Here is a 45,059-nt window from a genome sequence, read left to right on the forward strand (position 1 = left end):
GTTCGCCAACCAGAAGATTCCCAACTTCCAACATCTTATCAGCGTGATTCGCTCCCGCGAAATTTCCATCCATATCGTGGTCCAGACGCAGGGCCAGCTCAAGGCCATTTATAAGGACCACGCGGAGACGATTATCGGCAACTGTTCCTGTGTTTTGTTCCTCGGAGGCAAGGAAAGAAGCACCTTAAAGGAGATTTCCGAAACTTTAGGGAAGGAAATCATTGATCTATATAACACCTCTGACACCAGAGGGAGCCAGCGGAGCATGGGTGTAAACTACCAAAAATTAGGGGAGTATCTTCTATAATTTTGTTGGTCAAATTGAAATGTCAATCAATAAAGCAATTACCAGAAAGCGTACAAGCAAAGAAGTCTTGAGGGAAACCTTAGCATACCAGCATAGTATTTAGGTCTTTATCAATGTTGCCCATCTGGCAGATACGCAAAGTCTTTTGACGGAAGATAAGTTGTCCGTTTACGGGCGGCGGGGCACAAGATGCAGTCGAAAGATATTCGATGTGTCTTGAGACACCCGTCATTATCAGGCCCCTTCAGGAACTACTCAAGCCTCCGGCTTAGCCGGAGGTTTTGATTGCAAAATCATATAGTCCAAGTCCTTGCGCATCTGATCCGTCAGCACAATGGGTCCGGATTCCGACGCATAAACATCATCCTCAATTCGCATTCCGAACTCACCGGGGATATAGATGCCGGGCTCCACAGAGTGGTACATTCCTTTTAAAATGGGATTCTGGTTGCGTCCGTCCACCGAGGGCGCCTCGTGGATGCTCAAGCCGATGCCATGCCCCACACGGTGGGTGAAATAGGGGCCATAGCCGGCCTTCTCAATCACCCGGCGGGCGGCCTGGTCTATGCCGCAGATGGGTTCACCGATTTTCACCGCCTCAATAGCTGCCTGCTGCGCCTCCAGCAGCACCTGGAATACCTCCCGCATTTTGGGTGTCGGCTCTCCCAGGAAAAACGTACGGGACATGTCGGCCCAATAGCCCTTGTAATCAATGCTGCAATCAATCAGGACCTGCTCCCCTCTTTGCAGAAGCTTTCCGCTGGACTGCCCGTGAGGGGAGGCGGCGGCCGGACCGGAGAGGATGCAGGGAATCATATAGTCCGTTCCGCCTAGGCGGTAAGTTTCCGCAAACATCTCCATGGAGAGCTCCAGCTCCGCTTTTCCCGGAGCCAGCCGCTCCCGGATAAATGCAAACATCCGGCAGAGGCGGTCTGCCGAGGCCCGCAGGGCCATCAGCTCCTCCTCGTCCTTAGAAAGGCGCATTTCATCTACCACATCAGTCATATCCGCCATCTCTAGACCATATGCCTGGAAAAGTCGTTTCCCCAGGGCCATGCTGTAATGCTCCTGAAAGCCTCCGCCCATCTGCACACCCACCTTCCGGCCTCTCATCTTGGGGTGAAGGATTTCCAGCGGGTCCGCTCCGTCCTCGTAGAGGCACTGCTCCACCGCGCAGCCGCGCATATTCAGCGCCTCCAGCTTGGGTGCGACGGCAAGGTGACGGCCATCCCGGGCGTCCAGCAAGAGCCCTATAAAGCGTTCGGCGGGACTAATCACAACACCCGTCAGATAGAGAAATGTCCGCGGTTCTCCAAACAGCGCCACATCCACGCCGTGGGACCGCATCCATTCGCAGAGCCTTGTCCTGCGTTTTTCGTAAAGATCCATAAAGCAAGCCCCTTTCTTTCTACTTCACAGCCGCGTCCTGCCGCTCCAAAATCCCCCTCCCATTTTCCACCGGAAAATGACAGGCTACAAAGTGGCCGGGACGCACCTCCCGCCACGCGGGAACCGTCTCCTCGCAAATCTCCTTGCAGTGGGCACAGCGGGTGTGAAAGCGGCAGCCGCTGGGGGGATTGGCGGGAGATGGCAGGTCCCCCTGAAGCAGGGCAGACCTCCGCTCCTTGCGCAGGGCCGGGTCGGGAATGGGGATTGCTGCCAAAAGGCCCTCCGTATAAGGGTGGCAGGGCGANGCAAACAGCTCGTCCGTACCGGCCAGTTCTACCAGCTGTCCCAAATACATAACCGCGATGCGGTCACTGACATGCTTCACCGTAGGCAGACCGTGGGCAATGAATATATAGGACAGGTGAAATTCCTTTTGCAAAGAGGCCAGCAGGTTCAGCACCTGCGCCTGGATGGACACATCCAAAGCGCTGACGGGCTCGTCACAGATGATCAGCTTTGGCCTCAGCGCCAGGGCCCGGGCAATGCCGATTCGCTGCCGCTGTCCGCCGGAAAACTCGTGGGGGTACCGGGAGGCATAGTCCGGCTGGAGGCCTACAACGGACATCATGTCCAGCACCTGTTCCCTCAGCTCCCCTTCCGATTTACAAACGCGATGGGTCCGCAGCGGCTCCGCAATGATGTCGAATACTCGCATGCGGGGATTCAGCGAAGAATAGGGATCCTGAAAAATCATCTGAATGTTGGGCCGGATGATCTCCATCTCCTCCTTGGACATATCGGAAATTTCATGGCCCTGAAAGTAAACCTCTCCGCTGGTCTTTTCCAGAAGGCGGATGATAGTATTGCCTGTGGTGGATTTTCCACAGCCTGATTCTCCAACGATACCCAGGGTCTGCCCACTTTTGACGGTAAAGCTGACGTCGTCCACCGCACGGATGTAGGACTGACCGCTTTTGCCGGGAAGAAACCGGCTGCCGGTCCGANAATACTTTTTCAGGTGCCTTACCTCCAGCAGGTTCTCTCCCTCGTAGGGCCGGGCCAGTTCCTGCCGCAGCTGTTCGGCCCGTTCTCTCGCCTTAGTCATGGTTCCACCTCCCTCTCAGCGGATGCAGGCAGGCGACCGTATGGCCCTCCGCTGTCTTCCGCAATTCCGGCCTTTGACTCCGGCAGTCTTCCTGCGCATAGGGGCAGCGGGGGTGAAAGGCACAGCCGGAGGGCATATCCCGCAGGCTGGGCACCACACCCTCGATGCATCTCAGTTCATCGTGAATCTCATGCACCTTGATGGTGCTGTCCAGCAGTCCCTGAGTATAGGGGTGAGCGCAGTTGTGGAACAGTGTCATAACGTCCGCCTCCTCCACAATACTCCCGGCATACATCACCAGTACGCGGTCCGCCATCTCCGCAATGACACCCAGATCGTGGGTGATGAACAAAATGGCCGTATTGGAATCCTGAATGAGGTCCCGCATCAGCTCCAGTATCTGGGCCTGAATGGTAACGTCCAAGGCTGTCGTCGGCTCATCGGCAATCAGCAGTTTCGGGGAATTCGCNAGAGCGATGGCAATCATGANNCGCTGGCGCATCCCGCCGGACAGCTCGTTGGGGTAGGACTTATACACAGCCTCCGCTCTGGGAATGCCGACTTTCTCCAGCATCTCCACCGCCCGCCGCTTTGCCTCCGCCTTTCCGCACTCCTGATGCAGGGCAATGGTATCACTGAGCTGCGCGCCGATGGTGAACAGGGGGTTCAACGACGTCATGGGCTCTTGAAAAATCATGGAAAGCTCGCTGCCCCGGAGCTTCCGCATCTCCTCCCGGCTGTTTTTGGATATGTCGGTCCCCATGAGGCAGATTTTATCCGCCTCCGCAATGGCGGGAAACTCCAAAAGCCCCATAATCGCCAAGGAGGACACACTTTTCCCGCAGCCGGATTCTCCAACAATTCCAAGAAGCTCCCCGCTGCCGACCTGGAAGGAGAGATTCCTCACGGCCTGAGTGCGGTTTCCGCCGGCGGTTTTAAAGTAAACGTTTAGATTCCGGACCTCCAGTGTGGTCTGCCGCTCCATCACAATGCACCTCACTTAATTCCCTGGTTCCGGGGATCCAAAACATCCCGCAGCCAGTTCCCCAGAAACATGATTCCCAGCACGGAAATGGTAATGGCGATTCCCGGGAAAGTCCCAATCCACCAGTGGGTTCCCAAAAACTTGCGTCCCTCAGCCAGCATGACGCCCCAGGAAACCGTAGGCGGCTGAATGCCTACGCCCAGGAAGGACAGGGCGGCCTCGCTGATAATATTGCCCGCGATGTTCATCGTACAAAGGACGATGAAGGAGGACATGACATTGGGCAAAATATGCCGCAGAAGGATGACCGTGCCCTTGGTACCGATGCTGCGGGAACATTTCACAAATTCTTTTTCCTTCAGCGCCAGCACTTCGCTTCGGATCATCCGGGCAAAGGGAACCCAGCTGGTGCCGCCGATGATCAAAATCAGCACGCCTACGCTGCTACCCGCAACCATCAAAACCACCATGGCCATCAAAATCCTGGGGATGGCGAAAAACGCGTCTGTCACGCGCATAATCACGCTGTCGATCCAGCTGCCGTAAAAACCGGAAACCATCCCCAGAACAATTCCGAAGGCCCCCGCCAGCAGAACGGAAAGGATCCCCACCAATAAAGAAACCCGTGTCCCATAAATGATGCGGCTCCACAGGTCCCGGCCCAGGTTGTCACAGCCTAGAATGTGCTCCATGGACCCGCCCTCCATCCAGAAAGGAGGCATCCGCATACCGCGCAGGTCCACCGAGGTGGGGTCATAGGGGGCAATATGGGGTGCAAAGATGGCGATAATAAGAATCATCAGCAGAATGAAAAAACCAATCGTACCGGTTTGGCTGCGGAACAGCAGCCCCGCGTATTTGCGAAAACCGCTTGGCGGATTCGCGCCCTTATGTGCGTTCTTTTTTCCCATACCGGTACCTCCTCACATTCGGATCCGCGGATCAATCAGGCAATACAACATATCGGCGCAAAGGTTTACAACGATGGTGATGAAGGTAATCATCAGGATGCAGGCCTGTACGATCGCCATGTCATGATTGGTGACTCCCGTCACCATCAGCTGTCCCAGGCCGGGCCACGCAAAAATGGTCTCCGTGATCAGCGCGCCCCCAAACAGGGCGGGAATTTGCAGGGCGACCATAGTAATCACCGGCACCAAGGCATTTTTAAAGGCATGCCTGTAAATGACCGTCNGCTCGGAGAGGCCCTTGCTCCGGGCGGTTCGGATATAGTCCTCGTGCACAATCTCCAGCATGGAGGAGCGCACCAGGGGAATGATCTGCGCCGAGGTGCCGATGGCCAGCGTCACCGAGGGCATGATCAACTGAGCCATGCTGCCCCGGCCCGAAACCGGCAGAAGGGTCCATTTTACCCCCAGAAGCAGAATCAGCATAATGCCAATCCAAAAACTCGGCATCGCCTGTCCCAAGACCGCTAAGGCGTTTACAAGGGAGTCAAAGGGCGTGCCGTGGGCCCTGGCGGCCCAGACGCCCAGGGGAATCGCAATTACTACGGACAGCACGATTGAGACGGCACAAAGCTCCAGTGAGGCGGGAATCCTCTCCAGCACAATGGGCAGCGCCGGCGCGTTGTACTTGTGGGAGATGCCGAAGTCCCCCTGAAACAGGCCCTTGATAAAAATCCAATACTGTACGTGCAGCGGCCGGTTCAGGCCGAGGGCTTCCCGCAGATTTTCCCGTGCTTCCTGCGTCGCGTCCTGGGGCAGCATCATAGATGTGGGATCGCCGGACAGATGCACCATAAAAAACACAACGACGGTTACAATCAGCAGCACGGGGATTACCTGGAGCAAGCGCCTACGCATATACTTCCCCATAGAATTTCTCCTTTACTCCTCCCTGGCAAACCGATCTATCACCGCCGCCGCCATTTTGATGCCCAGAATATAATCCTCAATAAAAATGTGCTCATTGGGTGAGTGGACTGCGGACTCCGTATTTCCAGGACCAATCATGGCCACGGGAATCTGGTCGTATTTGCAGATCTTCTCCATAGGCGACGTACCGGCCAGCGTGATCTGAATGGCTGGCTCCGCGCCGTAGACATCAGCCGCCGCGGCAGACAGCGCTTTGACATAGGAGGAATCCACACCGCTGCGGAATGGGGCGCAGAAGGACTCCACCACCATCTCAATGTCGGTAAAGCCATGCTTGTCTAGATGCCGGCGAAGCAGCTGCGCAATGTTCTCCGGGTCCTGCCCCGGAACCAGGCGGAAGTCCATCTTCACAGAAGCCCGGGCTGGGACCAGGCTTTTATGCTCTTTTCCGGTGTGGCCGGAGACCATGCCGTCAATGTTGGCCGTGGGTGAGAACAGCAGCTTTTTCAGGGCTTCCTCCCCTTCCACGCCGCCTAGATAAGTTTCAATCCCGCTTAGCCGTTTCACATCCTCGGGGTCAAATCTCCCTAGCCTCAGGGAGTCGATTTCCGCCTGTGTAACGGGAGTAATCCCGTCGTAAAAACCGTCAATGAGGATCTCGTCCCTCTCGTTTTTTATGGTTGACAGAGCCCAGACCAACCGCCAGGCAGGATTCGGCACCAACGGAGCGTTGGCGCTGTGAACATCGATTTTCCCGCCCTGGACAAACAGCTCCACGCTCAGCATTCCCTTGGCCCCCAGGGCAATGATCAAGGGGCCGTTGTCCGGCAGACGGTCCCCCCCCTCCCACATATAGCCATCGGCATAGAACTTGGCGGGATTCGCGGCCACGATTTCGCTGAGAGACGGGCTGCCCACTTCTTCCTCTCCGTCATAAACCAGCTTGACGTTCAGGGGCAGCTCCTCCCCTGCGGAGCGAATAGCGTCCAGGGCACACAGACGGCAGGCCAGGGCGTCTTTATTGTCCGCCGCTCCTCTGGAATAGAGGACGCCGCCGTCGATGGTCCCGGAATAAGGGGGAAAGCGCCACTGCTCTTCCGGCCCGGGCGACACCACGTCGTAGTGGTTGTAAATTCCCAGAATGCGGTCCGTCCGCTTCCCTTTCAGCTCCGTGTAGAGCACGGCGTTTCCGTTGGTTTTCAGCTCCTCCGGCTCTGCGCCGGTGTATTCCCGCACGGTTCGCTTTACCAGCTCTTTCATGTCCTCGTTGTCAGGATGCATGGAGGCAACGCTGGGCTGGCGCACAAAGGTTTGCAGCAATTGAATGTAGCGATCCCGGTTGGCGTCAATATAAGCATATACTTTTTCTAAATCCATAGAGTCACCTTTCTTTCCCGTCCCCGGTGGAAACCATTCCCGATTTTCCAAAAAGGGGAGTTGTCTCCGTTTAAAACAACTCCCCTTTTCGTCCGTCTATGTCGTCTGCCGTCAGAAATTATTTGCCGCTGTTGGTGATCCAATCACAGTAATAGGCTCCAATGACACCTGGAGTATAGCCCACCGCATCGCTGACGCCGACGGCGGTGCTGGGCTGAATCAGCTGAATGCTGGGCAGCTCCGCGGCTACCAACTGCTGGCACTGCTGGAACTGCTCCAGACGCTCGTCCAGATCCATGTTGGACCGGGCGGCGGCAAAGAGTGCCTCATACTCGGCGTTGTTCCAGCCCATACCGGCATCGGCAGCCTCCGTATAGAGGTTCATGGGATAGGAGCCGTCCATGAAGCCCACGCCGTAGTTGACAAAAACCATGTCGCCCCAAGAGTTGGAGGAAAGAATCTGCGAGAAGGTGGAGAACTCCAGAAGCTCCAGTTCCAGCGTAATTCCCACCTCGGCGGCCATGGAAACGATGGCCTGTTCGATATCGCTGTCGCAGACATAGCGGCCTGTGACACCGGTCATGGAGAGGGTGCAGCCATTGGGGTAGCCCGCCTCCGCCAGTAGCTGCTTGGCGTATTCCGGATCGTAGAGGCCCACGTTATCCAAGGAGGGGTCATGTCCAAACACACCGGCGGGGCAGCGAGTGCGGGTGGAGTGGCCGCTGCCGGAGAGAATGGTCTCACAGATCAGGTCGGTATCAATGGCATATTCCAGAGCCTGACGAACCTTCACATTAGAAATGGGGCTGTCTGTGTCGCACCGGCAGAGAATCATGAAGTCCCGGGCGCTGGTTCCAAAGACAATGGACGTGCCGCTGTTCCCGTTGATTCGGTCCCATTCGTTGGGGGATACATTTTCGGCAATGTCAATGTTCCCCGTGAGGAGCTCCGCCACCCGGGTAGACTCCTCGGGAATCACCTTGAACACAATGCGGTCAAAGTCCCGTTTCGTGTTGTCCGCGTTAAAGTAGTTCTCGTTCCGTTCCATGACAATGCTGTCATCCTTGGTCCAGCTGACATAGACATAGGGGCCGGAACCCACAGGCGCCTTCTGGAAGCCCTCCATACCGCCGCAGGACTCCACATAAGCCTTGGGCAGAATCTCGGAGCCGGCCTTGCTGACCAGGGACAGCAGCGCGGGAAAGGGATCCACTGTCCGAATATTCAGCGTGGTTGTATCGATTACATCCACTCCGGCGATGGCATTGAAATACTGGTTCTCCCGGAGCGACGTATCCAAGGCAGGCCGCTCCAGAGAGAATTTGACGTCCTCGGCCGTCACTGGATCGCCGTTCCAGAAGAAGGCGTCGTCCCGAATCTTGAACTGCCAGGTGGTGTCATTCAGAATTTCATAGCTGACCGCCAGGTCGGCCACCGTATTGCCCTCCACATCCTGGGTATAAAGGTGACTGAACATGTTGTGCAGGATGCATTCAGAGGAGGTGCTGTCGTTGTTGGCGGGGTCGAAGGACTGGAGGTCCACGGCCACGCCGATGGTAACCACCTTTTCGCCGCCGCTGTTGGTTTCCACGCCGGTCTGGCTGCCGCCGGAGGGGCTTTCGCTGGGACTGGCAGGCTTTCCGCCGCAGGCGGCAAGGGATAAAACCATCACCGCCGCAAGGAGTAAGGCTAGCATCTTCTTCATGGTGTTCTTCTCCTTTGTTAAAATTGTCGTCCGCAAATATGTAGAAACCATATGCGAAGCCAAGCATCTCTGCGCCGCCGCTGCTCAGGGAAGCGGCGGATTATTCCGCGTCCCGCACACCGGCAATCGCCTGAATCTCAAAAAGAAATTTCGGAGCGGTAAAGGTCACCTCGGTAACACTGCGGGTAGTAGGCACACCCTGACCCAGGAAATACTCGTCAAAGATTTCATTCATCAAGGCGAAATCCTCCCGGTGGGCCAGGAAGCAGTCTGCGTGCAATACCATGTCCATACCGGAGCCACCGGCCTCCAGGGTGTTTTTCAAGCTCTCAAAGCAGCCGCGGATCTGCTCCTCCGGGGTGGTGGGCATGGTGCCGTCTGGCCGGGCGGCGGAGTGAGCGGTGGTGAAAATCAAATCGCCGTACCGGATTGCCCGGGACCACTTGGTTTTCAGCGCATTGGGGGGGACTATTTGAATCTTCTCGTGCTTCATAATGCATTCCTCCAGTCTAGTAAACCCCACGCCCTCAGGCCCGGTGATCCTCAATCAGGGTAGCGCCCTTCAAGATGGAACCGACGCAGCGCTGATAAACAGAAAGCCAACCGGTCTTGGGCTCCAGCTTCAGCTCCGCCTCCGCCATGCGCTTTTCCAGCTCCTCGCTGGACAGCTCGATGTTCAGCTCCCGTTTCTCGATATCGTAGTTAACCCAATCTCCGTCTCTCACCGCGCAGAGAGGTCCTCGAAGGGCAGCCTCGGGAGAGGCATAACCGAAACAGGCGCCGGAGGCTGCGCCGGATAGGCGTCCATCCGTCACCGTGGCCACATCGTCCTTCAAATGGCTTCCTTTCAGCGCCGTGGTGAAGGCATAAGAGGTGTGGGGACCGGCCTTGACACCCTGGTAGATGATGAACACCACGTTGCCCGCCTGAATCTCCCCATTCCGCAGGGCTTCGATGGCCGCGTCCTGATCGTGGTAAACCTTAGCGGTTCCCCGGAATTTATGCAGCTTGGCGGGAACTGCGGACTGCTTGATAAACGCGCCCTGAGGCACCAGATTTCCCTTGCAGAGAATCAGGCCCCCGTCGCTGTCCAGAGGCTCCGAAAGAGAGTGGATAACGGAGGGATTCCGGTTCTCATGGCCCTGAATATTCTCCCCCAGGGTCCTTCCCGTCACCGTCATTCCGCTCAGGTCCAGTTTCTCCCTCAGCTCGTTCAGCATAGCCGGCAGACCGCCCGCAGCCTCGAAATCCGCCATGCAGTGTCTGCCGTTAGGCCGAATGCCGATCAGCAGGGGAACTTCACAGCTGGCCTCCGCATAGACGGCGCTGCAATCCATGTCCAGGCAGGCCTCTGTGGCCACGGCAGGGATGTGAATGATGGTATTAGAGGAGCCTCCAATAGCCATGCAGACACGGATAGCGTTGGTAATCGCCCGTTCCGTAATGATGTNCCGGGGACGGATGTTCTTCTCCCATAGCTCCATCACCTTCCGTCCGGCCTCCCGGCTGAGGTTGATCAAATCGCCGGACACGGCGGCCAGCGTGGCGTTGCCCGTCAGGGACATACCGATGGTCTCCGTCAGCAGGCTCATGGTGTTGGCGGTTCCCATCATGCCGCAGGCTCCGNTGCAGGGCGCACAGGTGTGAATCAGCTCTTCAAACTTCTCCTGGGGCAGTTTGCCCTCTTTCACTTTGGAGATGCAAGCGCCGATATCGATAAAGTCCACATATTCGCCGTCCATCACTGGGGTCTTCATGTATCCGCCTGTGATGATTACTGTAGGGATATTCACCCGTCCCGCCGCCATCAGCAGCGCCGGAACCACCTTGTCACAGGTCCCAATCAGCACCATCGCATCCAAATTGTGCGCCTTGGCGTTCAGCTCAATCTCATTCACCAGCAGGTCCCGGCTGGGAAGCACATAGTCTCCGCCACCTACGCAGTCGCAGAGGTTGACGCCGTAGAACAGGAAGGGAAGCCCCCCACGTTCAATAATACCCTCCCGGGCGGCGTCCGCCAGGCCCCGCTGGTGGATATGACCGGGGTTGATTTCGTTCCAGGTGTTCATGATGCCTACCCGGGGCTTTTCAATATCCGCATCGTTGTATCCCAATCCATAGAAAAATGCCCGGGTTCCCTGCCAGTCCAGCGTCATCCGGTCCTCCAGATCGCTGTTAATCCTGCGCTTATTGTCGCTCATAATCATTTCCTTTCCGCTTTTGTTTTATCGTCAACACACCGAAGAAAATCCAATCGATTCCCTCCCGTCCGCGCCGCAGACCGCCGCCGGAGACCGCCGAAACGGTCCTGTGTCAAACTTCTTTTCTTGCTCAGAGACCGCCTTCCTCCGCCTCCCCCGCTTTTTTCCGGTTGTACAGGAAGGCCCACAGCCCACCGGCAGTAATCAGCAGGGCTCCCATCGCCGTGGAAACCGACAGCTTTTCGTCCAGCAGGAGGTATCCCAGCAGGGCGGAGTAAATAATGCCGGAGTAATCATAGATGCTGACCTCCGAGGCCGGCGCCTTCTGATAGGCGCAGGTCAGGCCAATCTGTCCGCCGGCACCGAACAGTCCGATGAGGCACAGCATAGCTGCGTCCCTCCACGAGGGAACCACAAACGAAGGAAGCATCAAAATGCCGGAGGCCGCCGTGCTAAACAGGGAAAAATGAAAAATCACCGTAAAAGGATTGACGTGCCCCTTGCAAAATGCAATCATTGTATAGGCCAAGCCGCTGGAAACCGCTGTCAGCAGCGCCAAGACCAACGGCATTGCATCGGAATCGAAGGAGGGCNGCATAGCGATAAATGCACCGGCCAGGCACAGCAAAATCACCGGCGCCTGTACCTTAGAAATCCTTTCTTTCAGAAACAGCAGTGCAAACAAACTGACCCAAACCGGCGAGGTGCGGTTCAGCAGCGCAATGTCCGCCTGACGGGCCCCCGCAGTGGCAGCAAACAGCATGATCATCCCTACAAACCCGAAAAACGACCGNAGAAACAGCGGCAGCTGATACTCCCGGGGGCCAAAAAGCGGCAAATGCTTTTTCCGCAATAGAATCAGGGCAATGAATAAACTAATCAGATTCCGGCAGAAAACCTGCTGCAGCGTCCCCACCGACATAGCGGAAATTTTTACCGCCACCTGCATCAGCGAAAAGGACAGGGCCGACAGCAGCATCAGTAAAACCGCTTGGTTTCTCTCTTTCATACGCATTTAACGCTCCTCACCGCCCAGGGCAATCGCTTATCTTAAAGCTGGCATCCACTGCGGCTTATTATTTCTTCCGGCCATCTGCCCCACTTCCGTTTGGAGCGGCCGTTAGGAAATCATCTCGTAGATTTCCTCTAGAGTCTTGCCCGCAAGGCCGAGGCGCTCCGCCGTGCGGCCCTCCGCCCGGAAATCCCGGCCGCAGACCACACTGGCGATGTTGATGTAGGCATCCATAATCGGCGTCTCCACCCCCATCATCCGGCCANTGGAGGCCAGGGGCACTATGCCGCAGAGCGTATCCTCAATGAAAAACCGGTGATTCAGGCTCGAGGGGCTTTTCAGACCCACATATGCTTTGTTATGCTGAAGCAAGTCATACAGNTCCTCTTGCTCCAGGCTGTAAATCTTCTGGAGGGACTTCACCAAAGAGGGCACCTCCAAGCCCAGGGCCCTGCAAACTGCCAGGCGCTCAGCGTCACAGGCAGACACCAGCTTGGCCACGCTGGGCGTAATGCCGGACATGTAATAGTCATACGGCTCACCGGAGTCCGTCCGATTGACGTTCATCAGGCTCGGAATCGGATGCAGCATCGCGCCGCCGCCCTCAAATCCCGTCTCCAGGATGTTCTTTGCAGGAGAGAGATTGGCAAAAATCGGCTTGAGGATCTCCAGCAGGCGGGTCACGTCTCCGGCGGGAAGGGCGGCTACCTCCACGTGGTTCTTCAACCCGGACTGGAACACCGTTCCCACCTCCGGCATACGGCAGGCATACATCAAATCGCCGGCCTCCGCGATGATTGCATCGGCCTTGCATTGATGAATATCCCGAATGACATGGGCCACCTCCAGCGCGCCGCCCACATGACCGGGATTCAGCATAANAATCTGTCCGTCGTGCAAATAGGGCGCGCATTGGTCCGCCAAAGCCCGGTGAGCGTCTGTGGTGGTGGTTACCATGATGACATCCACATTCTGCATAGCGGCCTTCAAATCCGTGGTCATCAGCTCAGGCGTCCCCTCGCATTCTATTTTTCCGGTGACCACAATCTTCCCAAGCGCATTCAGTTTGTCGATTTTGGATTGGTCAATGTCGNACAGTTTGACGGAATATCCCTGGCTGCTCAGTACTCCAGCCATGGTCTGCCCACCGGCACCTGCTCCCAGCACTGCAAAATTCAGACTCATACGAATCCTCCATTCTTTGTTTGTATATACGAATTAATACATATATAGGAACTATTTTTATTTTACACATCTGCCGCAAAAATGTCAATCTTTTTCTCAATATCTGCCCTCATTCCAGAAAATCAAGTTGCGCAATAGGGAAAAACATGATATGGTTAAGGAAGAAACCGTCTCCCGCCTGACAAATCCAGCCTTTCTCAGCGCCGCAGCTTTCTGGCCAAATCTTGGCGGAAGGCCTTTCTTTCTATCCCGGCGGAAGGAACGGCAAATCATTTTGGAGGGATATTATGGCTCAAACTGCACACCGCTCTACCTCTCGAGTCCTGGACATTATTGAGTTGCTTTCAGCTTCCATAGAAGGACATACCCTCACGGAAATTGCGCAGCTTCTGAACTCTCCCAAAAGCAGCATTCTTCCCATGCTGCAAACCATGGCCGCCCGGGGCTTCATCGATTTAAACTACCGGACCAACCGGTACACCATCGGCCTTGGCCTTTACTTTGCAGCCTCGATTTACCGCAACAAAATTTCCGTCAACAAGTTTATCAATCTCGAAATGCAGCAGGTCACGTATCAAATCGGCGAGTCCTGCTGCCTTGGCGTCATGGACGGAAAAGACGTTTTGTTTCTCCACCGGACGAATCCGCCGGAAAACATCACCTGTGACAAGACGCCCGGGCAAAGGGAGCTGGGCTGCATCGGCGCCATGGGCAAGGCCCTGCTGTGCGACTACAAGCTGGACGAGCTGACGGAGATATTTTTCAAGGACGGCGGGCGTCTTCCCCCGGAAACCAACCTCTACCGCGCCCACATCCAAATGGAGGAGGTCCGGCTGACTGGAATTTCCTATGAATACGGCGAGGTGGAGCCAAACATCCAGTGTGTAGCGGCCCCCATCCGGGTGGACNATCGGGACGTGGCGGCCCTGGGCATCATTCTGCCAACCTTCCGCATGAACCTGGAGAAGGCCGCCCATGCCACCAAGGCCCTGCAAATATCCACCCGCAAAATCGAAAACGTCCTCTCTGTCAGTGATGAAAACCTGGATGAGATTTTCTCCCAGAACGGCTTTAAGAACCTTTGATGCCGCAAGCGGAGCTAAGGCCCCCTACCCGCAGAACCCGGCGGGTACGGGGCTTTTTTCCATGCGTCAAAAACGCAGCACCTCTCCCTGGCCCTCACCAGTATAAACGCCGTCCTTAGCGGCAATTTTGCCGTTCAGCAGCACATAAGAGATTCCTTTCGAGGGTCCCATGGGGGCCTCATAGGAACAATTGCACTGGAAATTCTCCCAGTCCAGCACCACCAGATCCGCCCGGCCGCCTTCTCTGAGCATGCCGCGGTCACGCAAACGGTAACGCTGGGCCGGCATAAAGGTCATGCGCTTCACCGCCTCTTCCAGCGTCAGTTTCTTTTGCTGCTTCACAAAACGCTCCAGGAAGAGGGAAAACGTACCCATGTACCGGGGATGCTTGTGTCCGCCGGCGGGGGCCCCGTCGGAGATGACCATGGTATGCGGATACAGCATAATCTGGTCCAGCTCCCCCTCGTCCTGCAGGAAGCAGAACATCTGCACGCCGTCCCCGCACTGCTCAATGATTCGGATGGCGCACTCCGCGGGATTCTGACCCATTTCTTCACTGATCTGGGCCAGCGTTTTCATATCATAAGCGGCATCCGCGCACTGGATCACCTGTATCCCGGCGGCGCCGCCCTTTGCCGTCGCCATCATGCCGGAGCGGCCTGTGAGGGTGTCTTCGATCAACCTTTGCCGGAAGGCGGGATCGGAGAAACGGACATACATGCTTTCCATGCCGTCCCCCCAGACCTCTATGGGGAAAATCTTGAAAAGCTGGGTATACCCGGCGGTATAGGGATATGCGTCTATGGACAGATCCAGGCCCTCGTCAAAGCCCTCTTGAATCAGCCGCAAAATGCCGCTGCCCTTGCCCCAGTTGGCGCTCCCTGTAACCTTCACATGGGAGAGGTTCATGCGGACTCCGGTCTCCCGGGCAATTTGAATCATCTCCGCAATGGATTCATAATCCCGGTCCCCCTCGTCCCGGCGGTGGGATGCGATGATTCCATCGTGCTTCTTTACCACCCGGGCCAGTTCCGTCAGTTCCTCCGTATCGGCATAGGCCCCTGGGAAATAGCTCAGGCCGAAGCTTAAGCCCATTGCGCCTTGATTCAGCGCCCGGTCCAGCAGCTCCTGCATAGCCCGAATCTCCCCGGTGGTGGCTTTTNAANTTTTCTCCCCCATGACGCAGACCCGCAAAGTACTATGCCCTACCAAAAAACCATAATTGGCAGAAAGCTTTTGCTTCTCCACCGCCTTCAGCCAGCCATCGAAGTCCTGGAAAGGCCAGTCAAAGGGCCGCCCCGCGCCGGTGAGCTCAAAATAGATCCGTCGCAGCAGGTCCATGTGCTCAGGGCAGTTGGGTGCGGGAGAGGGCCCGCAGTGTCCGGTGAGCTCCGTTGTAATCCCCTGCACAATACGCTGATGGCTCCACTCGGGATCAAAGATGCCCACATCCGCATGACTGTGGGGATCGATGATGCCGGGCATCACCACGCGGCCGGCGGCGTCGATAACCTGGCCGCAGGTCTCCGTAATTTGGCCGATTTGGGAGATCCGGCCTCCCGTCACCGCAATGTCAGCCGCATAGGCCGGCACTCCGGTGCCGTCGACAACCTTCGCGTTTTTAATCAGTATGTCCATAGCAAAGCCTCCTTGCATGTTTTGATTCATTCCTCATAGGAAGCCGCGGTTAACGCAGCAGGGACGGCAGGAAGTCGGACAGTGCCGGGACAAACGCCACCAAAATCAAAATGGGCAGCGCGCCAAAAATGATATAGGGCAACATCGGTTTCACCATTTTCTCCACAGGGACATCACCCAGCCGGGCGCACAGGAACAGGGCCATTGCCATGGGCGGCGTGATGGAGCCGATGCCCAAAGCCACAAACACTACGACGGCAAACTGAATAACGGACATCCCCACGGAAGTGGCGGTAGGCAGCAGCAGCGGGGTCAGCACCAGCAGGAGAATGTTTCCGTCCAGGAAAAATCCGGCTATAAACAGGACCACGCACAGGATGACGATGATAACATACCGGTTGGTGGAAACGCTGGAGATGAAATCCGTCACCATCTGGGGAACGCCGTTTGTCACCATAATCCGGGTGAAAATCATAGTGAAGGGGAAAATGATCTGCAGGGAGCCCAGGGAATAGGCCGTAGAGGAAAAGATGTCCAGCAGATCCCGGGTCTTTACGGTTTTGTAGAGCATTACGCCCACGATTACGCCATAGAGGCAGCCCACGGCACCGGCCTCCGTGGCGGTAAAGATGCCGCCGTAAATGCCGCCTAGAATGATAACCGGCATCAGCAGGGCGGGAAGCAGCGCCTTGAAGAGTTTCCACGTCGACAGAGCCTTGCTTTGGGCCATGTCCGCAGCCAGCTCCTCCGGCGTCCGGGTAACCACCAGGTATTTGGGCACCATAAAGCGGTTGATGATCATATAGAGCACAATCCACAAAACGCCCGGAGCCACCGTGGCCAAAAACAGGTCCGCCACGGAGGCGTTGGCCACCTTGGCATAGATAATGGCGTTCATGTTGGGAGGAATCATGTATCCAAAGGGGCTGCAGCAGGCAATCAGGCCATAGATAAATTCCTTTTTGTAGCCCTTTTCCTCCAGCTTTGGACCCAGCATAGAACACATGGTGGAGGCAGTGGCCAAGCCGGAGCCGCACAGCGCGCCGAACATGCCGGAGACAACGGGAATCGCGTTGGCCAGGCCGGTGCCCTTCCCCTCCTTATCCGTCAGCCGCTGTCCCCAATCCACCAGGGCGCCCGCGATGCCGCTGCGTTCCATCAGGGTTCCCGCCAGAATGAACAGGGGCACCGCCAGAAGGGAAAAAGACTCCGTAGAGAACCAGGCTGTAGAGCCCCAGCTGCCGGTGGTCAGGCCCGCGGCCGCAGAGAACACCATAGCCCCGGCCAGGAATGCCAGAGGAATGCCCATGCTCATCATAATCAGGGCAAGGACCAATAACGCACAAAGTCCAATACTCATTTGCCTACCACCTTCCGCGCGTATTTGATTGTGTTAACGAAAGCGTAAACCGTCATGCCGACGGATCCAATCAGAGAGAAGACATACACCAGCCAGGCAGGCCAGCCCAGGGAGGGCGTAATAATCCCGTCTCGCCAGGTCCGGTAGACAAAGAGATAGGCGCGGGTGCAGAAGAACGCCAGCACGGCGCAGCTGAGGAGCGAGGCCACCATGTTGATGGCGGCCTGAGCCCGCTCGTTTTTCACCAGAGAGAAAATGATTTCAATCTTTACCATCTTATCATCCCGCATGACGCGAATGGCCCCCATCCAGATGCAGATGCACATAAAGAAGACTGGGAGCTCCTCAATGCCGCCCAGGTTCACCCGCAGAACATAGCGGGAAAACACCATGGCGTTAACAATGATGGTCAAAAGAATCATCAAGGCACTGGTGAAGTATTTCACAGCTGCGTCCACGCCCTTGTCCAGCTTTTTCAGGAATTTCACAAGTATTCCCCCCATTACAGAATTCGTATAGAATGAGAGCGTCCGATCCGACCGGCATTCCGGCCACCGGATCGGACGCTCCTTCACTTCAAGCTCTAACGCTCAGAGGCATTTTAGCCGTTGACGGCGTTATCGGCATCAATCGCGGCCATGACCTGATCGTAAACCTCGGCCCCGATGTATTCGCGATACTGGTCGTCCAGGGAACGGGCGTAGTCGATCCATGCCTGGCGCTCAGCATCCGNGNGGTTATAGACCTCGCAGCCCAGGGAAGCCAGCTCGTCCAGCGCACTGATGGCGTTGGTCTTCTGCACTTCAAACTCGTAGTCGGAAGCCTCCCAGGCGCAGTCGATCACGGTCTGACGCAGATCGTCTGGCAAACTGTCCCAGCACTTATTGCTGACAATGAATCCCTGGCTCATAATCTGCCAATCCAGGTCGGTGTAATAGTCACAGACCTCATAGAACTTGGAGTAGATGCCCACGCTGCCCGCAATCTCCATCGCGTCGCAGGTCTTGGTCTGCAGGGCGGTATAGACCTCATTGAAGGAAATGACGCTGGCATTACAGATGGGGGACCAGAAGAACTTCACAGAGGGATCCTCGTAAATGCGCATAGTCAGATCGGACATCCCCACTGCGTCAGGGACAGCGTGCTTGTTGCTGAACACGCCGCGGAAGGTACCCACGCCCTGTCCAATCAGATGCGTTCCGTACTCCTCGCACAGTCCGGCATACAGCTTGTAGAGCTCGCCGTCGGGATTGGCAATCAGGCGCTTGGCTTGGTCAATGTCCTTAAACAGGAAAGGAACGGAGTTAAAGGCAAAGCGGGGATCCACAGCGGACTGCACTCTGCCGTAGAAGAAATCCAGCTCTCCGTCCCGAGCCTGCATGAACAGCTCCGGCTGGGCGCCCAAAACGCTTTCATAGTAGGGCGTAATCTTCACCTGGCCATTGGTTTTCTCCTCCACCAGCTCACAAAACTTACGGATATGCTCGCCGTAGCCATTATAATCGGGAGAGAGCGCGGGGTCGGAACAGTCAGTACCCAGCTTAAATTCATAGACGGTGGCATCCGCCTGATCGCCGCCGGTACTGGGAGCCGGTTCAGAACCGCCGCTGGTGACCTGGCTGGGATTGCCGGCATTGGACCCGCAAGCCGCCAGGGATAAAAGCATCAGGGCCGCAAGCAACAGACAACAGATTTTTTTCATAACAACTTCCCCTTTTCTGATCTTGATTTTACCTTTGACCAAGCAAATTTTCGATTGCCGGCCTCCAGCGCCTATTCGCATATACGAACAAATACTTATATGCGAACGAGATAGCTTTATCATACATCGAAACCGAGAGCTTGTCAATCTGCTTTCTGGTAGCTTCTGTCGAATTTTATGTTTTTATCAAAAATAGAAAACTCAATTTATTCAGTTCTAACAACGGGGGTTCTTTTCCAAAATGTGCTATGCTGCCGATTAAACGCCGCTGTCAGCCAGCTTTATCCAGAAAAAAGGAAGCTCTCGCGATTACAAGAGCTTCCTTTTTTCTTTCTATCGGACGGCCCGGGGTCCAAGGGAAAGCCTCCCCTCCCGTCCCAAACACGCCTATTCGATTTCCGCCAGGAGATTCCGCAGGGCATTTAAATAGAAGTCCACCGTTTGCGAAGGCTGCCCTCCCCGGCGAACCACTCCGTAGACCGTTAAAATGTTTGCCTCCCCCGGCAGGGGGATGGATGCAAAGTGGTAATGCTCACTGTGCCTCCAGGGCGTGGTGCTGATAAAAAAGGCGTTGGTCTCCGCCACAATGCTTTGACAGGTCATACTGTCGTTGGTGGAAATAATCTGCCGGGGCACATCCTCAAATAAGCCCCGGACGCTCCGGGACTCCTCGTCATAGAGCAATCCCAGATTCTCCTGGTTTTCTATAATCACATAGGGATACTCCCCTATCCGGTCCAGATTCCGGTCCTTTAAAAGCGGGTGCCCCTCCCGCACCACTGCGTGGAGGCGGCTCTCCCCCAGCGGGATGCACTCCACATTCTTCACCCGGGCCATCTGCGGCAGACGCGTTCTCTGGGCTTTCATTGTGAATATAATGCCCAGGTCCGCTCCATTGGCCACATCGGACAGCACCTCCTTCAATGTGCATTTCCGCAGCCGGAGACTCAGGGGGGCAGGCGGCAGCTTTCCCTGCCCGCTCAGCTCCAGCAAAGGCGCATAGGCAAAGAAAGNCCGCATGGAAGATACTTGAAACCGGAGTGGCTGCCTCTGACCCCGCACAGCGTATAGACTCTCCAGAAACGCTTTCTTCTCCACCAGTTCCTGGGCGTGCGCCAGAAACTCCCGTCCGGCGTCGGTCAAAGACACTCCCTTGTGAGACCGCCGGAAAATTTGGATACCCAGCTCGTNCTCNAGCTNGCGCAGGACACNGCTGACATTGCTCTGGTGGGTATACAGGCGCTCTGCCGCTTTATTAATTGAGGCACAGCGGGCCACCTCAACCACATAGGTGAGNTGCTGAAAGGTCATAGGCTCCTCCTCTAAGTTTACTTCTGGAGATCCTGGGGCTTATGCGAAAATTATATGACGCATTGCGGAAAATCGCAATAATCTTTTTAAGGGAAAGCCTGATATAATGGAGGCGAGGTGATTTCTATGGAAATACAAGCTGTAATTCTACATGAACAAGATAACGTAGCCGTACTGCCCCAACCCGCCCAGGCCGGGGATAGCATCGGGACCTCCGGCGGCACGGTCTCTATCCGGGAGCGGATTCCCACCGGACACAAGGCTGCGATTCGGCCCATTGCGCTGGGAGAAAGCATCCTCAAGTACGGCGTCGTCATCGGCCAAGCGGAGCGGGACNTCGCACCGGGANAGTGGGTGCACACCCACAATGTCAAAGACATCACAGAGCAGCTTTGCAACGCGTACGCCGNCAACTACAGGGCGAAAGCTANGGAGGAACGAGAGCATGGATACGTTTCTGGGGTATAAGNGGGCAAACGGCGGATTTGGTATCCGCAATCAGGTGCTGGTGCTGTCCCTGGTTCAATGCGCCAACGGCGCGGCCCACCTGATTTCTGCCCGCTGCGGCGTCCCGTCCATCACCANCGANACCGGCTGCGGCGAGTACCGCCAGCAGGAGGACCGCACAAACCTGGGGCTTATCCGGGCAGGGCAGCACCCCAATGTCTACGGCGTCCTGCTGGTGAGCCTGGGCTGCCAGTGGACGGACCCTGCCTATATCCAGAGGGAAATTGAAAAGAGCGGCACCAAGGTCTTCCACCTGTGCATCCAGGACGAGGGCGGGCTGAAGCGTACCGTGGAGAAGGGAACCGCGCTGGTAGGGCAGATGCTGCGGGAAGGCGCGGAAATGGAGCGAACCCCCTGCCCCGTCTCCGGTCTGGTGCTCTCCGTCTACTGCGGCGGTTCGGACTGGAGCAGTTCTCTGGCGGCCAACGTGGTCACAGGGGAGACCATGGACCTGTTTGGAGACGCGGGCGCGGCCTTTGTCAGCGCCGGCGTCCGGGGAATGCCTGGCAACGAACAGCACCTTATTGACCTGGCGGTCAACTACCAAGTGGGCGAGGCAATTTTGGACATTGTAGACGAATACAGGCAGGATGTTTTCCACATGACCGGACAGTCCATTGCCGACGTCAATCCCACTCCGGGCAACAAGGCCCACGGAATCACAACCCTTTGCGAAAAGGCCATTGGAAACCTGAAGCTATCCGGCAGCCGGACAAAGGTTCAGGGCGTCCTCCAAGTGGGCGAGGACATTCCAGGCCCCGGCCAGTGGTTCCTGGATAACCGCCAGGGGGGGAACGACGTTTACGCCTGTACAGCCCTGGCCATGTCCGGCGCACACCTCTGCCTGTTCACCACCGGGCGGGGTACTCCCCTGGGCAACGCAGCTTCCGTCACTGTAAAAATCACAGGAAACCCAGATACCTATGCCCGCCTGGGGGCGGAAATGATAGACTTTGACGCCTCCGGCGTCATTGTCCAAAACCAGGACTTTCGACTTTTGGCAAAGGATCTCTACCGGCTTGTGCTGGAAATCGCAGGGGGCATCCCCTCCAAGTCGGAGCGGATGGAGGACTTCAGCTGGGTAACGCCGCCAAGCGGAAAGATTTAAGGAGGAACGGAATGCGTACAAACCAGGAAATGCTCCAGGCCCTGGAAGGGCTGCNGGCAATCTCCAGCNNGGCCGGGGAGGACGTGACGCCGGAGGCCCCTTATGGGACAGGCGTTGCAAAGGCTCTTGCGTACACCCTGCGCCTTTGCGGGGAGCTGGGCATGCGNACCGTGAACCGCGATGGGCAGACCGCATGGGCGGAGATTGGAGAGGGAGATGAGCTGGTTGCCGTCATTCCCCACGTAGACGTTGTACCCGCCGGGGACGGGTGGACCATGGAACCCTTTGCCTGTACGAAACGGGATGGCCGTCTCTATGGCCGGGGCTCCTCCGACAACAAGGGGCCCGCCATTGCCTGCGTCTTTGCCGCCGCCGNTCTGCTGGCAGAGCAGCTTCCCCTGTCCCGCCGGATTCGCCTGATTTTNGGTCAATGCGAAGAAACCGGCCAGTGGAGTGACATGGCCTATTACCGCCGCCACGAGGAGCAGCCCTGTGCTGGCTTCACNCCTGACGCTGAGTTNCCGGCTCTTNGCGGTGAGAAGGGAATGCTTTNGCTGGAGCTGTCCATGCCCCTGGAGCACAGCGGGCTCTCTCTTTTAGAGGGCGGCAGTGCCTGTAACATGGTGGCCTCCTGGTGCCGCGCCCGGTTTCGGGACGGATCTGGCGGGGATCGCCTTGTGGAAACCCAAGGTCTCGCCGCCCACGCTACAGTGCCGGAACAAGGAGACAGCGCCATCCGCAAAATGGTGGAGGAGCTGTCCCGGGCAGGGCTTCAAAATCCCCTAATCTCCTTTTATAATAAGTACATCGGGGAGAGCTGCCACGGAGAAAAACTGGGCTGCTGCTTCCAGGACGATGCCAGTGGACCTACTACTCTTTGTTCCGGCATGGTACGGACAGACGGCGGCGTAATCCGCATGACACTGGATATCCGCTATCCTGTTACCGCCGACNGCGGCCTGATTCTGGAAACGGTAACGGCCGCAGCCCAGGCTGAGGGACTGACCCTTGACGTTTTAAAACACGATAAGCCCTTGTACCGGGCGCCGTCGGACCCAGTTCTCCAGCAGCTCCTGGCGGCCTATCGGGAGGAGACCGGTGATTTTTCCGATCCCCTGGTCATCGGCGGCGGGACCTATGCCCGCGCGCTGGACAACATCGTAGGCTTCGGCGCTGCCTTTCCCGGGCGGCGGCACACGGAGCATCAAAAGGACGAATATATCCTGGAAGAGGACTTTTACAAGCTGCGCAGCATCTACCGCACCGCCCTAAAAAAACTGCTTGTCATGGACCTTTCCATATAATAAAAGGAAGCGGCTTCTTTCATTTCAAGCCGTCTAAAATCCCCCGGCCGCGCATCACCCATGAGACCATCGCCAACCACCTGGAAACCCATCGGGAGGTGGTCGCCCGGATGCTCCGCTACCTTCGGAATAAGGGCCTGTTAAGGCTCTCCCGGAGGTGCGGCGGAGCTTACCGATTTCAAAAAGCTGGCGTCTCTGGGAAACATATAATAAAAAGAACAGCGCGTCTCACTTTTCATGAGGCACGCTGTTTTTCACTCTTGATCCATGCCGCAGGCCATGGCCTCCTTCACCAGGCGGCGGTCATTGGTCACCGCGTCGTAAAACCGGAAGCCGCCGGAGAAGTTATATGCCTCACAACCGTATCCCGCCATGTTTACCGGATCCTTGGCCGAGGAATAGGGCGGCGCATAGGCCCCTGTTTGTTGGGGCGGGGCCCGCCAGGGAGAGCAGGGTATTCTGACCGGTGACGAAGTGCCGGGCCTGCACGCCGCCTCCCATCAGCACGGCGGACTTGGGATGATTTTGCCGGATGTAACCCTTGATGCGGAAGGTGTCCTCCACCGCCCGCAGGGCAAAAAGTTTTTCCAGGCCCACGCCGGGGAGGCGGGGCTGGGTGGGCTTGGCGCCCGGCAAAAGGATCAACTTGTCATAGGATTCCTCAAGCTCTCCCCGGTTTCCAGCTTCTTCACGGAGACAGCTCTGCGCTCCGGGTGAATGGCGGTGACCTCGTGGCGGATCCGCATATCCACCCGGAAGCGGAAGAAAAAGCGCTCCGCCTGTTCGTCCAGGGCCGCCGCCGTGACGCCGCCCGCCACGCCTCCGATGATGACTACCTTTACCTCAGCGTTCCATCTTTCCTCGATAGGCGGCCATGCCGCCGATATTTTTCGCGTGGACATATCCCATCCGGGCCAGCAGTCCCACCGCCTGACTGCTCCGCGCGCCGCTGTGGCAGTAGACAAACAGCGGCGCGTCCTTCCCTGCGGGGACCGNGCCCCCCGCACTCAGGGACTGGAGCGGCACATTCCTGCTGCCGGGAATGTGGCCCTCCCGGAATTCCTGGGGCGTGCGGACATCCAGAAGCACCGCGCCCGGGGTCTCGCCGTATTCCCGCACACCCTGCTGGATGTCGGGGGCCTTCAAAAAATCAAACAATCCCATCGTTTCGCCTCCTTACAGCAGCGCCAGGATCTGCCCCTTGGGCCGCATCCCCACCGCCTGATTTACAATTTTTCCGTTNCGCATCACCACCAAAGCGGGAATGCTCATCACACCGAAGCGGCCCGCCAGCTCCGGCTGTTCATCTGCATTGATCTTGCCTACCTTTGTTATGGCCCTATGATACCCGGGACGGCGCTTCGCTTCCGTGATGATGTCACATAAGACTCTGCGGAGCACGGCATTCAAATCGAGTCTCGTCTCACCATCCCCGACACGCTACCGGTGGATGCCAAACGGAGCCGTCTGCTGTGTTCGCCAGCGCCTTGGAAAACGCCATTCTGGCCTGTGAGAAGCTGCCCCGAAGGAGCACCGCATCGGCACGCACTCCATTGCGGCCTTCACCGAGAAGACCCACACGCTTTGCCGCTTTCAGGCGGAAAACGGCTGGTTCAAGCTGCAAATGGTCCTTTGACCGTTCTCCGATGTCCCACTTGAGGGGCGGCTGTCAGCTGCCTCTTCAATTTTCCCGCAGTTCTGTAAAGAAAAACATTGCATTTTGCTTTACAAATGCTATAATAGAGATGTGCTGAAGGGAGTGACTTTCATGGCACAGGTTANGGTAAACTTTCGCATGGACGAAAACGTGAAGAAATGCATGGAACAGGCTTGCAGGGAAATGGGGCTTAGCATGACCACCGCCTTTACCATTTTTGCCACCAAAGTCGGCAGAGAAAAGCGCATCCCCTTTGAAATTACGGCGGAGCCATACGGCCCCCAGTCCCGCCGGGGGCGGCCCCGCGAGGAGGAAGCCCTTGAGGAAGAGCCCTCCCCCCTCATGGAAAAGCGGGAACGGCTGGAGGCCCTGTGCGCCGAAATCCGGCAGTCCCTGACCGCCGTCCACACCGCCGTGCCCTCCTCCATTACGGGGCTTTCCATGGAGCGCATCCGGCTTTTGTGCGGCGACGAGCTCAAGGACAAGGCCGCCGGGATTACCGGCTCCGCCAGGACCCTGTTCTCCGCCAGGAACGCTGAAATCCTGGAAACAAAGGACCTGAGCGTCCTGGACGAGTACTTGGACGGCCTCGCGGATATTGCGGAGGACCTTCGGGANCTTCGAAGCGCCCTGATTCCCGCTATGAAATCCTGGACCGGAGGAGACGCCGGAGCGTTCGCCCCCTATGAGCAAAGGCTTGCCGCCGTCTCCCGGAAGTTCGACGGGCTCCCCTCCGTGATGCAGCGTTTCTGGGCTTCCTCCGCCCAGATTCCCGGGAGCGCCGGCACCGTACAGGCGCGGATACGGCGGGCCGCGGCACCGGTGGAAACGCCTTACGTCCTCACGGCCCTGGAAGGCCTGGAGTCCCTGATCGCCCGGCACTATGACGCGCTGGACGGCCCGACGAAGGCCCGGGTGGAGGCCCACTACCTCCAAACCCTGGAGCTGACCCTGGAGGAGCTGGGCCGGGCGGAGCAAGGCGGCGAGGACCCCGCCGGGAAGGCCGCGCTGTGCCTCCGGGCCGTGGGCGTCGTGTCCCAGGTCCTCTCCGGCGGCGGGCGGGCCCGGCGGGAGCAAACCCAGCGGAACCTGGAGGCGGAGGTAACCGCCCTGGAACGCCTGGCCGTCCTGCGGGGGGACGTCCCGGGAGGCGCGGGTCCGGAGGCCTGAGAAAATTCCAAGTCGCCGGGAACACCGTCCCTTCGTTCCGGCTTGTTTTATATAGAAAACCGATTGTGTCTATTTTGAAAGGAGGAGTTCTAAATGCTTGACAACATCCTGTCCCTGCTTCCCATCATCCTGGCCGTGGTAGTGGTACTGGCCATCATCCTGACCGGCTACGTCAAGGCCCCGCCCGATCAGGCGTACATCATCTCCGGCCTGAAAAAGGAGAGCAAGGTCCTCATCGGCCGGGCCGGAATCCGGGTTCCCTTCTTCGAGCGCATGGACCGGCTGTACCTGGGGCAGATGACGGTGGACATCAAAACCGAGCAGTCCGTCCCCACCAGCGACTTTATCAACGTTAATGTGGACGCCGTGGCAAAGGTCCGCATCTCCCCCCACGCGGAGGGCATCAAGCTGGCGGCCAAGAACTTTCTGAACAAGCGCCCGGAGGAGATCACCCGGGACCTCCAGGACTCCCTCCAGGGCAATATGCGGGAGATCATCGGCACGCTGTNCTTGAAGGAAATCAATACGGACCGGGATTCCTTCTCCGACCAGGTCATGCAGAAAGCCAGCAAGGACATGGACAAGCTGGGCATCGAAATTCTCTCCTGCAACATCCAAAACGTCACCGACGAAAACGGACTCATCAAAGACCTGGGCGCGGACAATACGAGCCTCATCAAGAAAAACGCCGCCATCGCCAAGGCCCAGGCGGACCGGGACATCGCCATCGCCCAGGCGGAGGCGGAACGGGAGTCCAACGAGGCCCGGGTTCTGGCGGACACCCAGATCGCCCAGAAGCAGACGGAGCTGGACATCAAGCGGGCGGAGCTNAAAATCCTGGCGGACGGCAAAAAGGCCGAGGCGGACGCCGCCTATGAAATCCAGAGCCAGGAGCAGCGCAAGAGCATCGAAACCGCCACGGTCAACGCGGAAATCGCCAAGACCCAGCGCCAGGCGGAGCTGAAGCAGTATGAGGTCGAGGTGGAAAAGCAGAAGCTGGAGGCGGAAATCCGGGCCAAGGCGGACGCGGAGCGCTACCGCTTGCAGCAGGAGGCCGAGGCCGCCCTCTACAAGCGGCAGAAGGACGCGGAGGCCAAGCGCTATGAGCAGGAGCAGGAGGCCGAGGCGGAGCGCAAGAGCGCCGAGGCCCAAAAGTTCGCCAAGGAGCAGGAGGCGGAGGGCATCGCCGCCGTGGGCAAGGCGGAAGCCGAGTCCATCCGGGCCAAGGCCCTGGCGGAGGCCGAGGGCATCGACAAAAAGGCGGAGGCCATGAAAAAGTACGGCGAGGCCGCCGTTATTGAGATGGTTATGCAGGCCCTGCCGGAAAACGCCCGGAACGTGGCGGAACCCCTGTCCAAGGTGGACAAAATCACCATGTANGGCTCCGGCAACAGCGCCAAGCTGCTGGAGGACATCGTCACCGGAACCACCCAGGTCACCGAGGGCATCACCCAGGGCATGGGCCTGGACGTCAAGTCCCTCATCGCCGGAATGCTGGGCGGCAGATTNGCAGGCGGGGAGGACAAGACGATCATCGTCCAGAATCCTCCGGCGGCGGAGAAGCCCCACACCCCTCCCACGGAGGAAGCATAATTTTGGTCTCAGCGATCTAAAAAACGGAGGCGTCCTGAAAGGACGCCTCCGTTTCTGGTTTCCGCTTCCGCCGGGCAGCTCCNGCCCGTCACACATAGCTNTGANTTCCCACATCGAACACGCCCTGAGTGGTGATCNGNAAGGTGGGAATCACCGGCAGGGCCANGAAGCTCAGGGTCATAAAGGGGTCGATGCCCTGGTTAACCCCTAGGGCGTAAGCCGCCGCCTTGGCGGCCTCCAGCTTCTCGTTCACCGTCTCCAGGGGCTCATCGCTCATAATGCCCCCGATCGCCAGGGAAACCTCCGCCGCGGGCCTGCCGCCATTCCAGACCACAATGCCCCCGTTCAGCTCCACCACCCGGTTCACGGCGGCGGCGCAGTCCTCCTCGCTGGCCCCCACCACAATGATGTTATGGGAGTCGTGGGAAATGCTGGCAGCCACCGCGCCGGATTGCAAGCCGTAGCCCCGGAGGAAGCCCAGGCCGATGTGTCCGGTGCCCTTGTGGCGCTCTACCACGGCGGCCCGGAGAATATCCTGGGCGGCGTCCGCCGCCTCGGCCCGGCCCGCGTCCAGGGTGGTAATCTCACCGTCCACCATACCCACCACGCCCAGGGGGCCGCTGCTCTGGAAGTCCTTTGCCGTAAGGGTCCGCACCTGGAAGGTATGGTGGGCCCGCTCCGTCAGCCGGGGCTCCACGGCGGGAGCCGGGAAGGGCTTGGCTGCGCCGTGTTCCGCCGCCAAGGCTCCCTGCTTATAAACCGCCTCCACCCGGAAGCTCTGGAAACCGTCGNTNACCACCAGGTCCGCCAGGTATCCCGGCGCAACGNCTCCCCGGTCATGCAGCCCGAAGTACTGGGCGGCATTGAGGGTGGCCGCCTTCACGGCCGCGATGGGGTCCGCCCCCAACCCTATGGCCCGCTTAATGATCGCGTCGATATGGCCCGTTTCCAAGAGGTCGCCGGGGTGCTTATCGTCGGTGCAGAGGAGGCACCGGCTTGCGTATTNTTCGGTCAGCAGCGGGACCAGAGCTTCCAGGTTCCGGGCGGCGGTGCCCTCCCGANTCATGATATACTGCCCCCGCTCCAGCTTGGCAATCGCGTCCTTCAAGTCGTGGCACTCGTGGTCCGATCGGACCCCGGCGGCAATGTAGGCGTTCAGGCCGTTCCCCGCCAGATCCGGCGCGTGGCCGTCGATCCGCCGGTCCGCCAAATCCGCCGCCGCCAGCTTCTCCAGCACGCTTTCATCTCCCGCCAGAACGCCCACAAAGTTCATCATCTCCGCCAGGCCCTGAACCCGGGGGTGGCTGTAGAAGCCGTCCAGATCCCCCCGCTCCAGCGCCGCGCCGGACTCATCCAAGGGCGTGGCGGGAACGCAGGAGGGCAGCATAAACCGCACGTCTACCGGCAGGCCCTCCGTGGCCTGGAGCATGTAGGCGATGCCGTCCGCCCCCAGGACGTTGGCGATCTCGTGGGGGTCCGTCACCACCGTGGTAGTGCCGTGGGGCAGCACCGCCCTCGTNAATTCTGCCGGAGCCACCNGGGAGCTCTCCANGTGAATGTGGGCGTCCAGGAAGCCCGGAAGCACCAGCTTGCCGGTGCAGTCCCGCTCCTCCCTGCCGAAGTAGGACCCTACGCCCGCAATGAGGCCCTCCGCAACGGCGATATCCGCCGTCAAGACCTCGCCTGTAAAGACATTGACATAGGACGCGTTTTTCAGCACCAGGTCCGCCGCCTCCCGGCCCATGGCCGCGCCGACCACCCGCCGCTTCCGCTCCGCTTCCCGGCGGATTCTCTCCTCCTTGCACTCAGGCATGGAATCACACTCCTTTCTGTTCTACCATATTATGTATCTTTTTCCGGGAGATTTGTCAAGGCCCCTATTCAGAGGTATAGGGTAAAACAGGAAATTTCTAACAGGGTGTAAAGGTCAGCCTTTTATGTTTAGCACAAATGACAGTGAAATCGGCCTTGCATTTTTTGCCAAAATGCTGTATAGTAAGGGTACGGACAGCGTTTTCGGAACTTTGGCAGGTTCGCCGTGAACGCCCCACCGTGAAAATCTGAAAAAGAAAAGAGGGAATCCTATGGAAAACCTGTTCCGCCTGCGGGAGAACGGCACCAACGTCCGCACAGAGCTTCTGGCGGGCCTGACCACGTTCATGACGATGGCCTACATCATCGCCCTGAACCCCAACCTGCTGACAAACTTCGACGTGGGCTCGGCCCTTTGGAACGGCGTGTTCATGGCCACCTGCATCGCCTCCGCCATCGGCATGTTCTGCATGGCCTTCCTGGCCAACAAGCCCTTCGCCCTGGCTCCGGGCATGGGCCTGAACAGCTTCTTCGCCGTAGTGGTGGGCAACATCGCCGCCATGACCGGCATGACCTACGTGGCCAGCTTCCNGGCCGCCCTGGTCATCNTCCTGGTAGAGGGCATCGTCTTTATCGTCCTTTCCATCTTCAACATCCGGGAGAAGATTGTGGACGCCATCCCCCTGGGCGTGCGCCTGGGCATCGCCCCGGCCATCGGCATCATGCTGATGAACATCGGTCTGGGCTCCAACGCCGGCATCTACTCCGAAGCCGGAGGGCCCTTCTTCATGATGCGGGACTTCTTCGGCGCGCTCACCCCCAGCGTGGCCCNGGGCTCCATGGGATCCGGCTACGGACCGATGATCCTCACCGTGGCCACCGCCTTCATCGGCCTGTTCGTCATGGTGATTCTGGCCAAGAGGGGCGTCAAGGCGGCGGTGCTGCTGGGTATGCTNGTGGCCTCCGTGGTCTACTGGGCCGGGGATGCCCTCTTCCTGGGGGCCAATCCCTTCGCCTCTCTGGCCGGGGCCTCCTTCGCCCCCCCCTTCGCCGACATGGTGGAAACGACCCTCTTTAAGTTCAACTTCTCCGGCTTCCTCCAGATCGGCTGGTTCACCGCCATCACCTTAATCATTACCTTCTGCATGATTGACATGTTCGACACCATCGGCACCCTGGTGGGCACCGCCTCCCGGGCGGGCATGGTGGACGATCAGGGCAGCATGCCTAACATGAAGGAGGCTTTGCTCTCAGACGCCATCGGCACCGTGGCGGGAGCCTGCTCCGGCANCTCCACCGTCACCACCTTCGTGGAATCCGCCTCCGGCGTGGAAGCCGGCGGCCGCACGGGTTTGACGGCGCTGACCACCGGGGTTTTGTTCCTGGCCTGCATCTTCATCGCCCCCATCGCCGCCATCATCCCCGCCGCGGNNACCTCCGCCGCGTTGATCTACGTGGGCGTGCTGATGCTGATGGGCCTGAAAAACGTGGACTTCGACGACATGGACCAGATGGTTCCCGTGTCCTTGATGCTGATTGGCATGCCCGTCTCCGGCTCCATCGGCCACGCCATCGGCCTGGCCATGATCTCCTACACCGTCATCAAGGTTTTCAGCGGCAAGGCAAAGGAGGTCTCCGTACTGACCTATGTGATTTCCGCCCTGTTCCTCCTCAAGTTCTTCCTGATTGTGTAAGTCTGGCGTTCCCTGCGCCTGCCTGCAAACCGCCCCGCCCGGAAGCGAACTCTTCCGGGCGGGGTTTCCAATGTCCACAATCTCAGTCTTCGAACCGTCCTCGAGGCTCCGCCGGANTCCTNAGAGCATGTCCTCGNTNATGTCCAGCAGATGAATCGGGTCCAGCTGCTTTGCGGTGAAGAGTCCGGCCAAGCGCAAAGCAAAGGCAAAATCGGTGGATATGTCGGGCAGGATCATGACCTCCTCTTCCCCTTCCTCCCCGGACCGCAGAACGCGGAGTCCAAAGGTCCGATAGCGGCCCAGGCATGGAGAGAACACCTCATTTTCGATCGGCAGGTACCGAAACATCCAGCCCCACCTCCTCCACCGCTTTCTCAGGCGGCAGTTCCAAAATTACCATCAGACAGAGCATATCCTTCCAGTTCAAGCTGCTTTCCCCCCGCTCCACGCTGCTGAGCCAGCGCCGAGAGCATTTCATGCGCTCGGCAAGTTTTTCCTGCGTCAGATCCCGCCTTCTCCGGACGTTGCGAATGAGCTGTCCAAGGCGCTCCTTTTCGTCTTGCGTTGGTGTACGTCTCAAAAACATCGTATTTTCCTCCTTTCAGTCTATAAAAGGAAGATTATTCCAAATTTGTGCAGTCGTCTAGGCTTGCGGCATGCACATTTTTAAAAGATTGTCGATTTTTGTCGAATTATTTCTAAATATTCGTAATAAGTTATAAATTATTGTTGTTTGTTTGTAACGTTCCCCTCTGAGAGTCTTTCTCATCTTTTTTGTTCCGCAATGTATACAACCGGGAAAAGATGTGTTATCATGGTGCGGATATTTCCTGCTTTGAAATCTACCTAAGGAAGGACGCTTTATGAACATGAAAAGAACGCTTTCCCTGCTCCTCGCAGCCGTGCTGGCACTGGCGCTTCTCACCGGGTGCGGCGGGAAACAGGCCTCCGTTTCATCCCCGGAAGACCAGACGGTTCCGAACGAGCCCGCAGGCAAGGAGGGCGCCGCCGCCCTGGGAAGCCTGGCCTCTTTCNCGGCGGGCACCCTGGACGGGGGGACCTTCACCCAGGAGGACATTGCCGCCAAGGACGTGACGGTCCTCAACTTCTGGGCCNTCACCTGCCCGCCCTGCATCGCGGAGATGCCGNACATCGCGGACTTNGAAAAGGCCCTGCCGGACAATGTGGCGATGCTCACCGTCTGCCTGGACGGCTATGGAAACGAAGACTCCGTCAAGGAGGTCCTGGAAAACGCCGGATTTGAGGGGGTCACCCTCATCACCGGGGACGGCGACCTGCTGGACCTTGCCAACAATCTGATGTATACCCCCACCACCGTGCTGGCGGACAGCCAGGGCGCCCTGGTGGGCGAGGCCATCATCGGCGGCCAGGCGGACCTGTCCGCCGCCTATCTGGAGGCGGTGAACCAGGCGCTGGAGGCGGGAGGAAAGGATGCGATCAGCCTTGAAGACGCGTGAGAAAACCATTCTGGCCCTGCGCTTCGGAGCCCTGGGTCTGGCTCCGGTCCTGATTGGGATTGGATTTTTCCGGCAGGAGCATCTGGAGGTCCTGCAAAAGGCGGTGCGGATATGCCTCGAGTGCATCGGCATCGGATGAGGGGGCGGATCTCCCGGCAGCGGGTGATTCAGCTGCTGGCCGCCGCGCTGTTCAACGGCTACGCGGCAGGCTTTCGGAAGGGGCGCATTTTCACCGGGGGGAGCAAGGCGTTCTGCGTCCCGGTGCTGAACTGCTACTCCTGCCCCGGGGCCCTGGGGGCCTGTCCCATCGGGGCTTTGCAGACCGCCCTGGGGGCGAAGCATCACTTCCCCTTCTACGTGCTGGGAACTCTCATGCTCTTCGGCGTAATTCTGGGCCGGGCGGTCTGCGGGCTGCTGTGCCCCTTCGGGCTGGTGCAGGATCTGCTGCACAAGATCCCGCTCCCCAAGCTCACGGTCCCCCGGAGGCTGGACCGGCCCGCCCGGTATCTGAAATACTTGGTATTGGCGCTGCTGGTGGTTCTGCTCCCGGCCTTTCTCGTGACGGATACCGGCATCGTCCCGCCCCTGTTCTGCAAGTATCTCTGCCCCGCCGGAACCTTGGGGGGCGGCGTTCCCCTGCTGCTGGCCGATCCGAATCTGCGGAAGGTAGCCGGGGCTCTTTTCGGCTGGAAGGCCCTGGTGCTGGCGGCAATTCTGCTGGCCTCCATGTCCGTCCACCGGCCCTTCTGCAAGTACCTCTGCCCCCTGGGGGCCTTCTATGCCCTGTTCAACCGCTTCAGCTTTTTCCAGATGCGCCTGGATGAACACAAGTGCGTCGGCTGCGGAAAGTGCGAGGCGGCCTGTCCCATGCAGGTGGAGGTGACCAAGGACATCAACGCCCCGGAGTGCATCCGCTGCGGGAAATGCAAGGCCGTCTGCCCCACGGGGGCCGTCTCCTCCGGCTTCGCCCGCGGCGGNGCCTCCAGGCCCGCGAAGAAGGAAGCCCCCTGATCCATTCCAAAAGCGTCCTGTTCCCAAAAAGGAGCAGGACGCTTTTTCCAGCGCCTCAGGCGAAGGTGATCACGGTCCCCGTCTTTCCCGCCAGGGCGTCCAGGGCCTTGTCCAGGGAGGTGATAACCGCCTTTTTGCCGGGGTCGCTGCGGACGAACTTCATGGCCGCCTGAACCTTGGGCAGCATGCTGCCGGGGGCAAAGTGGCCCTCCTCCACGTAGCGGGAGGCCTCCGCCAGGGACATGCGGCTCAGGTCCTTCTGGTCCGGCTTGCCCCAGTTGATCGCCACCTTCTCCACCTCGGTCAAAATCATCAGCACGTCGGCGTCCACCTGCTCCGCCAGCAGCTCCGCGGCGAAGTCCTTGTCGATGACCGCCGCCACGCCCTNCAGGCGGCCCTGGGCGGTCTCCACCACCGGCACTCCCCCGCCGCCGCAGGTGACGACGATGGTCTTGTCCCACAGGTCCCGCACCTGGCCGATCTCCACAATCCGCCGGGGCAGGGGCGAGGGCACCACCCGGCGCCAGCCCCGCCCGGCGTCCTCCTTCATGGCATAGCCCTTCTCCCGCTGGATGGCCTCGGCCTCCTCCCGGCTGTAAAAGGGCCCGATGGGCTTGCTGGGATTCTGAAACGCCGGGTCGTCCGCCTCCACCACCATCTGGGTCACCAGGCTCACCACGGGGGTGTTCTTGTTCCGCTTGGCCNGGGCGTAGCGCAGNGCCTGCTGGATGTGGTAGCCGATATAGCCCTGGCTCATGGCCCCGCACACGTCGAAGGGCATGGCGGGGACCACCTCCTTCGCCGTCTCACTGGCCAGGAGGATGCGGCCCACCTGGGGGCCGTTGCCGTGGACCACGGCCACCTCATAGCCTCCCACACTGAGCTCCGCGATATGCTCGCAGGTCTCCCGCACCACGCTGAGCTGGGCCTCGGCGGTAGACCCGCTGTCCTTGGACTGGAGGGCGTTCCCTCCCAGGGCAATGACTAATCTCTCCACTTTTTCCATAGCTTGCTCCTATTGTACGAATTTTTTAGGTCTTGTTTGAAAATTGACGAAATGCCGGATTTGGGCAGATTTTTTTGCAGGACAAGGCGATTTTTCGCAGGCGGGCTGACGCCCGGCAAGGAAAATCAACGCAGCTCCTGTGAAAAAAGATGCCCTAAGACGGCGTTTTGGCATTTTTCAAACAAGGCCAAGTCTTGGGCGTCGCGCCCTCTTTCCAGTCTGCCACGGTCCGCGGTTTTTATAAGCGCCCGGCAAAGGCCNGGCGCCGGAATATCCCCCTGGACACTGGACATATTATACAAATTGGCCCATCCCCTTTTACCCAGTTCTCCAAAGTTTGGTGAAAGCATCAAATTTCCCTTGCATCCGGAGGGAAAGCGGGCTATGATAGAGGCACGGGCTGGAAACGTTACCAGTAACGTTTCCAGAATATGCGCGACCACCATTTTAAACAGGAGGAATATGAAATGAAGAAGAGACTCTTGACCCTGGCCCTGGCCCTCGTCATGGCCCTGTCCCTGGCCGCCTGCGGCGGCGGCGGCGGTGATTCCCAGACCGGCGGCGACAGCCAGCCCGCCGGAGATACCCAGCCCGCCGGCGATTCCGGCGATTCCGGCGGCTCCGGCGGCTCCACGCCTCCGGCACCGTGTACTATTTGAACTTCAAGCCCGAACAGGACCCCGACTGGCAGGAGCTGGCCAAGCTCTACACCCAGGAGACCGGCGTGGAGGTAAAGGTGCAGACCGCCGCCTCCGGCCAGTATGAGACTCAGCTCATGAGCGAGATGGCCAAGACCGACGCCCCCACCCTCTTCCAGGTCAACGGCCCCGTGGGTCTTGCCAACTGGAAGGACTACTGCTATGACCTCAGCGGCTCCGCCCTGGCCGGGGAGCTCTCCAGCCAGGACTTCGCCCTGATGGATGGCGATTCCATGTCCGGCATCGCTTACGTCATCGAGACCTACGGCTTGATTTACAACAAGGCCCTGCTGGAGCAGGCCGGGTACTCCGCCGACGACATCAAGTCCTTCGCCGACCTGAAAAAGGTGGCCGAGGACATCACCGCCCGGAAGGATGAGCTGGGCTTCTCCGCCTTCACCTCCGCCGGCATGGACGGCTCTTCCGACTGGCGCTTCAAGACCCNCCTGGCGAACCTGCCCATCTACTTCGAGTACGAGGCCGACGGCATCGGCAACACCGACGCCATCAAGGGAACCTACCTGGACAACTACCGGGCTGTGTGGGACCTGTATATCAACAACTGCACCTGCGCCCCCACCCTGCTCTCCGCCAAGACCGGCGACGACTCCGTGGCGGAGTTCGTCACCGAGCAGGCCGTCTTCTATCAAAACGGCACCTGGGCCTTCGGCGACGTGGCCGACATCGGTGAGGAGAACCTGGGCATGCTGCCCATCTATATCGGCGTGGGCGACGAGGCCAAGCAAGGCCTGTGCACCGGCACGGAAAACTACTGGTGCGTGAACAAAAACGCCAAGCCTGAGGACATCCAGGCCACCCTGGACTTCATGTATTGGTGCGTCACCTCCGAGACCGGCCTGGAGTATCTCTGCTCCGGCGATCACATGGGCTTCGTCATCCCCTTCAAGGGCAACCTGGAATCCAGCAACCTGCTGGTGAACATTGCCAACGAATACGTGGCCAACGGAACCACCAGCATCAAGTGGTGCTTCCCCACCATGCCCTCCGAGGAGTGGAAGAACGTCCTGGGCTCCGCCCTGACCGCCTACGCCGCCGACCAGACCGACGCCAACTGGGAGACCGTACGGGCCGCCTTCGTGGACAACTGGGCCGCTGAGAAATCCAAGTAAGAGACAACGCCATACCGGGGCGGACGGGAGACCGCCCGCCCCTTCTTTCCCGCCCTGGGCCGGAGGGAGGCGCGCCGTGCCGCTTTACACGGCTCTTGTCCCGCCGGTCCAACGGTCCATCAACTTGTGAAGGAGGCTTCCGCCAGCCATGGAAAAATCCATCAAGCGCTATTTCCCCGTCTTCCTGGGGCCCACGTTCCTGGCTTTCCTCATCGGCTTCATCGTGCCCTTCCTCATGGGCATCTACCTGTCCTTCTGCGACTTCCGCACCGTCACCGACGCGAAATTCAACGGCGTGCAGAACTACGTCCGGGCCTTTCAGGACGGGGAATTCGCCCACGCCTTCCTCTTCACCGCCCTGTTTACCGTGACCACGCTGATCCTTATCAACGTCATCGCCTTCGCCGTGGCCCTGGTGCTGACCCGGGAGATCCGGGGCACGAACATTTTCCGCACGGTCTTCTTTATGCCGAACCTCATTGGCGGCATCGTNCTGGGCTACGTGTGGCAGCTCATTTTCAACGGGCTGCTCTCCCGGTACGACCTGGCGCTGAAAATCTCCGCTAAATACGGCTTCTGGGGCCTGGTTATCCTGATCTGCTGGCAGCAGATCGGCTATATGATGATCATCTACATCGCGGGCCTTCAGTCCATCCCCGGCGATCTGAACGAGGCGGCGGAAATCGACGGGGCCAACGGCTGGCAGCGGCTGTGGAACGTCACCATCCCCAATATGATGCCCTCCATCACCATCTGCACCTTCCTGACCCTGACCAACGGCTTCAAGCTCTTTGACCAGAACCTCTCCCTCACCGCCGGCGAACCCATGAAGCAGACGGAGATGCTGGCGCTGAACATCTTCAACACATTCTACGGCCGGGTGGGCTATCAGGGCGTGGGCCAGGCCAAGGCCGTGGTGTTCTTCGTCCTGGTGGTGGCCCTGGGCCTCATCCAGCTGAAAATGACCCGCTCCAAGGAGGTGCAGCAGTAATGAAACGCAAAGCGAGAGGCGGCTGGTTCGCCACTATATTGTTCACCATAATCTCCATTTTCTACGTGGCCCCGCTCTTTATCGTCCTCATCAACTCCTTTAAGAAAAAGGCCTTTATCAACCTGGAGCCCTTCAAGCTCCNCTCGGAGAAGACCTGGGTGGCCCTGGAGAACTTTGCCAACGCCATGGAGAAGTACAACTTCCTGGAGTCCGTCCTCTGGACCGTGGTGATGACCGTCGGGTCCGTGGTGGTCATCCTGCTCTGCACCTCCATGTTCGCCTGGTATATCACCCGGGTGAAGAGCACCGCCACCAAGCTTTTGTACCTCCTGTGCGTCTTTTCCATGGTGGTCCCCTTCCAAATGGTGATGTTCACCCTCTCCCTGNNGACGGACCGGCTGCGCCTGGGNACCCCCTGNGGGCTGGTNATCATCTACCTGGGCTTTGGCGCGGGGCTGGCGGTGTTCATGTTCTGCGGCTTCGTCAAGTCCATCCCCATTGAGATCGAGGAGGCCGCCATGATCGACGGCTGCTCCCCCCTGCGGACCTTCTTCTCCGTGGTGCTGCCCATTATGAAGCCCACCTATATCTCCGTGGGCATCCTGGAGACCATGTGGATCTGGAACGACTTCCTGCTTCCCTACCTGACTCTGGATCTGAACAAGTTCAGCACCATCCCCATCACCATCCAGCGGATGCAGGGCTCCTATGGCCGGGTGGACATGGGCGCCATCATGGCCTCCCTGGTCATGGCCATCATCCCCATTGTGGTGTTCTACCTCAGCTGCCAAAAATACATTATCAAGGGGGTTGCGGCAGGCGCTGTTAAGGGTTAAAATACGGCAGGGGGGATTCCCCCTTTGAAAAATACGCAAGGAGGGACGCGGAATGACTATCAAGGATATCGCCCGGCTGTCCGGGTACGGCGTAGCCACCGTGTCNCGGGTGCTCAACGACCACCCCGACGTCAGCGACGAGACCAGGCGGAAGGTCCTGGCGGTGGTGGAGGCCCCGGGCTTCCAGCCCAACAACAACGCCAAGCACTTAAAACAGCAGGCCGGGACCGGCATCACCATTTTAGTGAAAGGCACCCAGAACATGCTCTTCGCCGACCTGGTGGAACGGGTCCAGGCCCTCCTCCGGGACAGCGGGCGGGACGCCGTGGTCTACTACCTGGACGAGGACGCCGACGAGGTAAGCTACGCCCTCCAGCTCTGCCGGGAGCGCAAGCCCCTGGGCATCCTCTTCCTGGGCGGGGACCTGGAGCTTTTCCGGGCCCGGTTTCAGCCCATTGCCGTCCCCTGCGTGCTGCTGACTAACACCGCCAGGGACCTTCACTTTGAAAATCTGTCCTCCCTGACCACCGACGACGGCGAGGCCTCCGCCCAAGTCATCGAATTTCTGGCCGGACAGGGCCACCGCCGCATCTGCCTCCTGGGCGGCAACTGGTCCTGCTCCCAAATCAGCTACCGCCGCCTGGAGGGCTGCCGCCGGGCCTTTCAGCGCCTGGGCCTGCCCTTCGACCCGGAGCGCCAGTGCGANCCCTGCCGCTACTCCATGGCCGACGCCTACGCCGCCACGGAGCGGCTGCTGGACCGCCGCCCGGACCTGACGGCCATTTTCGCCATGAGCGACGTCATGGCCATCGGGGCTGTCCGGGCCCTGCGGGACCGGGGCAGGCGGGTGCCGGAGGACATCTCCGTGGTGGGCTACGACGGCATCCCCATGGCCAGCTACTCCGTCCCCCGGCTCACCACCGTCCGCCAGGACACCCAGCGCCTGGCGGAGCGGGGGGTGGACGTGCTGCTGCGGGGCATTGAGCGGCGGGGACAGGCTCCCGTACACGAGGTGGTGCCCTTCCAGCTCATCCCCGGCGAGAGCGTCGCCAGGCTGGAGGCGTAACCGCCCCTTGACTTCAACAAGAAAGGGGATGCCAACTTGAGAAAAGCCGGTATCCTGATGCCCATTTCCTCCCTGCCCTCCCCTTATGGGATTGGGACGCTGGGAGCCGCCGCCCGGGAGTTTGTGGACTTCCTGGTCCNGGGCGGGCAGTCCTGCTGGCAGATTCTGCCGGTGGGTCCCACCAGCTACGGGGACTCCCCCTACCAGTCCTTCTCCTCCTTCGCCGGAAATCCCTATTTCATCGACTTGGACACCTTGGCCGAATGGGGGTTTCTGGAGCCGGAGGAATACCAGTCCCTGGACTGGGGAAGCGACCCGGAGCGGGTGGATTATGAGGCCCTTTACCGAAACCGCTTTGCGGTCCNGCGCCTGGCCTGTTCCCGTCTGAAACGGNGAGACTTATTCCAGCTGCGGGGCGTCCTCTGGAAGGCGGACTGGCTGGAGGACTACGCCCTGTTCATGGCCCTGAAGGACCGGTATGACGGAGCTCCCTGGCTGGAGTGGCCGGAGGAGCTGCGCCTTCGCCGCCCTGCCGCCATGGAGCGGGCCCGGAAGGAGCTGGCCGGAGAAATCGACTTCTGGACCCGAGTACAGCTCCTCTTTTTCTGCCAGTGGTGGAGCCTGAAGGNATNTGCCAACNAAAAAGGCGTCTCCATCATCGGGGACCTGCCCATCTACGTCTCCATCGACAGCGCCGATGTCTGGGCCAGCCCCGAGCAGTTTCAGCTGGACGCCACCGGGCGGCCCACGGAGGTGGCGGGCTGCCCGCCGGACGGCTTCGCCGCCGACGGACAGCTGTGGGGAAACCCCCTTTTCGACTGGGAGGCCATGAAGGCCGACGGCTACCGCTGGTGGATTCGCCGCATCGCCGCCCAGTTCCAGCTCTACGACACCCTGCGGATCGACCACTTCCGGGGCTTTGACGAGTACTACGCCATCCCCGCCGGGGATGCTACCGCCCGGAACGGCCATTGGCGGCCCGGCCCCGGCATCGGCTTTTTCCGGGCCGTGGAGGCGGCCCTGGGCCCCCGGGACATCATCGCCGAGGACCTGGGCTTCCTCACCCCCTCCGTCCGGAAGCTGCTNGAGGAGACGGGTTACCCCGGCATGAAGGTGCTGGAGTTCGCCTTCGACAGCCGGGACACCGGCGGAGGCTACCTCCCCCACTGCTACACCCCCCACTGCGTGGCCTACACCGGCACCCACGACAACGACACCATCCTGGGCTGGATGGCCTCCGCCCCGGCGGAGGACGTGGAGCTGGCGAAAGCCTATCTCCGCCTCAATGAACAGGAGGGCTACCACTGGGGCATGATGCGCTCCGCCTGGGCCTCTGCGGCGGACCTGGCGGTGATGCAGCTTCAGGACCTGCTGGGCCTGGGCAGTGAGGGCCGGATCAACACCCCCTCCACCTTGGGCGGAAACTGGCGCTGGCGGGCCCTGCCGGGGGACTGCTCCCAGGAGCTGGCGGACCGGCTCCACCGGGAAATGGAAATCTACCAGCGCCTGCCCGAATGAGGGGCGGGATCTCACCAAAACCAAGGGACGGCCAACCGGCCGTCCCTTTCGCCTTTCAGCGCCGCATAAGCATGCGCGGGGCGGCACACGGTTTCCTTTGAAAAAACAGCGAAAAAGCCGGGCCTTTTCCTTCAATTTTTGTGGCCTCTGTTCTTGACGATTTCCGGCTGCGGTGCTATCTTACATCATCATATACATAATTTAAGAACCGAGGTAACGCCATATGGAAATTCTCATCAGCCTGTCCGCCGCCCTCATCGGGGGGCTGCTGCTGTCCCGGGTGGCCAAGCGGCTGAAGCTGCCCGCCGTCACCGCCTATCTGGTGGCGGGTCTGCTGCTGGGCCCCTTCTGCCTGGGCGCGCTGGGCGCCGGCGGCCTGGGCTTCCCCTCCATGGAGGCGGTGGAGCGCCTGAACATCCTCTCCCAGGTGGCCCTGGGCTTCATCGCCTTCACCATCGGCAACGAGTTCCGGGTGAGCCAGCTGAAAGCCATGGGCCGCCAGGCCATCATCGTGGGCATCCTCCAGGCCGTGACCGCCACGGTGCTGCTGGACCTGGCGCTGATTCTCCTGCACCTGATCCGGCCGGAGGTCATCTCCGTGTCCTCCGCCATCACCCTGGGCGCCATCGCCGCCGCCACGGCCCCCGCCGCCACGCTGATGGTGGTCCGGCAGTACAAGGCCGACGGCCCCATGACCCGCCTCCTTCTGATGGTGGTGGCCATTGACGACGCGGTGGGCCTGGTACTGTTCTCCGCCTCCTTCGGCGTGGCCATGGCGCTGGAAAGCGGGACCGTCAGCGTGGTGACGGTGCTGGTGGAGCCGGTGGTGGAGNTCGTCCTCTCCCTGGGGCTGGGGGCCCTGGCGGGGGTGGCCCTCTACTGGGTGGAGCAGTTCTTCCACTCCCGGAGCAAGCGCCTGACCATCTCCATCGGCTTCGTCCTGCTGACGGTGGGGCTGTCCATGAAGGAGTTCGAGGTGGGCGGCGTCCACTGCGGCTTCTCGCTGCTGCTGGTGTGCATGATGACCGGGACGCTGTTTTGCAACATCTGCGGCTTCTCTGAGGAGCTGATGGCCCGGGTGGACGGCTGGACCGCCCCCTTGTTCGTGCTGTTCTTCGTCCTCTCCGGCGCGGAGCTGGATTTGTCCGTGCTGCGGAACCCTTCCGTGCTGCTCATCGGTTTTATCTACATCCTCGTCCGCTCCCTTGGCAAATACGTGGGAGCCTACGGCAGCTGCGCCCTCAGCGGCTGCGGCGGGAACATCACAAAATACCTGGGCATCACCCTGCTGCCCCAGGCCGGCGTAGCCCTGGGCATGGCCATCACCGCCCAGGCCCTGACCGACGGCGCGGTGGTGCGGAGCGTGGTCCTGTTCTCCGTGCTGGTGTATGAGCTGGTGGGCCCGGCGCTGACAAAGCGGGCTTTGCTTGCCGCCGGGGAAATCCAGCCCGAGGGCCGGACCTCCGCCCGGACGAAGAACGCCTGAGCCTCTCCTATACAAAAAAGCGCCGGACCCTCATGGGTCCGGCGCTTTCTTGCGCGGTGCGAGTCTTCACTTCGCCCGCTCTTTTTTCAGCAAATCCTTCCCCTGGGACAGCAGCAGCCCCGCCAGGGTCAGCGCGGCCCCCAGGGCCGCCAGGGGCGTGATGGGCTCGTGGAGAATCAGCACCGAGGCCGCGATGGTGATAACCGGGGCCAGGTAGGTATACACGCTGGTCTTCACCGGCCCCAGCAGCTTCACCGCCAGGTTCCAGGTGACAAAGCACAGCGCCGACGCGCCAAAGCCCAGGAAAAGCAGGTTCCCCAGGTACACCGGGTTGGCAAAGCGCTCCAGGCCCAGGCGGCAGTCGAAGAAGAACAGGGCCGGGACCATCCACAAAATGCCCCAGCAGAAGGTCCGCCGGGTCGTGAGAATGGTGTTCCACCCCCAGGCGCTGATCTTCCGGGTCAAAATCACGTAGCAGGCCCAGACCATGGCCGCCAGCAGGGACAGCAGATCTCCCACGGGATTCAGCTCCAGCCGGGAGCCGCTGAAGCTGATGAGGGAGATGCCGGCCATCGCCACCACAAAGCCCAGGTAGAAGCCGCCGCCGGGCCGCTCCTCCTTCAAAAACAGGTGGGNCAGCACCGCCGTGAAGAAGGGGATAACGGAGAGGATAACCCCCACGTTGGAAGCCAGCGTGTAGGTCAGGGCGATGTTCTCCAGCAAGTAGTACAGGCACACGCCGCAAAGGCCCGCCCCGGCGAAGATCAGCTCCTGCCGCCGCGTGACGCCCTTCATCCGCCGGGGACAGGCCAGGCACAGGGCCGCGAGCCCTAAGAGAAAGCGGATGAATAAAATCTCCACCGGCTGGAACCCCCGCAGCAGCACCTTGGTGGAAATAAAGGTGGTCCCCCAAATCAAGATGGTAAAGAGGGCCGCGGCGTGGCCCCTTGCCCGGTCATTTCTCATGGGCGGTTCTCTCCTTCTCTGTGAAAATCTCCCGGTAGGCCCCGGGGGACAGGCCGATAAAGCGGCTGAAATAGTTGGTGAAGTGGCTCTGGTCGGAAAAGCCGGTCCGCAAGGCCGCCTCAGCGGGAGGGACGCCCTGCTCCAGCAGCTTCTTCGCCTCGCCGATCCGCAGGCTCTCCAGGTAGTTGTAGGGCGTGACCCCTTTCTCCCTGGCGAAGGCCCGGAGAAGGGCCGACTTGCTCAGCCCCGCCTCCCCGGCCACCCGCTCCAGGGTGATCCGCTCCCCACAGTGCTCCTCCATAAAAGCGCGGGCCCGCTCCACCGCCTCCCTCCCGGCGGGAGGAGAGGCCTGGAAGGGCTGGCCGCAGAGCCGCAGCAGCCGGGAGAGCAGGAGCAGCAGCCGCTCCTCCTTGCCGAACTCCCGGGAACCGTCCATGATCTGCCGGTGGAGGGCCCGGAAATCCCAGGCGGCCTCCGGGTCGGAAACCACGTTCCGGGAGAAGACCGGCAGCGTCCGCCGTCCCGTCAGCTCCCCGGTCAGATCCAGCATGGTCTCCCGGGGAATGTGGAGGCCCCAGTAGTCCGGGGGCGCGCCGTTTTCGGAGCAGGAGTGGAGGTCCCCGGGATTGTAAAGGATGAGGTTTCCCTTTTCCAAGGCATACCGCACATNCCTGCAAATCAAAAGCCCCTGCCCATCCGCGATGTAGCCGATTACGTAGTACTCGTGGAAATGCTTGGGGAAGGAGCAGCGGTGGAAGCGGTACGCCTCCAGGCGCAGCTCCTGGTCGTAGACCGCCGTACCGGGCTCGTTTCTCACAGGCTCCTCCCCCCTTTCCTCCGGTTCATTATAGCACCTTTCCCGTCGAATGGCTTGTAAAATATCAGCGCGGAGAAAAATTTCCGATGAAAAGCGAGAGAAACCCCCGAGGGGTTTCTCTCGCAGCTCGTTTCCGATCCATGCGCTTTCAGGCAGCACGTTTTTGATGCGCTCAGCCGTTTGTAAACTTCGTGTGCTGGCGGCGGTAGGCGTCGTTGTCCTTCTGACTCAGCTCACTGTCCACCTGGGCCAGCTGACGTTCCAGGTCCCCCCGCTTCGTTTCGTCGGTCTCCCGGTCGAGCTTGGCCTCCAGCTTTTCCTTTTTTTCCTTCAGCTTCCTGATCTCCCGGTCCACCGCGTCGGTATTGCTGACGCATTTCTCCTCCCTGCCGCCCTTGTCCGGCGGGCCGGCCTTCTCCGGAGACATGGGCTCCTTTTCCCCGTCCGGGTATTCCGCCTTGGGAGCCTCCGGGGAAACAGGGGCGTCCTCCGCCGCCTCGGGGTCGTCAAAGTAAATTTTGGGGCTTCCGTCCTCGTCCTTCCCCAGCCAATAGCGGCCATAGGACGCTTGCTTTTCCTCCGGGACGTATTCGTCCTTGACAGGTCTCAGCGGGGCCTTGGAGGCGGGCTGGGACGCGGGACGGGTCTTTGCGGTCCGTTCGGCTCCCTGAAGGGCAGGCGCTGCGGCGGGCCGGGAACTGCTGCTGGAAATTGGGATCATAAGAACCCCTCCTTTCTTGTCATCCAGTGTAGCACCTCCCCGCCGGTTTTCAAGGGCTTTGCCCTGAGCTGCCGCTCTTATGTCCTGAGATGTTCAGCAGCACATCCAGGCGGAAGCGCCCTCCGGATTTCTCGTAGGCCACCGCCCCACCGTACTTCTCCGCCGCCGCCCGGATGTTCCGCAGCCCCGTCCCCGGCTCCGGCGGCGGGCCGGGGGCGCAGCTGTTTTCAAATTCCAGGCGGTAGAAATCCCCCTGCCGCTGTCCCCGGACCCGGAGGAAGGGCGCTTCC

Annotated in this window: 38 protein-coding genes and 6 pseudogenes; 17 read left to right on the top strand and 27 right to left on the bottom strand. The window is 59.5% G+C overall.

All coding sequences use genetic code 11. The annotated features are described in order from the left end of the window. Positions 1 to 304: pseudogene (locus JX325_RS00215) on the top strand (TraG/TraD/VirD4 family protein); the annotation flags it as partial. 258 nt (positions 305 to 562) lie between these two features. On the opposite strand, the gene JX325_RS00220 reads toward JX325_RS00215, so the two are convergent. From JX325_RS00220 to JX325_RS00270, 11 genes are all read right to left on the bottom strand, one after another. Further along, positions 563 to 1,696 (bottom strand): Xaa-Pro peptidase family protein, encoded by a 1,134-nt coding sequence (locus JX325_RS00220; RefSeq protein WP_204789173.1) that lies wholly within the window; start codon positions 1,694 to 1,696, stop codon positions 563 to 565. A 19-nt stretch (positions 1,697 to 1,715) separates the two neighbouring features. Then, the gene (locus JX325_RS00225) at positions 1,716 to 2,801 is read right to left on the bottom strand and encodes an ABC transporter ATP-binding protein (RefSeq protein ID WP_204789174.1); all 1,086 of its coding nucleotides are present in this window, start codon (positions 2,799 to 2,801) and stop codon (positions 1,716 to 1,718) included. Continuing rightward, entirely contained in the window at positions 2,794 to 3,786 is a 993-nt protein-coding gene (locus JX325_RS00230; protein ID WP_204789209.1) for an ABC transporter ATP-binding protein, read from the bottom strand. Before JX325_RS00230 ends, JX325_RS00225 begins: the two co-directional genes overlap by 8 nt. A gap of 11 nt (positions 3,787 to 3,797) precedes the next feature. After that, the gene (locus JX325_RS00235) at positions 3,798 to 4,697 is read right to left on the bottom strand and encodes an ABC transporter permease (protein ID WP_204789175.1); all 900 of its coding nucleotides are present in this window, start codon (positions 4,695 to 4,697) and stop codon (positions 3,798 to 3,800) included. Between the two features lie 12 nt (positions 4,698 to 4,709). After that, a complete protein-coding gene (locus JX325_RS00240; RefSeq protein WP_204789176.1) occupies positions 4,710 to 5,624 on the bottom strand; it encodes an ABC transporter permease in 915 nt (304 codons plus the stop codon). Positions 5,625 to 5,636: 12 nt separating this feature from the next. Beyond that, entirely contained in the window at positions 5,637 to 7,001 is a 1,365-nt protein-coding gene (locus JX325_RS00245; RefSeq protein ID WP_204789177.1) for a M20/M25/M40 family metallo-hydrolase, read from the bottom strand. 118 nt (positions 7,002 to 7,119) lie between these two features. Then, complete coding sequence (locus JX325_RS00250) at positions 7,120 to 8,706, bottom strand: ABC transporter substrate-binding protein (protein ID WP_204789178.1); 1,587 nt, start codon at positions 8,704 to 8,706, stop codon at positions 7,120 to 7,122. Positions 8,707 to 8,806: 100 nt separating this feature from the next. After that, positions 8,807 to 9,199 (bottom strand): RidA family protein, encoded by a 393-nt coding sequence (locus JX325_RS00255; RefSeq protein ID WP_204789179.1) that lies wholly within the window; start codon positions 9,197 to 9,199, stop codon positions 8,807 to 8,809. A gap of 34 nt (positions 9,200 to 9,233) precedes the next feature. Continuing rightward, positions 9,234 to 10,907: a dihydroxy-acid dehydratase gene (locus JX325_RS00260; protein WP_204789180.1), complete on the bottom strand. Its 1,674-nt coding sequence runs from the start codon at positions 10,905 to 10,907 to the stop codon at positions 9,234 to 9,236. 130 nt (positions 10,908 to 11,037) lie between these two features. Beyond that, positions 11,038 to 11,916 carry a DMT family transporter gene (locus JX325_RS00265; protein ID WP_204789181.1) on the bottom strand — a complete coding sequence of 293 codons (879 nt, stop codon included), beginning with the start codon at positions 11,914 to 11,916 and terminating at the stop codon, positions 11,038 to 11,040. 111 nt (positions 11,917 to 12,027) lie between these two features. Next, positions 12,028 to 13,104 (bottom strand): NAD/NADP-dependent octopine/nopaline dehydrogenase family protein, encoded by a 1,077-nt coding sequence (locus JX325_RS00270; protein ID WP_204789182.1) that lies wholly within the window; start codon positions 13,102 to 13,104, stop codon positions 12,028 to 12,030. A 287-nt stretch (positions 13,105 to 13,391) separates the two neighbouring features. Here JX325_RS00270 and JX325_RS00275 point away from each other — a divergent pair, with 287 nt between their 5' ends. Then, positions 13,392 to 14,189, top strand: coding sequence for an IclR family transcriptional regulator (locus JX325_RS00275; RefSeq protein WP_204789183.1), 798 nt, complete (start codon positions 13,392 to 13,394; stop codon positions 14,187 to 14,189). A 66-nt stretch (positions 14,190 to 14,255) separates the two neighbouring features. Here the strand turns inward: JX325_RS00275 and JX325_RS00280 are convergent, their stop codons facing one another. The 5 genes from JX325_RS00280 to JX325_RS00300 all read right to left on the bottom strand — a co-directional run bounded on the left by JX325_RS00280 (position 14,256) and on the right by JX325_RS00300 (position 20,200). After that, entirely contained in the window at positions 14,256 to 15,827 is a 1,572-nt protein-coding gene (locus JX325_RS00280; RefSeq protein ID WP_204789184.1) for an amidohydrolase family protein, read from the bottom strand. Between the two features lie 49 nt (positions 15,828 to 15,876). Next, on the bottom strand, positions 15,877 to 17,187 hold the full coding sequence (locus tag JX325_RS00285; protein ID WP_204789185.1) for a TRAP transporter large permease: 1,311 nt from the start codon (positions 17,185 to 17,187) through the stop codon (positions 15,877 to 15,879). Beyond that, positions 17,184 to 17,675, bottom strand: a complete 492-nt coding sequence (locus tag JX325_RS00290) for a TRAP transporter small permease (RefSeq protein WP_204789186.1) — start codon at positions 17,673 to 17,675, stop codon at positions 17,184 to 17,186. The genes JX325_RS00285 and JX325_RS00290 overlap by 4 nt, the downstream gene beginning before the upstream one ends. A gap of 113 nt (positions 17,676 to 17,788) precedes the next feature. Then, positions 17,789 to 18,889: a TRAP transporter substrate-binding protein gene (locus JX325_RS00295; RefSeq protein ID WP_204789187.1), complete on the bottom strand. Its 1,101-nt coding sequence runs from the start codon at positions 18,887 to 18,889 to the stop codon at positions 17,789 to 17,791. Between the two features lie 387 nt (positions 18,890 to 19,276). Continuing rightward, the gene (locus JX325_RS00300; protein WP_204789210.1) at positions 19,277 to 20,200 is read right to left on the bottom strand and encodes a LysR family transcriptional regulator; all 924 of its coding nucleotides are present in this window, start codon (positions 20,198 to 20,200) and stop codon (positions 19,277 to 19,279) included. Positions 20,201 to 20,326: 126 nt separating this feature from the next. Here JX325_RS00300 and JX325_RS18590 point away from each other — a divergent pair, with 126 nt between their 5' ends. The 3 genes from JX325_RS18590 to JX325_RS00310 all read left to right on the top strand — a co-directional run bounded on the left by JX325_RS18590 (position 20,327) and on the right by JX325_RS00310 (position 23,119). Further along, on the top strand, positions 20,327 to 20,668 hold the full coding sequence (locus JX325_RS18590; RefSeq protein WP_204789188.1) for a UxaA family hydrolase: 342 nt from the start codon (positions 20,327 to 20,329) through the stop codon (positions 20,666 to 20,668). Continuing rightward, a complete protein-coding gene (locus JX325_RS17710; RefSeq protein ID WP_243413838.1) occupies positions 20,646 to 21,815 on the top strand; it encodes a UxaA family hydrolase in 1,170 nt (389 codons plus the stop codon). The genes JX325_RS18590 and JX325_RS17710 overlap by 23 nt, the downstream gene beginning before the upstream one ends. Positions 21,816 to 21,826: 11 nt before the next feature. Next, positions 21,827 to 23,119: a M20/M25/M40 family metallo-hydrolase gene (locus JX325_RS00310; RefSeq protein WP_204789189.1), complete on the top strand. Its 1,293-nt coding sequence runs from the start codon at positions 21,827 to 21,829 to the stop codon at positions 23,117 to 23,119. Positions 23,120 to 23,608: 489 nt separating this feature from the next. Here the strand turns inward: JX325_RS00310 and JX325_RS00320 are convergent. From JX325_RS00320 to JX325_RS00330, 3 genes and pseudogenes are all read right to left on the bottom strand, one after another. After that, positions 23,609 to 24,021: pseudogene (locus JX325_RS00320) on the bottom strand (FAD/NAD(P)-binding oxidoreductase); the annotation flags it as partial. Beyond that, a complete protein-coding gene (locus JX325_RS00325) occupies positions 23,963 to 24,283 on the bottom strand; it encodes a rhodanese-like domain-containing protein (protein ID WP_204789190.1) in 321 nt (106 codons plus the stop codon). The gene JX325_RS00325 and the pseudogene JX325_RS00320, both read right to left, overlap by 59 nt. Before the next feature lie 12 nt (positions 24,284 to 24,295). Beyond that, positions 24,296 to 24,454, bottom strand: a pseudogene (locus tag JX325_RS00330) (thioredoxin family protein); the annotation flags it as partial. 433 nt (positions 24,455 to 24,887) lie between these two features. On the opposite strand from JX325_RS00330, the gene JX325_RS18595 reads away from it, so the two are divergent. Both JX325_RS18595 and JX325_RS00340 read left to right on the top strand, forming a co-directional pair. Next, positions 24,888 to 25,946 (top strand): type II toxin-antitoxin system RelB/DinJ family antitoxin, encoded by a 1,059-nt coding sequence (locus JX325_RS18595; protein WP_204789192.1) that lies wholly within the window; start codon positions 24,888 to 24,890, stop codon positions 25,944 to 25,946. Positions 25,947 to 26,039: 93 nt separating this feature from the next. Next, complete coding sequence (locus JX325_RS00340) at positions 26,040 to 27,539, top strand: flotillin family protein (RefSeq protein WP_204789193.1); 1,500 nt, start codon at positions 26,040 to 26,042, stop codon at positions 27,537 to 27,539. 88 nt (positions 27,540 to 27,627) lie between these two features. Here JX325_RS00340 and ade read toward each other — a convergent pair whose 3' ends face one another. Continuing rightward, on the bottom strand, positions 27,628 to 29,352 hold the full coding sequence (gene ade, locus JX325_RS00345) for an adenine deaminase (protein WP_204789194.1): 1,725 nt from the start codon (positions 29,350 to 29,352) through the stop codon (positions 27,628 to 27,630). A gap of 271 nt (positions 29,353 to 29,623) precedes the next feature. On the opposite strand from ade, the gene JX325_RS00350 reads away from it, so the two are divergent. Further along, positions 29,624 to 31,045, top strand: a complete 1,422-nt coding sequence (locus JX325_RS00350; RefSeq protein WP_204789195.1) for an NCS2 family permease — start codon at positions 29,624 to 29,626, stop codon at positions 31,043 to 31,045. A gap of 183 nt (positions 31,046 to 31,228) precedes the next feature. Here JX325_RS00350 and JX325_RS18600 read toward each other — a convergent pair. Further along, positions 31,229 to 31,393: pseudogene (locus JX325_RS18600) on the bottom strand (hypothetical protein); the annotation flags it as partial. Next, on the bottom strand, positions 31,365 to 31,631 hold the full coding sequence (locus JX325_RS00355) for a helix-turn-helix domain-containing protein (RefSeq protein ID WP_204789196.1): 267 nt from the start codon (positions 31,629 to 31,631) through the stop codon (positions 31,365 to 31,367). The gene JX325_RS00355 and the pseudogene JX325_RS18600, both read right to left, overlap by 29 nt. Positions 31,632 to 31,908: 277 nt before the next feature. Between JX325_RS00355 and JX325_RS00360 the strand changes: the two genes are divergently transcribed. The 3 genes from JX325_RS00360 to JX325_RS00370 are packed head-to-tail and all read left to right on the top strand — an operon-like array spanning position 31,909 to position 33,534. Beyond that, the gene (locus JX325_RS00360) at positions 31,909 to 32,523 is read left to right on the top strand and encodes a TlpA disulfide reductase family protein (protein WP_204789197.1); all 615 of its coding nucleotides are present in this window, start codon (positions 31,909 to 31,911) and stop codon (positions 32,521 to 32,523) included. Next, positions 32,510 to 32,662 carry a CD1871A family CXXC motif-containing protein gene (locus JX325_RS00365; protein ID WP_204789212.1) on the top strand — a complete coding sequence of 51 codons (153 nt, stop codon included), beginning with the start codon at positions 32,510 to 32,512 and terminating at the stop codon, positions 32,660 to 32,662. Before JX325_RS00360 ends, JX325_RS00365 begins: the two co-directional genes overlap by 14 nt. Next, a complete protein-coding gene (locus JX325_RS00370) occupies positions 32,635 to 33,534 on the top strand; it encodes a 4Fe-4S binding protein (RefSeq protein WP_204789198.1) in 900 nt (299 codons plus the stop codon). The genes JX325_RS00365 and JX325_RS00370 overlap by 28 nt, the downstream gene beginning before the upstream one ends. Positions 33,535 to 33,589: 55 nt before the next feature. Here the strand turns inward: JX325_RS00370 and arcC are convergent, their stop codons facing one another. Then, positions 33,590 to 34,540, bottom strand: a complete 951-nt coding sequence (arcC, locus tag JX325_RS00375) for a carbamate kinase (RefSeq protein ID WP_374220571.1) — start codon at positions 34,538 to 34,540, stop codon at positions 33,590 to 33,592. Between the two features lie 467 nt (positions 34,541 to 35,007). On the opposite strand from arcC, the pseudogene JX325_RS00385 reads away from it, so the two are divergent. From JX325_RS00385 to JX325_RS00410, 6 genes and pseudogenes are all read left to right on the top strand, one after another. Beyond that, positions 35,008 to 36,368: pseudogene (locus tag JX325_RS00385) on the top strand (ABC transporter substrate-binding protein). A 148-nt stretch (positions 36,369 to 36,516) separates the two neighbouring features. Then, on the top strand, positions 36,517 to 37,359 hold the full coding sequence (locus JX325_RS00390) for a carbohydrate ABC transporter permease (RefSeq protein WP_204789200.1): 843 nt from the start codon (positions 36,517 to 36,519) through the stop codon (positions 37,357 to 37,359). Beyond that, positions 37,359 to 38,195, top strand: coding sequence for a carbohydrate ABC transporter permease (locus JX325_RS00395; RefSeq protein ID WP_204789201.1), 837 nt, complete (start codon positions 37,359 to 37,361; stop codon positions 38,193 to 38,195). The genes JX325_RS00390 and JX325_RS00395 overlap by 1 nt, the downstream gene beginning before the upstream one ends. A gap of 52 nt (positions 38,196 to 38,247) precedes the next feature. Further along, positions 38,248 to 39,261 (top strand): LacI family DNA-binding transcriptional regulator, encoded by a 1,014-nt coding sequence (locus JX325_RS00400; protein WP_204789202.1) that lies wholly within the window; start codon positions 38,248 to 38,250, stop codon positions 39,259 to 39,261. Between the two features lie 36 nt (positions 39,262 to 39,297). Continuing rightward, a complete protein-coding gene (gene malQ / locus JX325_RS00405) occupies positions 39,298 to 40,779 on the top strand; it encodes a 4-alpha-glucanotransferase (RefSeq protein WP_204789203.1) in 1,482 nt (493 codons plus the stop codon). A gap of 223 nt (positions 40,780 to 41,002) precedes the next feature. Further along, entirely contained in the window at positions 41,003 to 42,265 is a 1,263-nt protein-coding gene (locus tag JX325_RS00410; RefSeq protein ID WP_204789204.1) for a cation:proton antiporter, read from the top strand. Between the two features lie 66 nt (positions 42,266 to 42,331). On the opposite strand, the gene JX325_RS00415 is transcribed toward JX325_RS00410, so the two are convergent. The 4 genes and pseudogenes from JX325_RS00415 to JX325_RS00430 all read right to left on the bottom strand — a co-directional run. Then, on the bottom strand, positions 42,332 to 43,231 hold the full coding sequence (locus tag JX325_RS00415; protein ID WP_204789205.1) for a DMT family transporter: 900 nt from the start codon (positions 43,229 to 43,231) through the stop codon (positions 42,332 to 42,334). Continuing rightward, a complete protein-coding gene (locus tag JX325_RS00420) occupies positions 43,221 to 44,048 on the bottom strand; it encodes an AraC family transcriptional regulator (RefSeq protein WP_204789206.1) in 828 nt (275 codons plus the stop codon). Before JX325_RS00420 ends, JX325_RS00415 begins: the two co-directional genes overlap by 11 nt. Before the next feature lie 172 nt (positions 44,049 to 44,220). After that, on the bottom strand, positions 44,221 to 44,769 hold the full coding sequence (locus JX325_RS00425) for a hypothetical protein (protein WP_204789207.1): 549 nt from the start codon (positions 44,767 to 44,769) through the stop codon (positions 44,221 to 44,223). A gap of 49 nt (positions 44,770 to 44,818) precedes the next feature. Next, a pseudogene (locus JX325_RS00430) lies at positions 44,819 to 45,059 on the bottom strand (GHKL domain-containing protein); the annotation flags it as partial.

This window comes from Oscillibacter sp. CU971 (assembly GCF_905219725.1).
GTDB lineage: Bacteria > Bacillota > Clostridia > Oscillospirales > Oscillospiraceae > Oscillibacter.

Excerpts from the sequence above, each read along its gene's own strand:
- JX325_RS00250 (WP_204789178.1), bottom strand. The coding sequence starts at position 8,706 with ATGAAGAAGATGCTAGCCTTACTCCTTGCGGCGGTGATGGTTTTATCC.
- JX325_RS00235 (WP_204789175.1), bottom strand. The coding sequence starts at position 4,697 with ATGGGAAAAAAGAACGCACATAAGGGCGCGAATCCGCCAAGCGGTTTT.
- JX325_RS00245 (WP_204789177.1), bottom strand. The coding sequence starts at position 7,001 with ATGGATTTAGAAAAAGTATATGCTTATATTGACGCCAACCGGGATCGC.
- JX325_RS00285 (WP_204789185.1), bottom strand. The coding sequence starts at position 17,187 with ATGAGTATTGGACTTTGTGCGTTATTGGTCCTTGCCCTGATTATGATG.
- JX325_RS00355 (WP_204789196.1), bottom strand. The coding sequence starts at position 31,631 with ATGTTTTTGAGACGTACACCAACGCAAGACGAAAAGGAGCGCCTTGGA.
- JX325_RS00220 (WP_204789173.1), bottom strand. The coding sequence starts at position 1,696 with ATGGATCTTTACGAAAAACGCAGGACAAGGCTCTGCGAATGGATGCGG.
- JX325_RS00425 (WP_204789207.1), bottom strand. The coding sequence starts at position 44,769 with ATGATCCCAATTTCCAGCAGCAGTTCCCGGCCCGCCGCAGCGCCTGCC.
- JX325_RS00255 (WP_204789179.1), bottom strand. The coding sequence starts at position 9,199 with ATGAAGCACGAGAAGATTCAAATAGTCCCCCCCAATGCGCTGAAAACC.